This window comes from Granulicella tundricola MP5ACTX9, assembly GCF_000178975.2.
Lineage (GTDB): Bacteria > Acidobacteriota > Terriglobia > Terriglobales > Acidobacteriaceae > Edaphobacter > Edaphobacter tundricola.
This window is the reverse complement of sequence record NC_015064.1, coordinates 687962-745632: the sequence shown is the minus strand read 5'-3', so window position 1 is coordinate 745632 and position 57671 is coordinate 687962. Positions and strand designations below refer to the sequence as shown.

Below are 57671 nucleotides of genomic sequence, written 5' to 3'. Positions count from 1 at the left end.
CGAGCCTAGGGTGAGGGTGACCTGGTAGCTGCCGTCTGGCTCGGCTGCGGAGAAGAAGAAGGGCTTGTCGCTGGAGCAGGAGTTTTTCGCGAAGGTGACGGGGGCGGCTACGAGGTCGAAGCCTGCGGATGAGGCGGGGGTGGCGTAGCGGGTGGCGGCGGTGAGGGCCGGGGTGCCCGGCTTGGTTGGCGCGCAGGTGAAGGAGTAGCTGGACTGGGCGAGCAGAGGTGCGGAGGCGAAGAGGAGCGATGTGGCCAGGACGGTGTGCGGATGACGACGTGACATGATGAAACCTCTTGTGGCCGAGTGATGCGGCAAGGAACTTGTGTGCCCGGAAGCCATCGTATACGGCTGCGTAGGGTGAATGGGGATGCAGTCTGAAAATATTTTCCTATTGACACCTCTAGGAAGAAAACCATAGATTTCTTCTTCTGTAGCACACGGAAAGGCACTCTCTCGCATGATGCAGAACCGGTATGTTCGTTCGTTCGTTTTTCTTGGCTTCAGCGCGCTTTCGTCGCAGTTGATTGCGCAGCAGGCAGCTTATCCGCAGCCGAGCGCGGCGATGCAGGCGGGGATCGATAAGGACGGGTCCCGGCACTTTGGCAGTGCGCCGGCCGAGGCGGTGGCTGGGCCTTTGGCCAGGGATCTTTCTCCGGCGATTACGCCTAAGGCTGTGGATGCGGCGATCAAGAAGGTGGCGGACTGGCAGTTGAAGGAGGCAGAGCCTTACTTCGACCGCATCTGGACGTGGAGTGTCTTGTACAGCGGGTTCATGGCTGCTTCCGATGCGACCGGCGATGCGAAGTATCGGGATGCGATGACGGCGATGAGCACGAAGTACAAGTGGGAGTTGCGAAACAGGATTCCGAACGCGGACGACCAGAGCGTGGGACAGACGTACCTGGAGCTTTATCTTGCGGGCGGCAAGAATGATGCCGGGATGATTACGCCGATGCAGGGGGACCTGGCGTCCGTGATTGGGCTCGATACGCTGAAGCCGGGCGATCCCAGGATTCCGTGGTGGTGGTGCGATGCGCTGTTCATGGCGCCGCCGGCGTGGGCCAGGATGTATGCGGCCACGGGCGATGCGAAGTACATCACCTATCTGGACGCGCAGTGGCAGCGGACCTCCGCGCTGCTGTACGACAAAGACGAGCATCTGTATGCGCGGGATGCGAGCTACATTCCGAAGCGCGAGGAGAACGGGAAGAAGATCTTCTGGTCCAGGGGTGAGGGCTGGGTGATGGGCGGGTTGGTGCGGACGATGGAGTTTCTGCCCAAGGACGATCCGCGGCGAGCGTTTTATTTGCAGCAACTGCGGGAGATGGCTACCCGGGTGGCTGGGTTGCAAGGCAAGGATGGGCTTTGGCATGCCGGGATGCTGGACCCGGAACACTATCCTCTGCCGGAGATCTCGGGGTCGGCTTTGTTTGTTTACAGCATGGCCTGGGGCGTGAATGAAGGCGTGCTGGATGCGAAGGTTTATCGACCGGTGATCGAGCGGGCGTGGAAGGGTATTTTGCAGCATGTGTATGCGGACGGGCGGCTGGGGTGCATCCAGCAGACAGGCGCGGAGCCTGCGTTCTACCTGCCCACGGCGAGCTATAACTATGGCGTCGGCGCTTACCTGCTGGCGGGGAGTGAGCTCAAGCGGATGAGTCTTCACAAGCCTTTGCAGCGTACTCACAAATAACATGCGCCTACGTTCCGGCATTCTCGCTCTCCTCTTCCTTTCTGTTTTCGTTACGGCAGGTTTGGCGCAGGCTCCGGGCGAGAAGCCGGGGGACCCGGTGGCTCCGTTTACGACGGACCCTACGCTGAACGCGAGGCTGAATCTGCCGGTGCCGAAGAACCCGGGGCTGCCTACGCTGTTCCTGGTGGGGGATTCCACGGTGCGGAACGGTAAGGGCGACGGGGCGAACAACCAGATGGGCTGGGGTGAGCCGCTGGTGGCGTACTTCGACCTGACGAAGATCAATGTGGTAAACCGGGCCATTGGCGGGCGGTCCAGCCGGACTTACATCACGGAGGGGCACTGGGCGGATGTGCTGGCCATGATGAAGCCTGGAGATGTGGTGCTGTTTCAGTTCGGGCATAACGACAGCGGGCCGCTGGACGATACGGCCCGGGCGCGGGGGACGATCAACGGCGTCGGCGACGAGAGCAAGGAGATCGAGAATCCGATCCTGAAGCGGCATGAGACGGTGCATACGTACGGGTGGTACATGGCCGAGTATGTGACTGAGACTCTGGCCAAGGGTGCGACGCCGATCGTCTGCTCGCTGATTCCGCGGAAGACGTGGAAGGACGGCAAGATTGTGCGGAGCGGCGGCGACAGCTATGGCGGCTGGGCCAAGCATGTGGCTGAGGCGAAGCATGTGGGGTTCATCGACCTCAACTCGATCATTGCGGACCGGTATGACGCGATGGGTGAGGCTGCGGTAGAACCACTGTTCGGCGATCCGCATACGCATACGACCCTGGCGGGGGCGCAGATCAATGCGGAGGCTGTGGTGAAGGGGTTAAAGGCTCTGCCGAATGATCCGGTGGGGAAGGATTTCTCGGCTATGGGGATGGCGGTGAAGTAGTACCCCCCCCCTGTTTTGGCTCAAAGTCTTCAAAGGAAAAGGGTTAGGTCTGGACTTCGGTTATCGGGTTGAGGACAGGGCGGGACCAGGGTAAGGACAAAAAAAGAGGATAAGAGACAAGGCCTTGGGCTTTGTTTCTTATCCTCTTTTCTTCTGCTTTAATTGTACGCGTTTGAGCAGGGTGAATACGCCATTTACTTTTGGCGGGTAAGTGGTTTTGATTGTTATGGTTACGATGTTTTTTGCAGGCTTGGGGGCTTGACACGTGAGTTTGCGGGTGTTTTTTGTGAAAATAGTTGTAAGTTGCTGTTTTTGGATGGTTTGTAGGCGGAAGGGAATACCCGGGGCTAAAGCCCACTTCTTCCTCTTGCCCTGTCGGGGGGCTGAAGCCCCCCTCTAATCCGAAAGGCAACCGCAACGGCCAAAAGCAGCGGCAACGGCAAAAGCGGCAACGGCAAAAGCGGCAACGGCAAATGCAGCGGCAACAGCAAATGCAGCGGCAACGACAAATGCGGGGGTCCTTCGCTGCGCTCAGGATGGCGGGAGGTTTGGGGTGATTCAGTCAGGCGAGGCCAAGGAGGAAGGTTCCTTCTATTTTCAGGGCGTACATGCCTGGGGTGGTTTGGTTAGGCAGGGTTACGTTGAGGGCTTCGGGGGTTTGGTGGAAGGGGATGGGGGTGGCTGAGCCTAACAGGGTGACTCGTTCTACTTTGGCTTTGCCGGTGGCCAGGAGGGTGAGAATGGCCTTGTTGGTGGTGGGCCACTTGTAGCCGAAGGCGTAGAGGCAGCCCTTGTTGATGGTGAAGCGGAGGTCGGCTTCCGTGACGGGGATGGGGGTGGGGCGTTTGAGCGGGGGGCCGGGGACGGCGGTGGAGCCTCCCTTCCAGTCGCCGGGGACTTCGGTAGGGATGGTGGGGCCTTCGCCCATGTGGACCCAGGGGCGGGAGCCGTATATGGCTTCGCCGTGGGTCTGGAGCCAGTTCCCTACCCCCAGGAGGGCTTGTTGCTGGGCTTCCGGGATGCTGCCATCGCCCATGGGAGAGATGTTGAGGAGGAGGTTGCCGCCCTGGCTGGCGATCTCGACTAACTCGCGGATGATGGATTCGGCGGGGCGGATGGACATGCCATCGGTGTAGCCCCAGGTGCTGCCGATGGAGTCATCGACCTGCCAGCCGGCGGCGGGATAGATCCAGCGGGGGGCGCGCTGCTGCTTTTCAAAGTCCTGCACGCTGCCGAAGAGGTAGGCGACGTCCTTGGTGGCGAGGGTGGCTTGCTGGCCCCACTCGTGGGCGCGGTTGTAGTAGTAGGCGGCAGCGCGGAGCTTGACGTCGTCGTAGTCGCGCGGGTTGACGCCGTTGTCGAAGTAGATCATCTGGGGGTGGTACTTATCGATCTGCTCCTGGACTCGTGCGAGCCAGTCTTCCTGGAAGGCCTGGGAGGCGTTGCCCTGGTTCATGTCGCCCTGGATGGGTGGACCATAGAAGCCTGCGTAGCGGGGGTCGAACTGATCGTTGGGGACGCCGGGAGCGGGGTAGGCGAAGTCGTGATGCTCCATGCGGTGGTTGGAGAGGCCGAAGATGAGATTTTGATCGCGCACCGCCTTCGCAAGCTCACCGATGAGGTCTCGCTTGGGGCCCATCTTGCCAGCGGACCAGGGGGTGAGATCGCTGTCCCACATGGCGAAGCCGTCGTGGTGCTCGGCTACGGGGATGACGTAGCGGGCACCGGAGTTTTTGAAGAGGGAGGCCCATTCGTTGGGGCGATAGTTGGGGACTTTGAAGAGGGGGATGAAGTCCTTGTAGCCGAACTTGTCTGGCGGGCCGTAGTGCTGGGTGTGCCAGGCAGAGTCCGTGGTGTACATGTGCTTGATGTACCACTCGTTGATGTGGGCGGGGATGGAGTAGAGACCCCAGTGGATGAAGATGCCGAACTTGGCTTCGTTAAGCCAGGTGGGGACCCGGTAGAGGTCGCGAAGGGATTCCCAAGTGGGCTGGTAAGGGCCGGGGATCATGGGTTTGGGCTTTGCGTATGCGCCGGGCTGGCCTGCGGGCGCACCGGTTTGGGCTCGGGCGGAGGCGAGGAGGGCGGCGGAGGCTGCCTGGCCGAGGAAGTGGCGGCGGGTGAGGGGCATGAGGTAGTCCTATGTTTGTTGCGATAAAAATGGGAGAGCTTGATGCTCTCCCATTTGGTTAAGGCCGTGCAGACTATTTCAGTCTTCGCAGTGCCGGGGTCTTGGCTGCGGTTTTGGTTGGGGCCTTTTTATGCGGTCTGAACCGAATTTCAGGGGCGTTCTTGACGGCGGTTTTGCTGGTGGACTTTGTTGCAGGTGCGAGGGTTTTGGCGATGGCGGTGCCGATGGGGCTGCCGAGGCCGGTGCAGGCGTCCCAGCCGGGGCCGGCTTTGAAGCCTCCGTTGTTGCCAGAGGTGATGTCGCGGAAGCTTTTTGCGGCCGCCGCGGCGTAGAGGGCGGGGTTTATGAAGCCGGCGGTGGTCTTGTTCTGAGCGTTGCACAAGGCGATGAGGCCGGCCCAAAGGGGTGCGACCGCGCTGGTGCCGCCGATGGGGAAGGTTGAGCCATCGACGCGGACCGTATAACCGGTGCTGGGGTCTGCGTTGCCGGAGACGTCCGGCACGCCACGACCGCCGGCGGCTACGGTGGGTTTGGGGACGTTGGATTTGGCCTGCCACGTAGGGAGCGGGAAGACGTTGGAGACACCGCCGCCGGTTGCGCCCTCGTTGGCGGTGAGCTCGTTCCAGACGACCTCTGAGGTGATGGTAGTGCCGGAGCCGAGGAGCTTGGTTCCGCCGCAGCCGAGGACGTGAGGGCTGGAGGCGGGGAAGTCGACGTGGTTGACGGTGCCCTTGACGCCGTCGGTTGAGCCGTCGTCTCCGGCGGCTACGGTGATGGTGATGCCGAGGGCCGCGGCGGACTGGCAGGCTGCGTCCAGCGCGGCGAGCGACTGGGCTGTCCAGGTGGACTCCGGGCCGCCCCAGGAGATGCTGATGACGCTGGGCTTGTTGACGGTGTCATGGACGGCCTGGGAGATGGCGTCGATGAAACCCTGGTCTGTGTTGGGCGCAAAGTAGACGGCGATGTTTGCGCCGGGCGCTACGGCGGCGGCGACCTCGATATCAAGCATGACCTCACCGTCCGCGCTGCTGGAGGTGGTGGGGGTGTTTTTGGCCTTGTCTACGAGGACGGCGGTGACTTTGGGCGCGGTCTGGCCGAGAGTTTTGAAGTAGGCGGTGATGTCGGCTGCGCGGAAGCCTCCGCCGAGCTCAATGAGGCCGATGGTTTGGCCCGTGGCTTTTGCGCCCGAGGGGAAGCCGTAGAGCTGGCCGACCTGGACGGGGGTGTAGGAGACGCTGGTGGCGGCTGGCTTGTGGTGACGAAAATGGGGCTTCGCTTGAGGGCGATTGTCGAGGCCGAGGACTGCGTCTACGTGGCCGATGAGCTCCTTGGGGAGGCAGATATCGCCTTCACGGACGCGGTACTTGGTGCCTTCCATGATTTTGGTGGCGAAGGTTACGCCGAAGGCCGTCTGCATGGCGGCGGCGGTGCCGGTAAGGTAGAGGGCTCGGCGACCCTGGCCGGGGGCGGGGGCGACGGTGAGGCCGAACTCCTTGGCGAAGGCTTTGACGAGCTTGACGCCGTCCGGGGAGGGACCGTGGGCCTTGGCGAAGGCGGCATGGGTGAGGCGGCCGGCTGGCTTGAGGACCTGCTTGAGGTTGAGAGGATTCTTGCGCTTGACGATGACGGTGACAGTGAAGGGGGTGGCGGAAAGCTTGGTGGCGGCGGCTTTGACTGGCGCTGGCGGCGGGACTTCGGTATCGGTTGTGAGGGGGTGTTTCTGACTTCCGGGAAGAGTGACCCGGGGTTGGGATGCGAAGCGCGGTGTAGCGGCCATGCAGTGCCTCCAAGTGTTGCTTTGGGTCGATTGTATGCGGGGGGTTGTGGAAATGGATATGAAAGCGACGGCGTAACGCGGATAAGAGGGATTGGAACGGATGGCGGTTTACGGTGGGCTGAAGCCCACCTCTAATCCGAACCGCAACAACTAATGAAGTTTGGGGAATTGGGGTGGGGGTTGGCGGTGGTGGGTGGCTTGTTCGTAGGCATAGGCGAGCTTGATGAGTTCGGGCTCAGAGAAGGAGCGGCCTACGAAGGTCAGGCCTGCGGGTAAGGTTTGGTTGACGGTGAAGCCCATGGGAACGGTGATGGCGGGGAAGCCGGTCATGGGGGAGATGATCTGGCTGTTGTCGCCGGCGGGGGATTTGAGGTCGCCTACCTTGCGAGGGGGGTTGCTCCAGGTGGGGTAGATGAGGGCGTCGAGGTGCTGGGCGTCCATGGACTGCGTGATGGCGTCGCGGAAGGCGATCTTGCGGGGGTCGTGATAGGTGTCCGGGCAATGGGCGGTGGTGGCTTCGGCGGCGGGGAGGGCGGCGTGCTTGAGGCGGTCGGCGATGGAGCCGAGGTAGAGGCCGGAGTCGATGATCTCTGCGAGGGTTTTGCAGGGAGCGTTGGGGTGGGCAGCGAGGTATTGGTTGAGGTCGTACTCGAAGCCTCCGCAGGTGGGTTTTTGCGGGCCTCGGTCGAGGTCTGGGAGGGTGAAGTTGTCGATGATCTCTGCGCCCTGGGACTTGAGGTCTGCGATGGCTTTTTCTGTGAGGGCTTTGATCTCGGGATCGGTGGTGGGGGTTTCGATGTACTTGCGGACTACTCCTATGCGGGCTCCCTTCAGGCCTTTGGGGTCTAGCGATGCTGTGTAGTCTTTGGGGGCTTTGCCTTCGGAGAGTTTGGTGATGGGGTCGGCGGGGTCGTAGCCCTGGACGGCGGCGAGGACGGCGGCTGCGTCGGCTACGGTGCGGGCGAGGGGGCCGCCTACGTCGTTGGTGAATGATAAGGGGATGATGCCGGCGCGACTGGTGAGGCCGATGGTGGGACGGATGCCGACGAGGTCGTTGTGGGATGCGGGGCCGCGGATGGAGTTGCCGGTGTCGGTGCCTAAACCGACCTCCGCGAGGTTGGCGGCGACGGAGGCTCCGGTGCCGCCGCTGGAGCCGGCTGGGACGCGGGTGGGGTCGTATGGGTTGCGGGTGATGCCGGCGATGGAACTCTCTGTGAGGTAGGGGCTGAAGGCCCACTCGGCCATGTTGGATTTGGCGATGATGATGGCTCCCGCGGCACGGAGCTTGGCTACCATGAAGGCGTCTTCAGTGGGGATGAAGCCTTTCATGGCCAGGGAGCCTCCGGTGGTTTGGAGGTCCTTGGTGTCGTAGTTGTCCTTGACCATGACGACGATGCCCTGGAGAGGGCGGAGCTTGTGGGTTTGGGCGAACTCTTTATCGAGGGCGTCTGCGTCTGCGAGGGCCTGGGGGTTCAGGGTGACAACCGTGTTCAGGGTTGGGTCGTAGTGCGCTATGCGGGTGAGGTAGGCCTGGGTTAGTTGGCGGCAGGTGGTTTTGTGGGATGTGAGGGCGGCCTGGGTTTTGGCTATGGTGGTTTCTTCGAGTTGGAAGGATTGGGCGGCCATGGTTGTGGTGAGGAGGATCAAGGGGAGGAGGCGTTTGAGCAAGGGGGCTCCTTGGGAGTTTGTGGCGAGGATGGGAGTGCAAAGGCCCGGGGCTAAAGCCCGACTTCATTTGCCCGTCGACGGGGGCCTAAAGGCCCCCTCTAATCCGAACGGCAACGGCAACGGCAACGGCGACGGCAACGGCAACAGCAACAGCAACGGAACAGCAACAGCAACGGCAACGGCAAAAACAAGGGCTACGTTGATCAGTTTTGAGTTGTCAGTTGTGAGTTTTCAGTTAGTCGTTGGCTTGGACGGCGGTGGTGGGTGGGGTGACAGATTGGCCGGCGAGGAAGCGGGTGATGGTTTCATTGAGGAACTTGCCGTCGGCGGGGTTGCTGGCTGCTCCGGCGGTGTGGCCCCAGAGGGAGGGAATGGGGACTAACGAGACTTTGGGGATGAACTGGGCTTCGTAGCGTGCGTCTTCGAGGGGGAAGTACATGTCAGTGGCTGATGGCATGTAGAGGAAGGGGACCTGGATGGAGCGTAGGGCTTTTTCGGTGTCGCCGTTGAAGCCTGGGGTGGTGCCTACGTCGTGGTGCTCCCAGGTACGCATCTGGAGGATGAGGTTGTTGGCGTCGGCGCCGGGGATGAAGTGGGTGCGGTAGTGCTCGAGGACCTGGGGGAAGGTGGTGCCGGGTGGGTTGTTGGAGCGCCAGAGCTCTTTGCGCCACCACTCCTGGGAGAAGAGCCAGCCGGCCCAGACGACGGAGAAGGCTTCAATTCCCTTCTGCGGGGGCTGGGTGTAGTCGCCGTTGTTGAAGACTGGGTCCGTGGTGAGGGCGGCGATCTGGCCTTCGAGACGGACGATGCCGTGGGGCCAGGTGCGGGCGGTGCCGGAGGTGGCTACGATGCGGTCTGCGAAGGTGGGGTAAGAGACGGCCCACTGGAAGGCCTGCTGGGCACCCATGGAGAAGCCGATGATGGCTTTTAGGTGGCTGATCTTCAGCTCTTCGGTGAGCATCTGGTGGACGGCGACGACGTTGTCGCGGATGGTCATGATGGGAAAGCGGGGGCCGTGGAAGGGCTCGGGCGTATTGCTGGGGGAGGAGCTGCTGCCGTTGCCGAAGAGCTCTGAGGTTACGAGGAAGAGCTGGTTGGGGTCGAGGGCACGGTTGGGCCCCATGAGCCACTCGTATCCGGTGAGTTTGGCCATGTAGTGCGAGGGGAGGAGCATGGCGTTGGAGCGATCGGCGTTGAGGTGGCCGTAGGTTCCGTAGACCAGGGTGAGCTCGGGGACGACTGCGCCGGACTCGGTTTTGAAGTTGTGGAGGATATAGGTGTGGCGTTCCGGCGTGAGTTTAGGGGGCATGGGAGTGGTGGGAGCCTGGGCAATGAGGGCTGTGGTGAGGCAGAGAGCGGCGAGGATGGGCTTGAGGAAGGCTGGGGCGAGCATGGTCCTCCTGATATGTGACATTTCTGAGTGGTCTTGGTGGGTTAGTGTAGCGCAGCGGGGGAGGCAGGGGTTAGGGGCGTGGAAATTGATATGACTCGGACAGGTGATTGTGGGGAGGATGGGCGTGGTGGAGACTTGCAGTTGATCGATCCCTAGCACGTTGAGTTGTCATGCTTGATCGTCAACCGATCGTCTGCACGAAGAGCCGAAAGAACGGCCAGAGGCGGTTTCAGGGACAGGTTGGTTCAATTTTCCGGAAGGCCAGTAGGTATCCCCTGTATGAGAAGTTCCGCAACGTCGCTGGTGAAAGATTCCGGCTGCACGGATGGTCCAGTTCAACCCTTTCCGTTCACGATGGCGTTTCAGCCGATTGTGGATGTGGAGGCTGGAAAGATTTATGCGTATGAGGCTCTGGTGCGAGGCGTGAATAACGAGTCCGCGTTGAGTGTGCTGTCGCAGGTGACAGACGAGAACCGATATGCGTTCGACCAGGGCTGCCGGACGACGGCGATCAGGCTGGCGCAACGGCTGGGGCTGGCGGAGACGGGAGCGAAGCTTTCGATCAATTTTATGCCGGGGGCGGTGTATAACCCGACGGCGTGTATCCATCTGACGGTGGCGACGGCGGCGAGTGTGGGGTTTCCGCTGGAGCGCCTGGTGTTCGAGATCACGGAGACGGAAGAGGTTCGGGACCGGCAGCATATGTTGTCGATCTTCAAGGAGTACCGGAAGCACGGGTTTGAGATTGCGATGGACGACTTTGGGGCTGGTTTCTGCGGATTGAACCTGTTTGCGGAGCTGACGCCGGATATTCTTAAGATCGATATGGAGCTGACGCGGAGGATTCATCTACGGCCGGTGGCGATGGCGACGATGCGATGCCTGGTGCAGCTCTGCGCAGAGCTGAAGATTCCGCTGGTGGCAGAGGGCGTGGAGACGATGGAGGAGTACAGGGCATTAAAGGAGTGCGGGATCCGGTTGATGCAGGGATACCTGCTGGCTCGGCCTGGGTTTGAGACACTGCCTGCGTTTGTTGTGCCAAAAGAAGATCGAGTTTCAACGGGCCGCATAGGGCCGGGGTTCAAGGGCCAAGTTCACACCGCCGCTTAGTTCGGCGAGCTATTCTTCGCCGGTTGAATTGCCGATAAAGCTGATGGTTTACTCTCACGGATTGGTATGGCTGCGTATAACGTTCTGATCTTCGGCGCACTTCTGCTGGGTTGCGGCAGTGGAGGACTGTTTGTCGTCCGGCTGACGAACCCGCGCCTGAAGGGGCTGGCATGGCTGGGGGCGGCGTTCAGCGTGGGCGGAGTGGGCGCGCTGCTGCTGGTGTTCGAGCATGTTCTGCCTCGGCTGCTGGGGATTCTGGGCGCGGACCTGATGATCCTGCTGGCGTTTGTGCTGCTGCATGTTTCCTTCCTGGAGCTAGTGGAGGCTGAATCGTTTGTCCCGAAGATGGGAATCCTGTTGCTTGTGATCCAGGGGGCGATGAGCTTCCTTTCGATCAACGGGACGGTGACAGGGCGGGTCCGGGTGATGATGGTGGGTCTGCTGGTGGCGGTGCAGGTGTCCGAGACGGCTCGGCTGCTGATCCGGCATGGGAAGCGGGATATGCGGGCGCCGGCATGGTTCAACATCGTGATCCTGGCGTTCTTTGCGGTGTTGAACCTTGCGCGGAGCATCGGGATGGCCGTGGGGACGGTGACGGGAACGTTTGCGGAGCAGGTGGCTACGCTGGCGTATGGGATTTACATTGCGGTAGCGCTGGGGCTGGCGTTCGGCTTCTTCTGGATGACGACGGCGACGTTGAGCGCGGCGCTGGAGCATATCGCCAGCACGGACCCGCTGACGCGGTTGTATAACCGGCGGGCGTTCCGGTACTGGTGCGATAAGGAAGTGAAGCGGAGCCAGAGCCGGGGACGACTGTTCTCCGTGCTGATGATCGACCTGGATCACTTCAAGAAGATCAACGACCGCTTTGGACATCTGGCGGGCGACGGAGCGCTGTGCGCGGCGGTGGAGAAGATGCAGGATTCGATCCGGGGGATCGATATCCTGGGGCGCTGGGGCGGTGAGGAGTTCATCCTGCTGCTGCCTGGGGCTTCGCCTGATTCCGCACTGGTGATTGCGGATAGGCTGCGGCTGAATGTCGCCAAGATCATGGTGGGGGCGACGGGAGAACTGCACCGGCTGGAGGAGATCCTTGGCGATCCGAACGACATGATGCGGGTGACGGTGAGTTTGGGCGTGACGACGTATCGGGGTAAGGGCGATACGGTGGAGAGCATGCTGAAGCGGGCGGATGAAGGGCTGTATGAGGCTAAGGCTACGGGTAGGAACCGGATTGTGGCTATGACTTAGTGGTGATGCCGGGCGAACGACTTACGGGGATAAAAAGGGTAGGAAACGATCAAGGCTGATTTTGTCTGGGAGCTTCCGCAGCTCGTTTCGAGGGCTTGTGAATTGGGTTGAGTTGTTTACTTTTTCCTAGAACAAGGCTACATGGCGTCTTCGTCGACTATTTCTATGAGGTTGTAGCCGTCGTCGAGTACGTTGTCTTTGATGGTGAGGTTCTTGGGTTGGTAGGTGAGGGCATACTCGATTCGGGCGGTGACGCTGTTGGCGATGGAGTCTGAGTTTCCGATGGGACGGGAGACGGGTTTGCCGAAGACGGGGGTCCAGGACTCGTGGAGGGCGTCGAGCGAGAACTTGATGGGGACCGAGGTGTACTGGGCGAGGAAGGTGGGGTCAAAGATGAGGCCGAGCTTGACGGCTTTGCCGACGATCCAGCTGAGGGGGATGTCCGAGAGGGTGGTGGTCTCGTCTACGCCGCCGCCGGCGGGAGTGCCACCGCCTACGTCGCCGTGGCAGCCTGAGAACCAGATCTGCTCGATGGTCTGGCCGGGCGCGGGGTCTGAGGTCCAGCGGGTGATGGGAAACTCGCAGCGCTGCTCGTCGATGGACATGCACTGGTAGGCGTTTTTGACGTCCTTGTGGAGTCCGGTGTCCAGGAAGCCGTATTGCTTGTCCACGCCGCCGAAGATGGCGGGGATGCCGAGCGCACCCACGGTGTCCCAGACGCCGACCATGGTGATGCAGGTGTCTTCCAGCGCGTATTTGGCTAGGTTGGCGAGGAGTGTGGGGCGGTTGACGGGGTCGCGGTAGGCGGCGAAGGCTCCTTCCACGAGTGCATCGTCAAAGCCCCCAGTGGGGAGGCCGCAGGTGGCGATCATCCCTGCGAGCGAGCGAGCGGTATAGGCGCCGCGGCTGAAGCCGAAGAGGAAGATCTGGTCGCCGCGCTCATAGACTTGGCTGATCATGGTGTAGCCGGTCTTGATCTTGTCGAAGATGCCGATGCCGAGCGCGCCATCCAGGGCGCGGGTGAAGCCGGTGGCTTCCGAGCCGATGCCGTCATCGTAGAAGACGACCTGGGTGGCGGAGGTGGTGAGACCTTTGGAGATCTTGTAGACGTTGGTGTTGTTGCGGGGGAGCTGCCAGGTTCCATCGGCGCAGAAGATGATGTTCTTCGACATGGGTGGGCTTCGCTTTCAGTGCGAGGTTGATGTGCTGGGGGCCGTGGCGATCATCGTAGCACTGGGACGGGGGGTAGGCGGGACGATTTTTATTGACAAGAGGAGTTGGCTGATTTTTTATCCTCCCATGCGAAAACAACAAAACAGGCGGTTTGGCTCCTTTCATGCTTCGCGCCTTGTGGCGTTTTCCATTTGTGGGGCGGCCGGGCTGACGGGCTGCTCGGTGACACCGCTGGCGGCGCATACGGCGGCCTTTGCCAAGGCGACGACAGTGGTGGTGAACAGCTCCGAGGATGCGTATCGCAAGGCGAACAGCCTCTACTTTGAGGAACAGACCTCCGCTGCGGTGCTGAAGTACGACAGCTCGCCGACGTGGGACCCGCATTCAATCAAGCCGCTGCTGACAGATCAGCAACTGAAGGTTCGGTACACGCTGCTGGATGGGCTGAAGGAGTATGCGAAGAACCTGGATACGGTGGAGAATGCGCCGAAGAACATGAAGGGGCTGGGTACCGCGTCCGAGGGCCTGGGAACGAACCTGATGACGCTTTCGACGGATGCGAACAGCGTGCTGGCTGGTGGCGGTATCAGCGGGTTGTCATTGACACAGGCGCAGGCCAACAACGTGAGCACGGCGGCGTATGCCCTGGGCGAGTTTCTGGCGTACCGCAAGGTCAAGGGCCGGCTGCCGCAGGAGATTGTGAGCATGGATCCCGCCATCGATACCCTCTGCAAGGTGCTGGTGACGGACATTGCGAAGCTGGAGCAGCAGGCTGATAACGACTACAGCATGCTTTTGACGCAGGAGGATGTGTTTATCCGTACCTCCCATGGGATGACGCCGATGGAGCGGCGGACGGAGATTGCGCGGCTGCCACGGATATTGCAGAGACAGAAGACGACTCATGAGCTGATGGATGAGCTGACGAAGGCTATCCAGAGCCTGGCTCTGACGCATCATGCGCTGGCATCCGCGGCGCAGGGCCATAATCCTGAGGCACTGAAGGCTCGCATCGCGGATCTGGAGGCGATCGGATCGTCTCTGGCGACCTACTACTCTTCCCTACCGGCAAGCTAAGACGGAGCACTTATGACGATCAACACTCTTTTACCGAATCCTCCTGCGCCTGACGATCCTTTGAAGAAATCAGATCCGAAGAAGTATTACCAGGATTTGTTCAGCTCGCTGGAGCAGGCGTACTTCGCGGCGACCACGACTGAGGCCAAGCTGAAGATCCAGATTGCTCGCGATGACGCGTACACGATTCTGACGACGATCACGCAGGCACAGATCACGCAGGACACGACTGGACTGGATGCGATCCAGGATACGGTGACGAAGAACAATGCGGCACTGGAGGCGTTGCAGACGGAGATCGGAGGACTTGTGAATGATATTCAAGTCGCGGCAGACGTGGAGATTGCGATTGCGAATGTGCTTTCGCTGGCGGGTGAGCTGGCGGTTTAAGAATAGAGGCGGCGGGGACCTGATGAGGGACTTAGGCTTACGGTCGAGACGCTCTATACTCTAGTCGTTGCTGGCGGGTTTCCGGCTTGACTCCCTTATGGAAGACGATCTTACTGTTGCGTTTGTGAACGTTTCGGGTGACGGTGCGGCGGCGACTCCTGCGCCTGCACCGGTGACGCTGAAGACGTGGGGTCGCTTCGAACTGCTGGCCCGGGTAGGCGAAGGCGGGTTTGGTGAGGTTTACCGGGCGTGGGACCCGGATCTGCAACGCGAGGTGGCGCTGAAGCTGCTGCTGCCGTCCGCGATGAATCCCAACCTGGAGTATGAGGAGGTTCTACGGGAGGCCAGGGCGATGGCGGCGGTGCGGCATCTGAACGTGGTGCCGATCTATGGGATCGACCGGCAGGACGGGCGGGTGGGTTTCTGGACGGACTTTGTGCATGGAGTGACGCTGGCTGCACTGCTGGAACAGCAGGGGCCGTTTGGGTATAGGGAGGCTGCGCTGATTGGGCTGGATGTGGCTCATGCGCTCTCCGCAGTGCACAAGAGCGGGCTGCTGCATCGGGATATCAAAGCGGAGAACGTAATGCGCGAGGAGGGCGGGCGCATCCTGCTGATGGACTTTGGGTTGAGCTCACTGGCGCAGCAGGCGCATGGGCTGGCGGGGACTCCGGCCTATATGGCTCCGGAGCTTTTTACCGGCGCGGTGGCTACGGTGGGGACGGATCTTTATGCGGTGGGGGTACTGCTGTTTTACCTGGTGGCGGGGAAGCATCCGGTGCCGTTTCTGGGGTTTCAGCAGGAGCAACTGGATGAGGCGCAGAGGCAGCGGCTGTTTCTGCCGGATCTTAGGCCGGATCTACCGGAGTCATTTCTGCGTGTGGTGAACGTGGCCTCCGATCCCGATCCGAAGCGGAGGTTTGGTACGGCAGGACAGCTCTCCGCGGCGTTGAGTGAGGTGTTGGGTGGGACTCGGGTGGTGGAGGCTGACCAAGCGGCTGCGGCTGTTGCGGTTCCGGTGAAGCCGATGCGGCGATGGTTATGGTTTGGGCTGGCTGGGGTGCTGGTCTTGCTGCTGGTGGCGGGGTTGGTCTGGCGGGAGCGGGTGACGAATGGGGTGACGGCTGGGGCGGCGGGCGTTTCGGCGAGTAATTATGAGACTTACTCGAAGGCTCAGGACCTAGTGGTGCACTCTTACCTGAACCGGAACCTGGCGGCGGCGATCGATGGGTTCAACCAGGTGCTGAAGAACGATCCGGGGTTTGCGCTGGCGGAGGCGGGGCTGGGGCGAGCTTATTTTTTGCAGTACCACCTGACGCGTAATCAGGAGTCGCTGGATAAGGCGCAGGCGGCTACGAAGCGGGCGCTGGAGCTGGATGCGAACTGTGCGCCGGCTTATGTGACGCTGGCGAGGATCAGTACGACCGGCGGCAATACTTCTCTTGCACTGCAGCAGGTTGCAAAGGCCCTGGAGTTGGAGCCCTTGAACGCAGAGGCGTATGCGGCGAAGGCGGATGTCTTTGCCGCGGAGCGCCGGGATGCGGATGCGAAGGAGGCGTTGAGCCACGCAGTCGATCTGGCACCGGATGACTGGCGCTTTCCGGTGCTGCTGGGGAACTACGAGTTTGCAGCGGGGAATTTGCAGGAGGCGGTCACGCTCTACAAGCGCGGGGCTGAACTTGCTCCGGACAATGTGATTGCGTTTTACAACCTGGGGGATACGCAGGAGAAACTGGGGCAACTGGGTGAAGCGCAGGCGAGCTTTGAGAAGGCGCTGAAGATTGAGCCGAGGTTTGCGATTTACAGCGCGCTGGGCGGACTGCTTTCTCTGGAGGGGAAACATGCCGAGGCGATCCGGATGGGGCAGAAGGCTGTGGAGCTGAATCCGGGGGATTACAACACGAGGCAGAACCTCGCGGAGGCTTACCTGTGGAGTCCGGGTGGGCGGGAGCAGGCGATGGCGACATATAGGGAGGCGATCGGGCTGGCAGAGCATGCGCGGCTGACGAGTCCGCGTGATCCGGCGCTGCTGATCTCGCTGGCGTATGCGTATGCGCTGACGGGTGATAAGGGCAAGAGCCTGCCGCTGATACGGCAATCGCTGGCGCTATCTCCCGACGATCCGGATGTGAGTCTGAGGGCGGGCGTGACGTATGAGGTGCTGGGTCAGAGGGCGGAGGCTTTGAGGCTGGTGGCGAAGGCACTGGCTGGAAGCTACTCGCCGGTATGGGTGGAGCATAATCCGGAGCTGGCAGGGTTGAGGAGCGATCCTGGGTTTGGGGCGGCGCTGGCTAAGGCTAAAAGTAAGGGTGCGGGTGGGGGTTGAGGCTCGACAAGGTGTGGAAAAACTAATAACTTCAACTGCATGAGCGCTAACGATACCGTGACCCAGACCCTTCCTGATGTGCCCGTACCCCCGGTTCAGCCTGTTGCTGTGGATGTGGAAGCTGTTGCCGCAGAGGCCGTGTCCGCCGATGTACAGGCTGACCTTTCCATGGAACCTCCACCCCCGCCGCGGGCTGAGGCTATGCCGATCGTGAAGATGAGCAATCCGCACGAGTCCGGGCTTTAGAGCATTCGTTCTGGAGTTTCAGCGGGACAGACAACGACAGGTACAAATACTGAGGTTCTGGCTTCGCCAGAATGATGGCTGGATTGAGTCAGGCGTTTCCGGTGTAAGAAATTTCCAACAGGGTACAGTCGTCGGATGCGGGTGCTCCGGCGCTGAACTTTGAGACCTCTGCCAGGATTTCGTGCAAGGTGCAGCCGCAGGCGGCGTGGGTGAGGTGGCCGTCGCCGAAGGGATCGCCAGCTTCGTTTTCGGCTTCGGTGACTCCGTCTGTGACGAGGATGACGCGCTCTCCGGGGGCGAGCTGGATTCTGGTGGACTCGTAGGTTGCGGTGGGGATGAGGCCTACTATGAGGTTGCCCTGATCGAGGGCGCGGGCGTGGCCGTGACCCGCTACGATGGGCGGGATGTGGCCACAGTTCATATACTCCATCGACCCATCCGGGAAGATCTTGAGCATTACGAGGGTGGCGTACTTGCCGATGCGGCGGGCGCAGAGGAATCGATTAAGGTGCGCGGCGATCTGCGCTAGGGGCTGGCCGGCGGTGACTTGCGCGTAGAGGATGCCTTGCAGGGTGGCGGCGACGATGGCGGCTGAGACACCTTTGCCGGAGACATCCGCGAGGGTGACGCAGAGGCAGTCCGGGAGGGCGATGGCGTCGTAGAAGTCTCCGCCGATCTCCAAGCATGGGCGACTGACGGCTTGGATACGGGCGTAGGGGACGGTGGGGAGTTCGTTGGCCATGAGGCCGCTGTGGATGTTGGCGGCGATGGTGAGCTCGCGGCGGGCTTCACGGGAGGCCTCCTCGGCCTGGGCGAGAACGGCGTTCTCTACGAGGCCGGCAGCTTCTGTGGCGATGGTGTCGAGGAGTTCGTGATCGACGTTGGTCATGCGGTCAATGCCAAGGTGGCTATCGAGGTAGAGGACTCCGAGGAGATCCGGGTGGCCGGGCTGGGGGCTGGCTTGCGTATTGCGGCGGCGGAGGGGCAGGCAGTAGATGCTGCGGATGTTGTTGATGACGACGCTCTGCCAGCCGGCGACGTTGGCCTCTGCGAGGGTGTCTGTGACGAAGAATTTCTTCGAGGTTGTGGCGGCTTGCTGCATGGCTCGCTGAGAGAGGGTGGCGTCTTCTGCGAGGGCTTCTCCGGTGGCGGCGCGGCCAGCGGCGAGACGCATGGGCTGCTTCCCTTCTTCGGCGAGGAAGACGAAGCCACGGGCGAGGCCGGTGAGCTGCAGGGTGAGTTGGAGGAAGCCGGCGAGGATCTCGTCAATGGGTCCGCCCATGTTGAGCTGGCGGACGGCGTCCAGAAGCCAGTTGAGACGCTCAAAGTCCTTGACGGAGGTGAGGGCCTGGAAGATGACGGTGCCGCGGCTGCTGACGGAGGAGGAGGGATTTGAGGCCGGGGCGCCGGGGGCGGGCTCGAAGACGATGCGGGTGGCTTCCGGCGAGCCGAGTTGGAGAACGTCGCCGGGGCGGAGACGCTTGCGTTCGATCCGGACGCCGTTGACGAAGGTGCCGAGGGTGCTTTGGTGGTCGACGGCGAAGTGGGCTTCGCCTTCACGGACGACGGCGGCGTGGCGGCGGGAGACGCACTGCTCGCGGACGACTATGTCCTGGCCATCCGCGCGGCCGAGGGTGATCTCGTCGCGGTCGAGCGGGAGGGTGTGCTCGCCGGCTTCGTCGGTGTAGCGCAGCAGGGCTGTCGGTGGCATGAGGAGTCTCCCTTTGCGGTTGATGAAGTGATGAGGTCAGTTCTTTATACAGCCAACCATGGGTTGTTGGAGGCGAGGCTGCACTTTCAAAGGGCCTGCGACCATTCCACACAAGTGTCATGTGACCTTTGGGACAAAGTGGGAGGCGATGCTCAAGTTCACCGGGCTGGCTCCGATAACCGCCTCGGAGGGTTTTCATCCCATGATCGAGCGCATTCGTACGTGCAGTGTCTTCTCTGTGGTTCTGCTGTTGATGGTTTCACTGATTTCCGGGTGCAGTTCGAGTCCTTCAAATGGGAGCATTCTGATTGCCGGCGGGAGCTCGACCCTGGTGGTGGGTGGGACGATGCAGCTTCATGCGACGGATACGAATTTTCTCCACGTAGTGAGCGACGCTACGGCGACGGCGACGTGGAGCTCCTCCAATCCAGCGATTGTTTCTGTGAACTCAACCGGACTGGTGACTGGAGTGACGACGGGATATGCGACGGTGCGGGCGCAGCTGGGCCAGGATAGCGGTGCGTTTGTGGTGACGATAACAAGCTCCAGCGGAAGTGGGAGCGGGGGAGGTGGTGGGACAACCGGGTCAACGCTGACGCTAAGCCCAGCCAACGCGAACCTCTTCATGGGAGGAGCGCAGGCTTACAGCGCGACCCTCACGAGCAGCGGCGGGACGGTAACGAATGTGACCTCCTCCACAACGTGGAACGTAACACCGGCGAGCGTGGCGACGATCAACAGTACCGGAATGCTCACGCCTGTAGGGCCTGGCAACTACCTGGTCTCCGGCACGAACGGCGGGGTGACAGGCACGGCGCTTGGAACCGTATCCGCGGTCACGCTGACGAGCCTTGCGGTGACGCCTGCGACCTCCACGCTGGCGGGTGGGATGACGGAGCAGTTGACGGCGATCGGGACGTACAACGATGGGAGCTCGCGCGACCTGACGAAGACGGTGGCCTGGAGCTCCAGCGCTAGCACTGCGCTGACGGTGGATGCAAACGGCTTGGCCACGGCGGCTTCCACCAGTGCGAGCACATCCGTAACCGTAAGCGCGACGCTGGCCTCCGGTGCAGCTTCTGTCACAGGTACGGCAACGGTGCAGGTGACGCCGGATGCTTACATCACGGATCTGGTGGTTCGACCGACGAGCAGCAGCATTGCGACGGGCTCCGCAGAGCAGCATACGGCGACCGCATGGTACTCCGACGGCACGCAGCAGGACGTCACGAAGCAGGTGACATGGACGAGCACCAACTCCGGCACCTCGGCGGTGAACTCCAGTGGGATTAACGTGGCGGCTACGCCTGGTGTGACTACTTTGCAGGCTACGATCTCGAAGACCGGGGCGCTCTTCTCAGCGAACGCTGTGGGGGCTAACGCTTCGCCTCAGGCGACGGCGAATGTTCAGTCCTCCAGTGTCGTGATCGTCACTCCTGCTACAGTGACGTCACTCGATATCGGGACCAGCAAGGCTCAGTTTCCCATCGGGTCCACGCAACCGATCAAGCTGATCGGAACTTTCTCCGATGGCTCCACGCAGGATCTGAGCCTGAGTGCGAACTGGCAGAGCCTTGATCCGTCTATCGCGACAATCGACAGCACGGGGGTTGCAACCGGAGTGAGCGCGGGGAAGGTTGTGTTCACGGCAAACTTTGGTGGCCTGGTGATCTCGACGGATGGTTTTGAAGTGCTTCCGACGGATCTCATCTCCACGACCGTTTCGGTTGACTATGCGGGCCAGATTACCGGGCTTTCGGAGCAGCTCCACGTTATCGGCACGTATGCGGATGGCTCTACGCATGATCTTACGGGGTTGGCCAGCTTTGTCAGTTCCGATGCGACGATCTTTGCAGTCAACAGCACCGGCCTGGCAAACGGAATTGCGACGGGCGTGGCGCAGATCACCGCTACCGTTGCGGGATTCAGCGCGATCACCAACGTTGACACGTACGTTGAGACCATTTCAACGATGGGCGTGTTCCCGCAGCAGCCAAGATTCGCGCTGGGGACGCACCTGCAACTGGCGGCTTCCATCACGGCGGATGACCCGATCACCGGGGTCTTTTCCCAGGATGTGACCGGCAGCGCTGTCTGGACTTCTTCCGATCCGACCGTGCTGACGATCGATCAGAATGGTCTAGCCAAGAGCGGCAAGGTAGGGACGACGACTGTCTTCGCCACGGTTTTGGGAACGACGAAGTACAGCGATACGATCACCGTCACCAACGCGCAGTTGCAGAAGATCGTTCTGTCCAAGCAGCCTGCGTCCATTGCGATGGGCACGGCGAATCAGTATTACGTCACCGGGTTCTTTGATGACGGTTCGGTTCAGGATCTAACGCTCGACGCCGTATGGAATACGGATGACAATACGATTGCTTCTGTCGATAAGGACGGCACAACCCTCGGGTTGAAGCCGGGTCAGACACAGGTGACTGCTTCGATGGCGGGAAAGACCGCTACGGCTGCGTTAACGGTGACGGGTGCCACCCTGGTTTCAACGTCTCTGCTGCCAGGGAATGTTGAAGTGCCGATCAACTTCTATACGCAGTACAGCATGATCGGTACTTTTTCTGATGGGACCACGCAGAACCTGAACTATGGGACGATTTTTCAATCTCCTACGCCTTTCATTGCATCCTTCTTCCCTGTTGGACTGGGCGGTACGAACTATCCGGGGATCGGCCAGCTTACGGGGCAGTACGGCTACTTCTCTGCGTCGACCCCGATTACGGTCAGCAATGCCAACCTCACGAGCGTGACCTTGAGCCCGGCCAAGTCGACGATTCGGGTAGGCGATTCACAGCAGCTTACAACGACCGGAATTTTCGATGATGGACTGCAACTGGACCTGGGCGGGGAGGCGTATCTGATCTCCAGTGCACCGTTGATTGCGCCCGCGACCCGAACTGGGCTCATCTATGGGACATCCGTGGGCACTTCAACGTTTACGGCAAATATGTATGGCACGACGGCGACAGCAACAGTGACCGTGCTCTCGAATGTGCTCACGTCGCTCACGCTTGCGCCGAATAGTCCGGCTGTCGTCTCTGGCTCGACGCAGCAGCTTGTGGCTACTGGGATCTACCAGGATGGTTCTACGGACGACCTCACCAACTCCGTCACCTGGACCTCATCCAACCCTTCCCTGCTCAGCGTGAATGCAAGTGGCCTGGCCATGGCGGCGGCGGGAACGACTTCTGGTACGTCGGTTACGGTTACAGCCACGGCTGCGGCGACGCTGGCCCATCCGGCAGTCACGTCTTCCTTCGTAGTGACGATCCAGCCTTCGGGTTCGGGCGGAACAGGCGGTGGCGGGACGACGAGTCCCACTGCAATGCAGGTGACGCCGACCAGAACACATCTTGCCGCGGGAACGACGAAGCAGCTTACGGCAACCGCGACGTATGCGGATGGGACGACCAAGGACATCAGCTCCACAGTGACATGGACGAGTACGAATCCGCTGACAGCTACGGTGAGCTCCACTGGACTTGTGACTGCGGTCAAGACGGGCACGGTGAGTGTGCAGGCGCAGACGGGAACGTTGAGCAGCAGCAGCATCGTTGTGGTGAGTTCGGCTACGTTGCAGTCTTTGGCGATCAGCCCGAGCGGCGCGACGTTTGCTGCAGGCGCGACGCAGCAGTTCACGCTGACCGGCACCTACACTGATGGTACGACGCAGGACTTGAGCTCCGGCGCGACGTGGAGCACATCGAATGCTGCGGTGGCGACAGTGTCCTCAACGGGACTGGCTACAGGTGTCGGACCGGGCACGGTGCAGTTCAGTGCGAGCTACGGCAGTCTGACGGCGACGTCCGCTTCCAACACGGTTACGCCACTGACGCTGGTTTCCATTACTCTGACTCCGACTAATCCGAGCTTTGCGAAGGGGACGACGCAGCAGTTCACAGTGACTGGAACGTACTCGGATGGATCGACGCGGGACATTACTAGCTCTTCTACCTTTGCTGCCTCGAATCCTTCTGTCGTGAGTGTCTCTACGACTGGGCTGGCGACAGGCGCGGGTGTTGGTTCCGCACAGATCACGGTTTCCGTGGGTGGGCAGACCGCATCGACGCAATCCGTTACGGTGACTCCGGCAGTGCTGGCTTCGATTACGGTGACGCCGAAGGATCTCAGCTTTGCAGATGGGACGACGCAGCAGTTTACGGCGATCGGCACGTTTACCGATGGCACGACGCAGGATCTGACGCACCAGGTGGTGTGGAGTTCCAGCGACGCGCAGGCGATCACGATCGACCAGAATGGCGTGGCGACGGGCGGCTCGGTGGGAAGCGCGCAGATTACCGCGACGATGAACAGTGTGTCCGCAAGCACCGACATCATCAAGGTGACGCCGGCTACGCTGATCAGCCTGATCCTTTCCCCGACGACGGTACAGCTTGCAAAGGGGACGACGCAGCAGTTCGTCGCAACCGGCGTCTTCTCTGACGGGAGCTCGCAGAATCTGTCTTCGACGGTGACCTGGACGAGTTCCAACGGCGCGATCGCTTCGGTCGACGGCAATGGGCTGGCGACGGGGACCGGGACGGGCTCGGCGCAGGTGACTGCCAGCTACCAGGGCAAGATGGCTTCCACGACGAGCTTTACGGTGACTCCGGCTACGCTGGTCTCGCTCTCCTTCAACCCGGCGAACCCGACGGTGGCCTCCGGTACGAGCACGCATGTGACGGTACTCGGGGTGTACTCCGATGGGACGACGCAGAATCTTACGAGTACGGCTACGTTCAGCTCTTCCAACACGACAGTGGCTTCTGTTGGAGCGGCTGGTGTGATCAACGGCAACCTGCCGGGCAGCAGCACCATTACAGTGTCGGCGGGCGGGCAGACGGGCAGCTTCGATGTGGCGGTGTCGGCAGCCGTGCTTACTTCACTGACGATTACTCCGGCTAACCCTCCGGCTTTTGCCAAGGGGACCACGCTGCAGTTCACAGCTACGGGTACGTTCTCCGATGGCACGACGCAGAATCTCTCCACCTCTGCGACATGGGTGAGCTCCAACACTTCGGTGTTCACGATCGATGGGAATGGATTGGCTTCGGGGGTTGGGGTTGGGTCTGCTTCACTCACCGCAACGGCCGAAGGCCAAGTGGCTATGACGCCTGCGTTCCAGGTGACGCCTGCGGTGGTGGCTTCGATTGCGGTGTCGCCGCAGAGCCAGACGGTGACGGCGGGAACGCTGCTGCAGTACAGCGCTGTTGCGACGTATACCGATAGCTCGACTGCGGATGTTTCTTCTTCAGCGGTGTGGGCTTCTTCCAACACTGCGGCTGCGACGATCAATGCGACCGGGCTTGCGACTTCTGTCGCGGCGGGAAGCACGACGATCTCAGCGACTGTAGGCAGTGTCACCGGCGATGCTGGCCTGACGGTGAACGCTGGGGCAGTCACGCTTAGCTCTATTACGGTTGCACCTTCCTCGGCCTCTATCGCGAAGGGAAATACGCAGCAGTTCACGGCGACGGGGACTTACTCCGACGGCTCGACACGCAATGTCTCGACGACGGTCACGTGGCAGTCTTCCGTGACGGCGGTTGCGACGATCGACGGCAACGGCCTGGCGACGAGCGTGGCGGGAGGCAATACGCAGATATGGGCGAGCCTTTCCGGCCGAAGCGCGATGGCTACGCTGAGCGTGAGCCCGGCTACGCTGGTGTCCTTAGCGGTGACACCGCAGACTGCTTCCGTGGCGAACGGCACCACGCAGCAGTACAAGGCTGTGGGAACGTTGAGCGACGGCAGCACGCAGGATCTGACGACCTCCGTGACCTGGTCTTCCAGCAGCTCCGCGCAGGCTACGATCAACGCGAGCGGCCTGGCGAGCACTACGGGAACAGGGATGGTTACCATTACGGCGCAGGCGGGCAGTGCGAGTAGCTCGGCTACGCTAACGGTTACGTCCGCGACCGTGACGAGCCTGCAGATTACGCCTTCTCCTGTATCTGTACCGGCTGGCGGGAGCGTGCAACTGCTGGCGACTGCCACGTTCTCTGACGGCAGTTCACAGAATGTAACCTCGAGTGTTACTTACTCGAGTTCCAACCCTGCCGTGGTCACGGTGGATAGCAATGGAAAGCTGAAGGCCGTAGGTCCGGGGAACGCGGTGGTTACGGCTACGCTGGGCGGAACGACTGTCATGCTGCCGGTAACGATCGGCAATGCGACGGTGACGTCCATTACGATAACGCCGGCGAATCCGAGTCTTGCTGCGGGGACGAGCCAGCAGCTTACCGCTACGGCGACGTACTCCGACGGCAGTACGCAGGATCTGACGAACGCGGTTACATGGAGCAGCTCCGATCCGGGTGCTGTCTCGGTGAACACGACTGGAAACATTACAGCGGCACAGCCTGGGACGGCTACTGTGACGGCGACGTATGGCGGGGCCACTGGCAGCGTCAACGTCACCGGCACGGCGGCGGTTGCGACTGCGATCTCCGTGAGCCCTGCCAACGCGACGCTTGCGGCGGGACAGACGAAGCAGTTTGCCGCAACCGCCACGATGAGCGACGGCACGCAGCAGACGGTGACGACCTCCGTCCACTGGGGTGTCTCTGATCCATCCAAGGCGAGCGTGAGCGACAGCGCAGGCTCCAACGGGCTGCTGACGGCGACCGCTGCTGGAAGCCTGAACGTGATTGCCTCACTGAACGGCGTGTCCGGACCAGCGGCGGTGACGGTGCAGGCGGCTACGCTGAGTTCGCTGACGATCAACCCGAGCGCGGTGATCTCACTGCCGGCCGGCACGACGGAACAGCTCTCGGTGACGGGCGCGTACTCGGACGGAAGCTCGGCCGATGTGACGTCCCTGGTGACGTGGAGCAGCTCACAGGCTTCAACGGCCTATGTCGATGCGAGTGCTGTGCTTCATACGGGGACGAGCGGGCTGACGACGATCGATGCGAAGCTGCAGGGCGTCGACGGGACTGCGGCGGTGACGGTCGGGAACGCTACGCTGAGTTCCATTGCCATCACACCGGCTGCACCCGTGCTGGCGCTGGGACAGACGCAGCAGCTTACGGCGACCGGGACTTACTCCGACGGCAGCACTGCCAACATCACCACCCAGGTGCAGTGGAACTCCTCTGCCCCGGCAGTGGCGACGGTGAGCGGCGGCGGACTGGTGAGCTCACTGACTACGGGCAGTGCGGCTGTGACGGCCACGCTGAACGGAGTGTCGCAACAGACGCCGGTGACGGTGACTTCAGCTACGCTGCAGAGCATCGCAGTGCAGTCTCCGCAGAGCAGCTTCGCTCTGGGGACTTCCTTGCAACTGAAGGCCTTGGGCTTCTACTCGGATGGGTCTACGCAGGACCTGACCAACTCCGTGACGTGGTCTTCACAGACCCCGGCTGTGGGCGTGATCAGTTCCACGGGAGTTGCCACCGGGGTGAGCGCTGGAACGTTCAACGCACGGGCTAGTTTGAATGGAGTGACTGGTTCTACTCCGATTACGGTGACGAGTGCGGTGCTGGTCTCGCTTGCAGTGACACCCAACAATCAGGTCATTCTGAATGTGACCACGACGACTGTGCAGTTCACCGCTACGGGAACATTCAGCGATGGATCGACCCAGAACCTGACGAACTCTGCTCACTGGGGTACCAGCGGGATCGTGGTCGGCAGCATCTCCTCCACGGGCGTCTTCAGCCCGACGGGGGTGGGAGTGGGAACTGTGACGGCGACGTCGGGGAGCGTGACGGGGTCGACCCAGATCACGGTGGTCTCGGTGCCGCTGATCTAGACGGTCACGTCATCCTGAGCCCGGCTTACTCTTTTGTAGAGCGGGCCGGGCTTTGGCGTTTCGGTGGGAGGGCGAATCAGGAATCAACGGAGTGGGATTCATAATGCGAAAATGCCCATAATGAAAAAGCGAGGACACTGACACTTAGATACGCGAAGTTATACCGCAGCTTTTCCGAGTGAAGAGCGAAGGTAATGACGAATGGCGCGAGCAGTACGAAGCTGGCAATGCTGAAGATCAGGAAGAGCCGCGGGAGATTCATTCGTATGAAGAAGGCCGTCCCTCCCACCACGATGGCAAGGAGCGGGAGTGTCCAGCCAGGATGGAGGGCGCTGGGGATATATCGCAGCTTGGGACTACTTTGACCAAGCTGCTGCGAGAGATGCGTGAAGACGTGAGGGGTGAAGATAGGAAAGGTGACTGCGCTGGCAGCAAGAAGCACAACGATGAATAGAGCGAGAGCGCGGGAGCGCGAAGTACGCTGAAGGGTGAGCGCCAGCAGTGGGAGCAGAACAATCGCATAAATGATGCGCGAAGAAAGGGTTAAACCAAGAAAGAGTGCAGCTAGAAAACTGGCTTCGGACTTGAGATCTAACGATCGAATCAGGAGAGCCACAGCGATTGCGAGATAGAAGAAGTTAGTCAGGTAGTCGCCGCCCGAAGTGAAGTCAAAGAGATCTGCGGGCACAAAGAGAAGAAAAAGTACGAGAAAGAAGAGAGCGGTCGCGCGGTGACGGAAGAAGTGAACGGTAAAAATGAAAAAGAGCGCGAACCAGAGGAGGTTCTGCCACGCGATATGCCCGAATGCGAAGAAGGGCGCGGCGAGTAATAAGGCTCCCGGCAACGGGGTGGGAGGATTGCCTAGAAAAGTATGTGCATCATAGGGGTATTGATGGTGCAGGATGGCACTGAGTTCCAATCGGAGTGCGTCTTCCCGATCAGAACCGGCGTTCAGCGTGTGCTTCAGGGATATGGGATAGAGCACGGCGAACGCTGCCGTGAGGATGAGAAAGAGAAGCACGAACCAGCCGACGCCGATCTGACGGTCGCGTTGATTGAATCGATCAAGCCAGTGCATACCCAGAGCGATCGCTACGACGCCAAGCACCATGGTGAGGGCTGCTTTGCCATGGGAGAGATACTTGAAGACGGAAGCCCATGAGATGAGCACCCAGGCGGCACAGATACTGAGGATCAGAATAAATCGATGTGCGGTTGGGTACATTCGCTCAAACGATAGGCGTATCCGGGCTCTACGATGTCTGGGGAATGTCTGAAGAACGTCAATTTTTACGGCTCCTCGATGGCCTCCACCTGTTCTTTCAATTCCTAGTTATCGATCTACAACATAAGTCACCATCTAGGTGGTTACTTATGAAAGAGTGCCGATAATCATGCCGTTACGGGTTGATTTTTCTTGACAGTGTACCGACTGTCCACAATGCTTGAACCACACGGCACAGGACTACCCTGCTTTACCTGGGAGTCAGACCGATGAGGGAATTCCAAGCACGCTGGAGTCCCTCCCCCTGAACGAAATGGGGCATGGAGGAACAGCTATGAAGCTGATGGCAGCAAGTTTTACTTTGATTTCTGCATTTATTCTCCTTGGCGCGGCGTACTCCGGGTACGCCGAAAACGCACGCATCAACTCCACGCATACCGCCGGTTATGCGGATAAGTTTGCTCCCCAAGCAAGCGAAGGATTAACGATGGACCAGGCTGAGGAACAGGGGCGCCTGGCTACCGCCGGGCTTGAGGGTCTCGTAGGCTTGGTGCTGGTGTTTGCGACGGTGATGTTGTGTGGGCCTGCTGAGAAGCGGGTGGCAGCGCCGACTGAGTATGACCTGCGAGGGCGGCGGACTCCGGCTGTGGGCAGCGAAGAGATTCGCGTGGCGATCACGGCATCCATGATCCAGCGTAGCCGGCCGCAGGCGCGACTCAGCCCCAGCGGCCGGGTTCGAATTGAGGAACTGAGGGCTGCGAAGCGGGATTTCGCCAGAAGCAGCTAGAACGGGCTAGCGTGGGCCGTATCTGCGAATGAAGGTGTCGCGCGGCATGCCGTCACGGCGAGCCTTGTTGCGCATGACGTTGGCTTCGCTTTCGCTCATGGCACCACCGAGGGCTACCAGGAATGGGCCGCGGCCGGAAGGCGCGAAGACCTCTGGGCTAAGCGCGGGGTGGGCGTCGCGGATTGTGGCGACCTTGTGCCAGGCTTGATCTTCCCGGTTATAAGTGAAGGCGACTACGTGCCAGCCGGCCTGCGTCTGAGAGGTTGCGACCGCGGTGTGTACGACACCGTCCGTGCTGGCGGAGGCGGAGAGCTTTGGCGTGGGCGCATCGTCGATGGTCTGAGGTTTGGCCGGGGTTACGACAGCGGCGGTGGGTACGGGGGTGGCCGGTTTGCTGCTGCCGTGCAGGAAGAGCCACGCGAGGAAGATCAGGACCAGGGCACCGGCTGAACAGGCCGCCCAGAACGCCATCGAGCGAGGGGCAGGCTGCACCGTGTTGCTGATGCGGCGGACGTGGAGCGCGGGATTGGGGCTTTCTGACTGCGGAGACGGAGAGATTCTCTGCGGATGCTGCTGAGTTGCGGCGGCGATTACGCTCTCCGGGACGAGTGGTTTGATGACGGGCGGGTGAAGGGCTGCGTCGATCTCCGTAAGACCCCAGGTGCCGTCGATGCCGTAGGAGACGATCTTGTCGAAGGGGGCGGGTAGCTTGATTGCGGGCGTGAGCTTTTTCTGGAGGGTGAGCACCTGCAGAAGGAGGACGGCGAGATCGTGGACGTCGCGTTGTTTGAGTTCGGCGCAGTGGGCGGGGGTGGCGTCGTCGGGATTGAGGATGCACTCGCGGACGCAGTCGCTGCGGAGCTTAATGACCTCACCGACGGCCATGACATTGGCGGGTTCGATGTGCTCATGGACGAGGCCGCTCGCGTGGAGTGCCTGTAGGGCTGCGAGGAGGCTGGAGGCGACTTCGTGGGCTTCCTGGGGGGTAAGGGCGCGCTCGGCGAGGATGTCTGCAAGGCTGGCGTCGGTGAGTTCGAGAAGTGCGTAGGCGAGCGGTGTGCCTTCGAAGTTGGTCTGGCCGAAAGACTTGATGGCGACGAGGTTGTCCTGGTTGACGGCGGTGACCTGACGCCAGCGCTCAAGCATTTCTCCTTCGTCATTCAAGGATTCTGTGAGGCGGATGACGGCGGGGATGCCGGTGCCGTTGGAGGTGGAGAAGAAGGCCGTGCGGCCTTCGGGCCGGATAAGCTGGCCCAGGGGGTAGGCTCCGGCAATGGTCTTGCCTTCGTAGTCGCTCCAAAGATGCATACGCGTACGTCCGATCTGGTTCTGAGACCCTGGATTTGTTCAAGGAGAAGGAAGAGGTTCAGCAAGCTGAGGACGCGTGAGTTGGTCTGTGAGATCACGGGCCGCGTCTGCCCGTATCAGTATCGCCCATCCGGGTGTGGAGGGGCGATGCGGCTTGGAGGGTGGGTGACGGTGCGGATACCCCCTACCCCGTACTTAATCGTGCAAAGTCTTCAAAACATGAGCTTTAGGTGTGGACTGGGTGCTCGCCAATGCGCCAATTTCGGTGCAAAGTCTTGATTCCATTGAAGATGTACGCAGCATGCAACGCACTTTATTTCGAGGGTTCAGCAGCCGGTCTTGCCGGTGATGAGACCGTTGGTGACGGTGACGGTGCAGGAGGGCGAAAGAGTGAGGGGGCCGGAGTAGCCTTTGACGGCGCCGGTAATGGCCGAGTTCATGGATTTGAGGTTGACGGCGTCGGTGGGTTGGACTGGATCGGCGAGATCTTTGACGACGCGGCCCTCCATGGAGAGGTTTGCGTTGATGGCGAGGCCCTGGCCGGCGGTGAAGAGGAGGCGTTCTCCGTTCTGGAAGCCCATGGAGGCGCGGTTGTTGTACTGGTCGAACTGGCGGATGAAGTGGGAGCTGCGAAGGGAGACCTGCTCCATGTTGAAGGAGGCTGAGCTGGAGGAGCAATCGCCCAGGACGCAACCGACGACGGTGACGTTTCCGTTGGGGAGAAGCGGAGCAACGCCGTACTGCCCGAGGTCGAAGATGGTCTGATGCGGGCCTCCGATGAGGAAGGCGTCCGGCCCCCGGAGAAGGCCGCCGGAGCCGACGTATTTTGAGGCGGGGTTGTAATTGACGAGTTGGATGGCGCTGAAGCCGGCGTTGATGGAGGGACCGTCGTAGATGAAGACCTTGCCGTTGGCCATGCCGGGGCTGACGGTGTGGAGCCAGTCCGCGCTCATCTGGAGGAAGACGCTGTGGTGCGCGGGGAAGTCAACGGTGCCGTGGACAGGCCAGGGAATGGAGTTGGGCTCGAGGGCAACGAAGTCTCCGAGGGTGGAGGATTCTGCGTCGGGGTCCGCCACGGCAATGATCTCCGCGGCGCTGTAGACCTTGAGGAGGTTGCGGCCGGAGTTGGCGATGACGGTGGCAGTGACGGGGCTGGTGTTAGGGCCCTTGCTTTCATAGCCAAGGCCATCAGGATAGGCATGGAAGGAGGTTGCGGAGGTGTCGAAGGTGGGGTCTGATGCGTCAACGATCTTGACGTTGGGCATGAGATTGAGCTGAGTGGCGTCCTGATCGGCCTGGACGATGATGGCGGCGTTACCGACGCGTTTGAGCTTTACCTTGAGGGTGATGGGCATGGCTTCCTGAAGACCGCCGATGGTGCCGAAGTTGCCGTGGACCCAGTTGAAGTTGTAGACGACCGTGTGGGAGACGGTATCGCCCTTGTGGAGGAGGACCGCGCCCATGAGGGGGACGTTCTGGGTGGGGAGGCCCGCGCCTTCATCGTAGGCGGAGATACGGCCGACGGTCTGGCAGAGACCGCCAGACTTTGCGTCCTGAAAGAAGTACGGAGACTGGTGAGGCTGGTCGCCTCCGCCGGGGTCCTGGCGGATCTTGAGGGTGAGGGCCTGGCTGCCGGCGGCGGGTGTTCCGGCTTCAACGATTTCGACGCGCTCATTGCGACGCCAGCCCCACATGCAGGCGATTCCCTTGCGGTAGCCGGTTGCGGCCTCTGGCGAGAGGGGGTCTATGGCGATGGTGGCGGTGATGGTCTGGGGAACGTCGTTGTTGTTGGGGACGACGATGGGCGCAGTAGATCGGCCCCAGACGGCGGAGACCGGGGCAGGCTCGGCGACGGTGTATGAGCCGAATTTGTCCGCGCTGGTTGAGTCGTTATGGGCGGTGACGGTGAAGGTGTGGAGTGCGGCGTCTCTGCCGTCCGGGGTGCGGACGAGGACGGCGAAGCGCCCGGCTCCGAGGGCGTTGTTTGAGGCGTGCTCGTCGGTGAGCTTGAGCTTGAGGGAGGAGTGCCCTGCGCCTGAGGAGCCGATCGACTCGATGAAGGCGATGGGGATGGTGCCGTGCGGATTTTTGGCGTTGATATCGCCGAAGCCTTCCCAGAGCGCGGCGTAGTTGGCGTTGCAGCCTTCATCGTCTCCGTTGATGGCACCGCCCATGCAGGAGTCGTAGGCGTACTGGCCGCCGAAGTCGCCTGTGCCGTACTTGCGGGCGACGGAGCCGATGGCCTGCGCGATGCCCTTGGTGGAGAAGATGCTGTTGAGCAGGATGTTGTGCATGACGGTCTCAGAGCCGTAGGCGTAGGTTCCGGGCGCTCCGGCGAAGTAGGAGGCGGCGATGTTGGCCTGGGGCGGGCCTCCTCCATCGCTGGGGAGGTTGCGATCAAAGCGGGTGAAGAAGGCGAAGCCCTGGCCCTGACCTCCGACGTTGGAGGCGAAGGAGATGTCATGGCCGGAGCGAGTGTCGTGCAGGTGGGTGTTAGGCGGGTAGAGGAAGGCGCGGGAGATGATGTTATCGCCGAGATGAAGCCAGGCTGGGTCTTCTCCGGTGAGGGTGGATTCCTGCGGAAGCTGGAGGGAGCAGCCCTGGGGCGAGGCGCAGCGGCGGAGGGCTTCACGAAGGTTGGTCGCGGGTAAAGGTTGGGTTGAAGCGTTCTGGCCGGAGGCGGGATGAGGAGACTGCAGGATGGCTAAGACCAGAATTGCGAGAGGGCTGGCGACTGCACGGATCGCTGAGAATCCGGGGATCTTAGACATGGGGCTCCTTAGGCTCATCCTCTTCAGTCTACCGAGGGGCGGTGGTGGTACAGGGGTTTTGAGTACTGCAGATCCTGCCGTCTTGGTGCCGCAAGGCGGAAGGCCTGCAGTGTTTAGGGCTTTTGTCTTTTGTTTGTCCTTTTCCCTGCTGCATTGCAGCGCCGGCACCGGAAGAGGCTAGTCTCTCTGAGGGCGGACGGATATGCTGTTCGGATAGGCAAACTGACATATGAATACGATTCTGGTCGTGGAAGACGATGTACGGATTCAAAAGGCGCTGCAGCGGCAGTTCAGCTCTGAAGGCTACGCGGTGCGCGTGGTGAGCGAAGGAACGGAGGCTGCGCGGGTCTGCCGCGAGATCAAACCGGTGGCGGTGGTGCTGGACCTGATGCTGCCCGGAATCTCCGGGCGGGACATCTGCAGACAGATCAAGACGGACTCCGTGGATACGCCAGTGATCATCTTGAGCGCGATCAGCGAGGTGGCGGACAAGGTACTGCTGCTGGAGATTGGCGCGGACGACTACGTGACGAAGCCATTCAGCCCACGGGAGTTGCTGGCACGGGTGCAGGCGGCGATCCGCAGGGCGGCGCGGACGGTGGAGGCGCAGGCAAGCGCGCACGCCGCGGGTGGAGCGGCCGCGGATGCGGAGCCCGCACTGTGCGTGTTTGGGAGTGTGACGGCCGACCTGCTGAAGATGGAGGTGAAGCGGGAGGGAGTGGAGGTGACGCTGACGGCGCATGAGTTCAAGCTGTTGCGGTACTTCCTGACGCATGTGGACCGGGTGATTACGCGGGAAGAGCTGCTGCAGGATGTCTGGGGCTACAACTTCTTTCCGACGACCCGGATTGTGGACAACCAGGTGCTGAAGTTGAGGCAGAAGCTGGAGGCCGACCCGGCGCATCCGGTCCACTTCCGCACGGTGCACGGGATTGGGTACAAGTTCGTGGTGACGCCATAGCCGCGTCCGGCCAAGGCGTTGATGGTTTCAAAAAGCCGAGGGTGACGCTGCGGCTTTCGCGGATGCGCAGCTTATTGCTGGTGTCTTTGTTGGCGCTCTCGTTTGGGCTGACCGCGGTGAGCCTGGTGGCGGTGCGGTTTACGCTGCACCGACAGATTCAGCGGGATCTGAGCTCTGATCTGCAGCACTCTGTTGACACATTTCTTAATCTGGAGAATCAACGGCGGGAGATGCTGGCAAGGGAGACTGCGCTGCTGGCCGATCTGCCGAGCCTGAAGGCGCTGATGACGACGCAGGATGCGCGCACGATCCAGGATGGCGGCAAGGACTTCTGGGAGATCAGCGGAAGCGACCTGTTCCAGCTTTACGACCGAAGTGGGCATCTGGTGGCCTCTTATCGACGCGGGCTTACGGATACGGGCAAGCCGGGGAGCGGAGAGACGGATGCGGCTCTGCATGAGGCGATTGAGCTACCGGATCAACCAGGGACGCTGCCTATCGGGGGCAAACTGTATGAGGTGGTGGCGCAGCCGCTTTCGTTTGGTTCAAGGGTAGATGGGACGTTTCTGGGTTACGTGGTGCTGGGGTCTGCGATCGACCAGCGCGTGGCGCAGGAGGTGAGCCAGGCTGCTGCGGCGGAGGTAGCCTTCACGATTGGAGCGAAGGTTGCGGTGACGACGTTGAAGGCTCCTTTGGCGAAGGACTTCGATGGGAACCTGACACTGCGCGGTCTGCAGCCTGGACAAATGGCAAATGTGACGCTGGGCAACGAACGATACCTGGCGAAGGCGATGACGTTGTGCGCCAACGGATGCACGATGCCCAACAAGGTACATCTGGTGGTCCTGCGGTCTTACGAGAGTGAGAGGCGGCTGGGGCTGGTGATCAATCGCTGGCTGGTGGGGCTGGGGATGTTGGCGCTGGTGCTGGGGACGCTGATTGCGGACTCGATCTCGCGGCGTGTGACGCGACCACTAGAGGCGCTGGTAGATGGAGCCAGGGCGCTGGGTCGCGGAGACTTTACGTACAAGTTGCCGGGCGGCGGGACGGCGGAGATCCGGGAGTTGACGCGGGCGTTCGACCATATGCGAGGGGGACTGGAGACTTCGCAACGGGCGCTGGTGGACTCTGAACGGCTGGCGACGATTGGCCGGATGGCGAGCTCGATCTCTCACGATCTGCGGCACTACATCTCTGCGATCTATGCGAACGCGGAGTTCCTCTCGCTGGAGGCGACTCCACAGGTTGAGCGCGAGGAGCTGATCTTTGAGGTGCAGACGGCGGTGCATGGGATGACCGATCTACTGGACTCGCTGCTGGGCTTTTCCAAGACGGGCAGGTCGCTGCTGCCGAGTTATGAATCGATTCCCTACCTGGTGGAGCGCGCGGCGGGGCTGCTGAGGGCGCATCCGGAGGCGAGGGCGATCGAACTGCGGCTGGATGAGCTGCCGAGCGTCGAGGCTTGGGTGGATGCGACGAAGTTCGTGCGGGCGGTATTCAACCTGCTGCTGAATGCATGCCAGGCGGCGCGGCGCGGAGGTCTGGTGCCGGCTGTGACGGTAGAGTTGAGCGAGGATGAAAAGAGGATCGTGCTGAAGATTATCGACAATGGGCTGGGGGTGCCAGCATCGTTTGCGACGACGATCTTTGAGCCGTTTGTGAGCACGGGGCGCGAGAATGGGACGGGGCTGGGGTTGACGCTGGCTCAGCATATCGCACAGGAGCATGGGGGGATGGTGCGGCTGGAGGAGTCTGCACCGGGGCGGACGGTGTTTACGCTGAGCCTGTACAAGGAGGCATTGAACCGGCTGCGGGAGACGCCGGTGGCGGTGGCGTTGAAGGCAGGATCGCAGGAGACGGCATGGAGGGATCAATGACGATACGGCGAGTTTGTGTGGCGGGAGTTTGGCTGGCGGGGGCTTTGGGGGCGGCTCGCGGGCAAGGTTATGGGGCTGGCTCTGCACCTCAGGCTCCGGCGCAGGTGCAGGGTTCGGCAGTGGATGCGAATGGCACTCGTCTGGAGACGATGTCCAAGCTGCTAATGGAGACGCAGCGGCAGCTTGAGGCAACGCAGCAGCAGTTGAATCAGCTTCGATCTGAGTTGGAGGCGATGCGGGGGAAGGAGGCTGCTGTGAGTTCGGGGGGGGCGAGTTCGAGCCAGGGTGGCGCAGTGCCTGCGGGGACGCTTGCCGAGAAGGTGGATCATCAGCAGGAAGAGCTGGAAGTCTTACAGGCGGAGGTGAAGCAGCACGATCAGACCAAGCTGGAGAGTGTGTCGAAGTACCCGGTGCGGGTGTATGGGCTGATGCTCTTCAACGCGTACTCGAATGCTGGTGTGGTGGACGATGCGGATCTGCCTTCGGCGGCGATTCAGCGTACGCCGGATCTGAGCCACGGGAGCGTAGGCGCGACCTTTCGGCAGACGTTGTTTGGGTTGAGCGCGACGGGGCCTAGGGTGTTTGGAGCCAGGACCTCAGCGGACCTCAGCGTGGACTTCTTTGGCGGGTCTTCTTACAGCTACTACGCGACGACGAATGGCAGCGTGCGGCTGCGGCGGGCGGATATACGGCTGGGCTGGGGAGATCGGGCGGAGGACACGAGCGTGAGCCGGGACGAGGTTCATCTGGGGATCGATGCTCCTTTGATCTCGCCGCTTTCACCGACGTCTTATGCGACCGTGGCGATGCCCGCGCTGGCTTGGTCCGGGAACCTTTGGACGTGGGCGCCACAGCTTCGGTATTCGCATCGGTTTGCGATCTCGAACGATCATCCGGAGAGAAACCTGCAGGTGGAGGGTGGGCTTTGGGATCCGCCGGTGGTGGGGTATGCGGGCAGTACGGCGGGTCGAGTGTTGAGTGCGGGAGAGATCTCGCGGCGACCGGGATTCCTAGGAAGGGTCTCCGCGCATGGGGGATCATCGGCGCATCCGTTCTCGTTTGGAGTGGGCGGGTACAGCGACCGGCAGACGTTCTATGAGGGGCAGCAGATCCAGATGTGGGCGGTGACGTCCGACCTGCAGGTACCGATCTCGCGGCGCTTTCAACTGGAGGGAGAGATCTACCGGGGGCGGGGGCTCGGCGGACTGGGTGGGGGAGCCTATAAGGATGTACTAACCGGGCTGGATAAGGTTACTGGGGAGCAACGGTCTGTCGGGCTGAATGCCGTGGGGGGATGGGTGCAATGGAAGACGCACCTGACGGGGAACACCGAGGCCAACCTGATGTATGGACAGGATGGCGGATTCGCGCGCGACTTCCGTACGCTGAACTTGACGGGAAGCACGTATGCGCTGGAGCAGAGCGCACGCACACAGATGATTGTGGCGAATGTGATCTATCGGCCGAAGACTTATCTAATCTTTTCGCCGGAGTACCGTCGTATTCTGAGTTGGAAGGCAACGGGGCCGGCGGCGAACGCCAATATCTACACACTCTCATTGGGGTATCAGTTTTGATGCGGGCAGCGAACTTACCTAGGTGGATGAAGCGATGCGGCCTGGTGATGGCCGCGGCTGCCGGCATGGCCCATGCCCAGGGCGCGACCGTAGATCTGCGGGTCAATGTCGAGTCACACCGGATGAATGGAGCGAAGACGGCGGATGGCGCGACGGAACAGGTGATCGCCTGGCTGACGCCGATGAAAACCGATGCCACGCATCCTCCCGTGCCGGCTCATGGCTATGTGCTGACGCAGAAGAACAAGATGTTCACGCCGCACCTGCTGGTGGTTCCAACGGGATCAAGCGTGGAGTTCCCGAATCTGGACCCGTTCTTCCACAATGTATTTTCCCTGTTCAACGGACGGCGTTTCGACCTGGGACTCTATGAAGCGGGAAGCCGGCGTTCGGTGCGCTTCGATCATGACGGCGTGTCCTACATCTTCTGCAATATTCATCCGGAGATGGGAGCGGTGATCGTGTCGTTGAGCACGCCTTACTACTCGGTCTCCCGGAAGGATGGATCGCTGGCGATTGCGAATGTTCCTGCGGGCGACTATGAGTTGAACGTGTGGGCGGAGAACGTATCGGCGGCTGATCTTGCTGCGGCTCGGCAAAATATTCATGTCTCCGAGCAGGGTCTGCGGCTGCCTGCGATGACGTTGCAGGCAAGCTCCTCCATGGCGGGCAAACATCTGAATAAATTTGGCGAAGAGTACAAGAAGTCGGATCAGGACCCGTACTGATTGGTCTCTGCCGCCAAGTTTACGAACACAAAATTCAGACGAGCTTGTTGCGTCGATCGTCCAGCAGCGACTCATGGAGCGCGGGTGCGCTCGTTTTGAGTCTGCGTGCCTGGTAGAAGCCGTGGACCGCACAGAGGGTTTCACCTTCGGCTGGAGTTTCGTCACTCAGAATTCGAGCGATGAAGAGGGTGTGGCTGCCGAGTGGCTGCACGTGTTCGATCTGCACCTCCCGGACACGCAGAGCAAAGACTGGGACAGGGACTCCGAGTATCCGGGATGGATTGGTGCCGAACGGGAGTTGGGTCCAGTCGATCGAAACGGCGAAGTGCTGCGGTGCCAGCCGATAGACGGTCGAGGCCTGGGTGAAAGGTACGTTGCTCAGCACAGCACGGCCGGTTCGCTGAATCAGAGGGGCTGCCGTCCGAGAGGTCTTGAGGGCAAAGGCGATGCGACCCGAACCAAGCTCTCCCATGATGTTCATGGGGAATAGATTGCCTCCGGACCGGTCGGCCGCGCTTACGAGCATGATGGGGTGCGGACGAATGAAGGTGACCATTGCGGCGCGTTGCTCAAGAAAGGTCATCGACATGCCCGAGGTGTTTGGCTTTCGCCAGCGTGCATAGGTCTGGAAGAGGTACTGAGGCCAGATGATCCTGGCTGACAGACAGTAATTTGCAGCGGCACGGGCTTCGAACAGGAGGAGATGCAGGTCACTTACTTTGAATCGGCTTATAAACCTGAGATCGATGCGACCGAGCAGGCTTTGATCGCCTTCCCTTTCGCGAAAGTGAAGGGAGAGATGGGACCTTTGAGCGGAGTCTGGGAGTAAAGATTCCTCAAACGAGAGACAGATGAGGAATGGAGAGGAGCATGCTGTCGAGAGGCGGGAGGACACGTCCAACGGTGCGCCCATGCCTTCCAGCCAGACGGCAATCTCAGCCGCCGGGTCTTTCAGCCCAATGGTGAACTCCTGCGGGAGGATGGGTCCGCCGAATAACAGATCCCTCAGGAGACGGCGGAGTTTCTTGTCGATGGGCATAGGGATATCGGTGAAGTTCAGTGAGACGGCTTGTAGAGAGTTTCCACTTCACGCGTCTCAGGGCTGCGGTGCCGGTTCCAATCGGAGCCGGACGATTTGACCAATTGGAGAGGGACGGCACGCGCAGCCATTGTTGCCGATAAACGCTGGTGACCTTTTTCATGACCGATATAAAGAAAAGCGTCCTGCGAGATTCTTTCTACCTGTTGCAGGTAGACGGCCATGGCTCCGTTGCCAAGGTCAGACATGGCGTGGGCGCTGAAGGTGAGAGCTACAGAGTTTTGCGGTAGAACTTCAAGCTGCGACAGCGGCATGAGGATCACATCGGCCTGCTCGATGTTGCGCTGAGTCACCTCAACCTCACCAAATAAGAGCAGCTTCAATGCCGGAAATGCCGTACCCAGATAGTAGGCCGCGAGTGCAAGACTTTCAGGGACATCGAAGTTGATGTACCTCATTCCATGCTGATTCCGAAGCAGGTAGTAGGCCATGCCACCGAAGCCACCGCCTATCTCCGCCACTGCGCTGGCCGGATCGATGAGTCGATCTTTGATGCTTTGAGCGCAGCCGTGGCGATACTCCGCTCCTGATTCAACGAGCGTCCCTTCAATAAAGGCACCGAAAGGATTGCCGATAGCTGGTCCTGCAAGCTCCTTGATGGCAAAGCGGCCTTCTGTCTGGAGTCGCCAGTAATCGATGCTCTGAAGAACATCCTGCAGATAGTAGTGACGATGAAGATCACGCATGCCGCCTTGGAAGTAGGCCTTCGCCATGCCGGGTGGGATGGAGATCAAACCGGCTGAACAGGAATCTCGGAAGAAGTTCCGGTAAAGCGCATGCAGGGCTTTCGTGTCACTTGCAAGTAAAGCTTTCATCACCGGACCCAGGCTTCTGGTCCGCACCTGCTGCCACCAGCCGGTGGCCTGATAGATGTCCGACGCGCATCCTTCCTGGGCGACCGCCTTCTTGTACGCCGTACAGATACGCTGCAGCAATGCTTCGTCTTCGGTGCCCTCGCTGGTATGCGGCAGGAAGCCGTCGGTGACACTCTGAAGGATATAACGCTCGTCATGCGCGAATCGGCGTTTCCCTGCCCGTGCCGATCGCCTCACAAGGAGGTTGGACGAGACGAGCGACCTTGCCGTGCGGAGTGTCCTGACGGGATGAAAGAGATGTCTCGGCTTGAGCATAGGAGTGAGAAGGGGTTCGCAGCACAGTATCTGAGGCAGCGTAATACCTAGACGATAGCCTCTGCTGCGGCGTCCGGGCTGCCAACGACAAAGCGGTGACAATCGTTTGACATTGGACGGACACAAGTGACGCGGCTCCTCCGTAGGGTAAGAAGCGTTGGAAGAGTTCTAGCCCTATGCGAAAAAGAGCCGACTTTTTGTTCCGCACTTTACCCTCGCGCCGGTTATGCGCGGTACTGCTTTGCTCTGCCTGTTGCCGATTACCCTTCAATCCCTATTCCCTACTGGAGAGAAACTTATGAAGATCCGTTACGTTCTGCTTTCTACCGTGCTCTGTCTCGTCTTCGCCGCCTCGTACATCGCGCGGCCGACCGCAGCGCAAGGTGCACCGAAGCGCATTGAAGTGACCGCCAGCAAGTTCAAATATGAGCCATCCGAGGTCACCGTGAAGAAGGGTGAGCCCGTCGTCATCGTGTTGAAGAGCACGGATGTAGCCCACGGCATCAAGTTCAAGGAATTGAACCTGCAGGCGAAGGTGGACAAGGGCGGCACGGGTGAACTGGCCTTCACCCCGGATAAAACGGGCGATTATGTAGGTCATTGCTCTGTATTCTGCGGCGCCGGGCACGGCTCCATGACGTTGACGCTGCATGTGACGGAGTAGCCATGAAGACCTCTCTGACTGTGGCGGCTTTGGGAGCGATGGTTGCGCTGGGCGGATGCAAGGCCGATCCGCCGGGCGCGATGGAGACGCGGGTTGTGGTGGCCGCCAAGCACAGCTTGTTCGTTCACAACAAGAGCGAGAAGAATCCTCTGCCTGATACCCCGGAGACGGTCGCCGCAGGCAAGGAGGCCTTTGGGCACTACTGTGCGGCCTGCCATGGCATCGACGGACAGAACACGGGCGTGCCGTTTGCGGATCGCATGTCGCCGCCGGTTCCTTCGCTGGCCTCCGCAGATGTGCAGCGTTACACCGATGGGCAGTTGAAGTGGGTGATCGACTATGGTCTTTGGCCGAGCGGCATGCCTGGGTCCAAGGGCATGTTGAGCGATGAAGAGATCTGGTCGATCGTCCGCTATACACGCCATCTGCCGCCGGCAGGCAGTGCGGGAGAGCCGGAGATGTACAGCCACTAACCATGAATCAAACTCAATCCAATCCGTTCAGGCAACAGCATCGCGGCCGGCATAGCCTGCGCGAGGCGGTGCTGGCTGCATTCTCCCAACCGCCGTATGTAGTGGCGGAACAACTGAGCGGTTTCAGTGAGCGTGAGTGGAAGAGCAACCTGAAGTGGCTTGACACCAGCGGCCTTGCGCTCTATCTGCTGGGACATCTACAAGAGCTTGGCGTTGGAGAAGTGCTGCCGACGAAGATCGTGCTGCGCCTGCGCCGGAATCTTATAGACAACCGCGCGAGGAACTCCGGCCTGCTGACCGAGACTGCCGAGATCAATGTAGCCCTGCAGCGCGAAGGCGTGCTGTTCGCGAATTTGAAAGGCGTCACGCTTTCGCCGGATGCAGTTCCCGATCCCGCACTGCGCTGCCAGTTGGACCAGGATTTTCTTGTGAGCGCCGAGCAGGCAGACACCGCCGCTCATGTTCTGGAGCGCAGTGGCTACATGCTTCATTGCGTCAGTGGCGACACCTGGGAGTTCAAGGCCGGGGCATCGAGCGTAGCGCACATCCGCGACCTCTACAAGGCGAAGCCACAGCGCTCTGCCGAGTTGCATCTTGCACCGGCCGATGGGCTGCTGGGTCGGGTACAGCTTCGATCCTTTCACGGGACCGCGTTTCCCGTGCTGTCTCCAGTCGATCTTTATATTGAACAGGCGATGCATCTCTTCGGGCATGTATGCAGCCCGTTCACGCGGACTTCCTGGCTGCTGGAGTATCGGCGGCATATGCTGGCGCGCGGTGACGACGAGATGTTCTGGGAGGAGCTCGAAGGACGGATAGCAGATGAGCCTAAGGCCGCGCTCGCATTGGGCTTGGTGACGCTGCTTGCGGTAGAGACCTTTGGTGATGTGCCGCCCAAGGCGTTGTCCCGTCTGATTGCGAGCGAAGTAGCCCCTGCCGTGCAGCTCTGGGTTCGCCTTTATGGACAACGGCTGCTCGTTGCCGACTTCCCCGGAACCAAACTTTACCTGCTGCTGGAAGATGAGCTTCAGCCAAGCTCTGCAAGAGCCGCTGCCAAAGGCCGGAGCAGACTGATTCCGTCGCAACGGCCGCTGAACATTACGCAGGCGGAGCCGGAGGAGTCTGTACTTTCTAGGCTACGCCGGTCGCGTTCGCAGACCAGCTATATTCTCTTTCGCCTTCGGTTTCATTGCGTCGAAGGTATTCGGTACGTGCTTGAATCCTCGCGATTCAAGCGGCTTCTGACGGGACTTGCCCATTGATCTCTGCTCATTTATTCCTGTTGCGTTCCCGACAGGCCGGCCTTGGCCTGATCTGCTGCGTTGCCTTGTCGACGTGGAACGCAAAGCTGACTGCCCAGACGCTACAAGCTCCAGCTGCCTCCGGTCAGAATGCGGGGTCAACGGCAGGTTCGACTGCGAACGGCTCATTCGCTGGTGTCGATGGCACGGTCTCTCCGATCGCAGGCACGCGAGGATCGCTGAGCGCAGGACAGATCGTTGCGATTCTGCAGGACAAGCCTGAGGTGATCGTCGAGATCAAACAACTGGCGGCGGACCAACTCCAGCAGCAAGGGGTAAAGATTCAGCCGGACTCCATCACCGACGAGGCGCTCTACAGCCAGATCGCTTCCAACGCTCCCTTGCGTTCGGCAATCACGAACTTCCTGCGCGCACGCGGATATGTTTCCGACGCGGACCTGCAACAGAATGCGGCGGCCGGCGGGAGCGATCGTGATGACGACGGGGATGCCCTGTCGTCTACGCAGACGCTGCAATCACTATCACAGGTTCCCGGCGCGAACTTGCCGCTGGCTGCGGCGGATGGTTCGTCGTTGCAGGACAGCCTCGCACAGCAGGCGGAACAGGGCCGGCTACAGAGTTCAGGGAATACGACGGGTGCTGGTGCTCGAACGACGAACGCTGCTGCTTCACGCCAGACGCGCGACTCCGATACGCATAACACCACGGATGTGCCGAAGGTGCTGCGGCAACCGGCTCCGTACAACCTTCTCTCCATGCGCGATCTGTATACGCAGATTCCTGAGGAGAGCACGCATCTGAAGCGGTTCGGGTCTGAGATGTTCGTGAGCCGCGGCGGCACAGGTACGATGACGCGTGCGGTAGGACAAGGGCAGGAATCACCGCTGGATATCCCGATTGGGCCCGACTATGTAGTGGGTCCCGGCGATAGTCTCAGCATCGATCTGTGGGGCGGGATATCACAGACGCTGACCAAGACGATCGACCGCGAGGGGCGGATCTCACTGCCCGAGGCCGGGACAATCGCAGTCGCTGGATTGACGCTGGAACGGGCGCAGGCCGTGATTGGAAACACGCTGAAGGCGCAGTACCGGAACGCACAGGTGGCTGTGACCGTCTCCCGCTTGCGCACGGTGCGCGTTTACGTTGTGGGCGATGTGCAACGGCCAGGAGCCTACGACATCAGCTCGCTTTCCACGCCGTTGAATGCGCTCTATGCGGCGGGTGGACCCACAGGCGTTGGATCGCTCCGGACGCTGCGGCATATGCGCGGCAAGGAGCTTGTTGCGGAGATCGATCTGTATGACTTTCTGCTGCATGGCGTAAGGACGGGAGACGATCGTTTCCAGGGTGGAGATACGCTGCTGGTGCCACCAGCAGGTCCGCAGGTGGCTCTCTCCGGCGCGGTGAAGCGTCCGGCGATCTATGAGCTGAAGCACGAAGCGACGCTCGCCGCTGTGCTGGCTGACGCGGGTGGATCGACTGTGGCTGCGGCGCTTAGTCACATCACGGTGGAACGGATCGACGCTAATCAACACCGCGAGACGGTGACGTTGAATCTGACGAAGAGCTCCACTGGAGAGGCGGCTACGGCAGCCATCTCCGACTTCCCCGTCAGAGATGGCGACCGCATCCAGATTGCACCGATTCTCCCATTCAGCGAACGGGCCGTGTACTTGGAGGGGCATGTCGTCCGCCCTGGTCGCATGGCCTACCGCGAAGGCATGCACCTGAACGATGTGCTGCGGAGCTACCAGGACCTGCTGCCGGAGCCTGCTGCGCAGGGCGAGGTGATTCGGCTGGTCGCACCCGATCTTCATGCCGAGACGATCGAGTTCAATGTGGCTGACGCGTTGATCGGCAATGTGAGCCTGGAGCTTCAGCCGTTCGACACGATACGCGTGCTGGGCCGCTACGATGTCGATTCACCCAGGGTGGAGATTCGCGGCGAGGTGCTGCGGCCGGGCTCATTTCCCCTGTCAGAGGGCATGACGGCAGCGCAACTTGTCCGTATGGCCGGCGGTTTCCGGCGCGGCGCACTGCAGCAGGATGCGGACCTCACGAGCTATCACATTGTGGATGGGAACAAGGTAATCGGCCAGCGCTCCGCAATACGAATCGGCGACGCCGTTGCCAGGAATGATTCCAGCGCGGATGTGGTGCTGAAGCCGGGTGACATTCTCACCGTTCACCAGATCACAGGTTGGAACGATATCGGCGCGTCGCTGACGATTGAAGGAGAAGCGAATCATCCGGGCAGCTATGGCTTCCAGGAAGGCGAGCGTCTGAGCTCTGTTCTGCGTCGTGCCGGCGGGCTGCGCGACACCGCGTATCCAGCGGGTGCGGTGCTGATTCGCGAACAGGTCCGGGAGCTTGAGGAGAAGAGCCGCGCAGAGTTGATTCACCAGATTGAGACGAGCTCCGCCGCAGCAAAGCTGGCCCCGAATCTTTCCGGCGGAGACTCCAGCGCGACGTTGCAGTTGATCCAGCAACAGCAGGAGCAAGTACTGGCGCGACTGAGAAGTCAGCCCTCAAGTGGACGGTTGGTGATTCATATCAACTCCGATATCGATAGCTGGGCTAATACGGATGCGGATATTGAAGTTCGGCGCGGGGATGTTCTGTCGATTCCAAAGCGACCCGGCTTCGTCCTCATCAGCGGGCAGGTTTATAACGCATCTGCAATCACCTATGTTCCGGGCAAGACGGCGGGTTGGTATCTTCAGCGGGCCGGCGGGTCGAGCGAGTTGGCAGACCGTAAGGAGATCTTTGTGATCCGCGCAAACGGGTTGGTGGTGGGACGTCACTCCGGCGATGGCCATGTGCTCTCGGCGAAGCTCGACGCAGGCGACGTGGTGGTGGTACCGCAGAAGATTATTGGCACCTCACAGTTCTGGCGGAATCTCTTGACGGTGGCGCAGATTGCTTCATCGGCTGCGATTGCCGCTGCCGTGGCGGGGCTTTAGATGACGACTTCCACGCTCACGCCGACAAGCCCGGATGCGTCCGCGACACTGCGAGCCAGGCAGGCCAACTGGGTTGCGAACGCCACGCTGTTGTGGGATAAGCGGACTAGGATTGCGCGAACAGCTGTGATCTCGCTTGTTGCGGGCCTGGCGATCGCGTTCGCTATTCCCAAAGAGTATGAAGCATCCGCGCGCATCATGCCGCCGGATCAAGGCGGAGGCGGTGCGGCTTTGCTGTCAGCGCTGGCCGGACACGGCGGGGGCGCACTTGGAAGTTTGGGCAGTCTGGCCGGAGGTCTGCTGGGAGGGCACAACACCAGTGCACTCTTTGTCGACCTGCTGCAAAGCGGGACCGTCAGCAGCCATTTGATCGATCGTTTCCAGCTTCAACACGCGTATCACAAGCGTTACCGGATCGACACGGCCAAATATCTGGCACGCCATACGAAGATCGTCGAAGACAAGAAGAGTGGCGTGATCTCAATCACCGTCGAAGATACTCAGCCGCAGCGTGCGCGTGATCTCACGCAGGCGTACCTGGAAGAGCTCAACAAGATGGTGACGCAGACAAGCATCTCCTCCGCGCGCCAGGAGAGGATCTTCATTGAGCGGCGGCTTCAATCCGTGCAAAGGGATCTGGAGAACGCGCAGCTTGCGATGAGTGACTTCTCCAGCAGCCATACGACGATCGACATCAAGGAGCAGACGCGCGCGATGGTAGACGCGGCTGCAAAGCTGCAGGGACAGCTCATCGTAGGACAGTCGGAACTCGGCTCACTTGAACAGATCTATGGCGATGGCAACGTGCGGGTGCGGGCAGCGCAAGCACGAGTCTCCGCCCTGCAGAAAGATCTGAAACAGATGAGCGGAACGGATGCTCCGCTGCCTGCGCAGGCGCAGAAGGCATCGAGCGACGAGCTCTATCCTCCGCTGCGTCAACTGCCGCGACTGGCTGTTCCCTATGCCGACCTCTATCGCCGCGTACGCGTGCAGGAGACTGTCTTTGAGCTGCTAACGCAGGAGTACGAAATGGCGCGAATCCAGGAGGCAAAAGACATTCCTGTGATCAGCGTGATCGACGCGCCTGGGCTGCCAGAGAAGAAGTCATACCCGCCACGTCTTCTGGTCGCGCTTGGGATCATGATGGTCTCCTGCATTGCCATGTCAGCATTGATCCTGCTGCGCCGCCGCTGGGAACAGATGAGCGAAGCCGATCCGCGTAAGGTGCTGATGCGCACGGTTCAGGGAACCCTCCCCTTGTCGATGCGAGGCGAGGGTGGACGAACAGAGATGGAGACTCCATGAGGGCACATCTCTCCAATTCGATGTACGGCATGCTGGACTATATCGCTCAGCCTGCCGCCATGCTGCTGGCCGCGCCCATGCTGCTGCATCACCTGGGCGTAGCGCGGTATGGTGTGTGGCTGATTGCCAGTGCGGCTGTGGGGGCGGGGACGGTTGTCTCCTCCGGCTTCGGCGATGCGGTGATCCAACGCGTGGCGACGCTGCGAGCCACGGATGATCTTGCCGGTATCCGGCGCGTCGTGGCCAACATGCTTGCGTTGAATCTCGCGCTGGGCGGCGCACTGGCACTGACGCTTTGGGCTGTCGTCCCTTTCGCCGCGGTCCGCATAACCCATGTAGAGCCGAGACTTTATCACGACTGTGTGTGGGCGCTTCGGATCGGCGCTGCGCTCATCGTCGTGAAGGCCGTGGAGAGTGTCTTCATCAGCTCGCAGAGAGCGTTTGAACGCTACGCCCCGGCGGTAAAGATAGGGATCGCGATGAGGCTGATTGCGGTGGGACTGGCAGCCTCGCTTGGAGCGGAAGGCTATGGCGTAGCGGTGCTAATGATCGGCACGCTGGTGTTGACCTGCCTTGGCGTGGCTGCGCAGGCATGCGCTCTACGGCGTCATCTGGGCCCCGGATTGACCTGGCCTGCGTTCGATCGCACCGTCTCTCGTCAACTCACATCCTTTGGCGGATTCAGCTGGCTTCAAGCTGTCTCCGGCGTGATTTTCAGCCAGGCGGACCGACTGCTGCTGGGGACGACGCTGGGTGCGTCCGCGGTGGCTTACTACGGAATCTGCGTGCAGGTTGCACAACCGATTCATGGCCTGACCTCTGCCGGCCTGCACTTTCTTTTTCCGCATCTGGCCAGCCGTTCCGCCTTGGAGACTCACACCGAGTTGGGCCGCCCTATTGCCAAAGCCTTCCTGCTGAATCTGGCGGGCGCAGGCGTGCTGTTGGCCCTGGTGTTGGCAGTGGGGCCATGGGCGATCAAGAGCTGGATCGGACCTGTCTTTGTCACTGACTCTGCGACATTACTGCCAGAGATTGCTTTGAGCTTCGGCCTGCTTGCACTGAATATCACGGCCCACTACACGCTGATGGCGTTCGGCCGCGTTCGCATTGTGACTGCGGCAAATATGGTTGGCGGAGGTCTCATGCTCGTTGCGATGACCCTGCTGATTCCTCATCGGGGCGTCCAGGGTGCGGCGCTGGCGCGGCTATGGTACGGCCCTGTGACCTGCCTGATGTATCTTCCGCTGCTTTACCTGCTCCGCAGGCCTGCGGCAAGAACTTTGGTAGTGATGGGGGGAGAGAGCACATGATCTCCACCCTGACCAACACGCAACTCACACGGGTCGAGACAGGCTCGAGTGCTCTTTCAATGGCGGGCTTTGTGGGTCTGTACTTCGGCGTACGCGCCTGTCTCGTATTTCTGTTCTTTCAGTCAGAGCCTCAGAACGGTGCCATTCTCAGCATTCTCCTCAACCTCGGTTTGCTTGTGGTCGTGGCCTTCTACGCCGCAGGACCGGGGAAGATGAACTGGGGGGCAGCCATGCGGGTCTGGCCGTTCCGATTTGTGCTGCTCTACCTGGGCTTGTCGCTTGCGAGCCTGGCGTGGACTGAAGCTCAATCCGCTGCAGTGGCAGGTGGATACTGGCTGGCACTCGCAGCCGACGTTGCACTGGTGCTCCTGGTCCTCAAAGCGGACCCCACCGCAGCGTCCTCCGATTCACTGCTGAAAGGCTTTGTCTACGGAGTTGGACTGCTGGCAGTCGTTGCATGGCTTTCGCCAGCGCAGGCCGACCTCCGCATTGGAGACGATGACTTTCTAAGCCCCAATGTCATTGGCTTCGAATGTGCCATGGGAACGCTGCTTTGTCAGTACCTCGCCCCGCAGGGAGCGCGATGGAAGTGGTTGGGCGTCGCACTGGCCGTGACGTTGATGCGCAGCCTCAGCAAAACCTCCATCATTGCGTTTCTTGTTGCGGAAAGCTTCTACCTTCTGCGGACCAATGCGCTGAGCCGGGCCAACAAGATCGCAATCGTCAGCGGAGCGCTGTTCACCGCGATCGTATTCTCAGGGTTCTTCATGGCCTACTACACCGTGTATACCAACGCGGGAACTCAGGCGGAGACGCTAACCGGGCGCACCTCAATCTGGCTGGTCGCAGGTGGGCTTGCGCTGGAGGAGCCATGGCTTGGCCATGGGTTTCATTCCTTCCACAGCGTCGTGCCGATCTTCGGCACGTTCCAGGCCTGGCATGCGCATAATGAGTGGCTACAGCAGTTCTTCAGCTACGGCATCGCAGGCGTGGCCCTGGTGGCCGCACTCTATATAAGCCTATTCCGTCAGCTTCGGCGGCACGCGCTTGACCCGCTGGGCGGAGTGTTTCGTGCGTTGCTGCTGCTCGTTTTCGTTCGCAGCTTTGTGGATACAGAACGCTTCGACATCTCCCTCCCTTTGTGGATGATCACGCTCGTATCGCTGACGCTGGCACAGACGCAGGAGGCGGCCATATGAGAACTCCCTCCTCTCTTCCCTTAATCTCCATCGTGACCCCGTCGCTGAATCAGGCTGCCTTTCTGGGCGAAGCCGTCGAGAGCGTGCGAACGCAGGCGTATCCCGCGTACCAGCACATAGTGCTCGACGGCGGCTCGAGCGATGGCAGCGTGGAGATTCTGCGCGAGGCCGGTGCGAATGCGTGTCTGCAATGGAGATCGCACCCGGACGGGGGACAGAGCGCTGCGCTCAACGAAGGCTTTCAAAAGGCGGAAGGCGAGATTATCGGCTGGCTGAATGCGGATGACCGGTATCGCCCAGGCTGCTTTGAAGCAGTCACACGGGCTTTCGCGGAGCACCCCGAGACCGACGTTCTTTATGGTGACTATACCTTCATGGATGAAGCAGGCAGGCATCTGGAGTTGCGCCGTGAGATTGAGTTCAGCCACTTCATCCTGAAGTACTGCCACACCCTTTACATTCCGACGACCTCTACCTTCTTCCGGCGGCGCGTCTTTGATGAGGGACATTTTCTTAAGAACGAACTGCACTACGCGATGGACCTTGAGTTCTTCATGCGGCTGGCGGAGGCGGGCTATCGCTTTCGTCATCTACCGGAGGTGCTGGCCGACTTCCGAATGCATGCGGCCAGCAAGAGCACCCAGTTTGTCGATCGGCAACGTCTAGAACATCGCCAGGTTGTCCTGCAGGCTACCCCGTTGGCTCAACATATTCAGCCCATGTGGGCTCGTAATGTCGCGGCGACACTGCTGCAGTTCCCGGCGGACGCCCTCCGCTACACCGAGAAGCTGTTACGTGGCTTCTACTTTGATCGTGAAGTGAGAGACATTGCAATACCTTCCCAGAGCCTGGAGGTCGAGCGCCCATGAGAGTCCTGATCCCCATGGTATCCGGAGGCGCGGGGCCTGATGGCGTTGGCCGTCATGCGATCAACGTCGTCCGCTGCCTGCTGCGCCTTGATGAGATCAAGGCTGTCGATCTTGTCGTCGGCAGATGGCAACTGAGCTATGTCGAGTCGTTGCTGGGCGCAACCGATCCCAGGCTGAAGCTGCTCGTCGCTGAGACGGGGCGCTCTTCGCCCGCGCGAAACCTCTGGTACTACAACCGGCTGCCGGGACTGGCGAAGGAGAGGCGCAGCAGTCTAATCCACGTCACCTATCCTGTGCCGCTCCATCAACGCGGGCTACCCTGCCCTGTCGTGGTGACGCTCCACGATCTCTACCCCTATGACGTGGCCGCGAACTTCGGCTACCCCAAGGTTCTGATCAATCGCTTGATTCTTGAGCAATGCCTGTCCGCGGCCGATGCCATCGCATGCGTTTCAGACAGTACGCTGGAGCGGCTTATGATCCGGAGGCCGGCTCTGCGTGGCAAATCACTGCGCGTCTACAACTGCGTGGAACCGCATACCGCTTGCTCTCTGGACGTGCAGGAATCCAAGCCATGCAGACCATTTATCCTTGCCGTGTCGCAGCATCGTCATAACAAAAACCTTCCGCTGACGCTTGCCGTCTTCCATCGACTCCTTCGCGCCGATCCCTCGTTGATGCTTGTCCTGGTAGGCCGGCAAGGGCCTGAGACGAGCGCCTTGAAAGCGTCGTTGGAGAGCTCGGGATTAGCGTCAAGCGTGATTATGCTGGAGAGTATCTCTGAGGACAACCTGCAGTGGTACTACCGCAACGCACGCTGCCTTCTGGCCACGTCTATCAATGAAGGCTTTGGATTGCCGGTAGCGGAGGCGATGCTTGCAGGTTGTCCCGTGGCCTGCTCGGACATTGCTGCATTCCGTGAGATTGGCGACGGTTACTGCAGCTTTGTCTCGCTGGGGGCGGCACAGGAAGACGGCTTCGTCGCTGCGTTTCATCAGATGATGAAGCAACCGCGGCCCGTGCCGGCTACGATGCCTCAGCTCTCATCAGGCAGCATCGCAGGACGTTACGCCCAGCTTTACCGTGGTCTTCTGGACGCGACCGCCCAGGGCGTAGAGACCGCGCTGCAGTTCAGCAGAGAGAACGGCGGTGCCGCGTGAGAGATGAATCTCAAGACCTGGTCAATGTGCTCGGAGTCCATATTGCGCCCGTGGATATGGATGGTGCGCTCACACGCATTGCGGACGCCCTGTGCAATGCGACCCGCGGTTATGTCTGCATGACGGGAGTCCACGGCGTCATGGAGCATTACCGTCATCCGGAGTTGCGAGAGGTCTTTGCCGACTCCCTGCTCACAGCCCCGGATGGCATGCCTACCGTCTGGGTGGGACATCTGCAAGGACACGCCGGGACACGGCAGATCACCGGACCAGACCTGATGCTGCAGGTGCTTGGCCGGTCGGAGTTTGCGGGTTACACGCACTTTTTCTATGGTGGAAAGCCGGGAGTGGCGGAGGAACTGCGGGCCACGTTGGAGGGGCGGTTACCAGGCGTTCGTGTCATTGGCACCTGCACCCCGCCATTCCGGGAACTTACGGTTGAAGAAGAAAAGGAGTTCATTCAAATGATCGATGAACTCAGGCCAGACATCATCTGGGTTGGGATCAGCACTCCCAAGCAGGAACGCTTCATGCACCGCATGTCCCCGCGACTCAGGACGACGCTCATGTTCGGCGTGGGCGCGGCCTTCGACTTTCACACAGGCCGCATTCAAGATTGCCCGCTCTGGATCAAACGCGCGGGCCTGCAATGGCTTGATCGGCTCTTGCAAGACCCGAAGGCTCTCTGGAAGCGCTACCTGCGCAACAATCCGGCTTTTGTATGGCATATCGTCCTGCAGCTTACGGGGCTAAGAACTTATCCTGGCGCCGCACGGACAGCGGCGCGAAAGCCCTCGGTGCAAGGCAGTTCAACACTTTTGCGCAAGGTTGAATCGGATCTATGACGGACTCACGGCAAGGCATACTCGCAGCGGCAGAGTGGTTGCTGCTCGTTGTCTTCACCTGCGTGCTCGCCGTCCACACGTTGCCGCAGGCATGGCGAACGCTGAACACCGACTTCCCGAACTATTACCTGACCGCACGGCTGAACCACGAAGGCTATGACCTCTCCCAAGCTTACGACTGGCGCTGGTTTCAACGCGAGAAGGATCACCACGGAATCGATCAGCGCCTCGTAGGCTTTGCGCCAATCACTCCCTTCTCCACACTCTTCGTCTGGCCGCTCACCTCGCTTGCGCCGTTGCCTGCCAAGCACGTGTGGCTCCTGCTGCAACTGGCGCTGCTCGTTCCGATCAGCCTGCTCCTCCGCTCCCTGACCGCGCAGCCCATGCGACGAATCCTGCTGCTTGCGGCCGGTTCTTATCCCCTGCACCGCAACCTGCTGTACGGGCAGTTTTATATCCTGCTGCTTGGGATTCTGGTGCTTGCCTGCTGGACTTATCGACGGCGTATGTCGGCATGGGCCGGAGCCCTGATCGCAATCGCTGCCATGACCAAGGTCTTCCCGGTTATCTTCCTGCTTTACTTCATTCGTAAGCGGGATTGGCGTGCGCTTGGCGCTGCCCTCACCACACTCTGCGTGTGCGGCTTGTTGTCTGTATCCATCTTCGGCTGGAGCATCCATCGTACCTATCTGCAAACCGTCCTGCCATGGACGCTTCGTGGCGAGACGCTGCCGCCTTACATCCTCACCGGCTCTTCCCTCTCCGCGCTGCTGCATCGGCTGTTCGTATACGAACCGCAGTGGAATCCTCACCCATGGCACAACGCTCCCATGGCTGCATCGATCCTTGGCACCGTGCTTCAGATGCTGCTCGTTGCGGCGGCTTTGCTGGCGATCCGGAGCGGCGGCGAGCAGGATGTGGCAAGCCGAAGCCACGCGCCGCTGGAGTGGTCTGCCCTGCTTTGCGTGACATTGGCGACCTCCACCAGCCCAGCCTCTTACAACTTCATCCTGCTTCTGCTGCCCGTTCTTGCGCTCTGTGCCATGACACAAAAGCGTAGGCCTCAGATCGCGCTTGCGGCTGTCGCCCTCTACTTCGCCATCGGCTACCCCAACTGGAATACCAGCGATACCTCCGGATTACACGCGGTGCTTCATGTGCCGAGGCTCTGGCTCCTTATCCTGTTCAGTCTGATCTGCTGCCGTGCCGCCGCAGGAATCTCCCTGCGAGCAAGACTCTGGCACCGCTCCAACATCCCGTGGGCCTCCGCTCTCGTGCTCCTTGCATTGGCTGGTGTCGTCTCCGGGATAAGGCATCAGCGCGGGCTCTACGACGACTACGCCTTCCGGCTTCCGATGCGTCCGGACGTATTTCTTGCTGCTGATCCGCTGGACGATGCAGGACGAGTCAAATCCGTCTCCATGCTCCCCGCCGGTTACCGCGTCCTTGAGGATGGGGTACGCGATTCCGTTGGCACACCGGGCACGGATCAGCTCTCCTTTGCGATCAATCGGGGGGCTGATTGGCTTGAAGAAGCAGGACTCCGCTCCCGTCTGATCTCACAGCATGGTCCGCTCCCTGGGACAATCGATCAAGCGCGAAGTCCCTTCGTGCCTGCGGATGGTCAAGGTCTTGCGTATGTTCGGGATGACCATGGCCGTGGCCGCGTCTACCTTCACCTATCAACTTACGAGAAGCCTTTGACCCCGCTCTGGATGAGTGTCCTTGAAGGTGCCAGCGCGAAGGACGGCATCATGGCAGTCGCTGCGACACAAGGTGAAGAAGCTTCACAGATCTTCCTCCTGCAACCCGGCGGCGTCCCTTCGCCCTCAGGCCTTGGAGAAGCCCGCTACCCTGCTTTCTCACCCGATGGACATTGGCTTGCCTACAGCCGGCTTGTAAACGGCGCATGGAATCTATGGCTGCTCGATCGTCACACTCAGAGAGCGCACCCCCTGACGGAGGCACCCTGCGACCAGGTAGAAGCCTCCTGGGAGCCGGACTCCAAAACACTGCTGTACGCCAGCGATTGCGGGCGCGCGCTCGGCTTCACCGCCATCTGCCGCAGAAGAATAGTGCCCTGAGACAAAGACAAAGCGATGACAAGTCCGTGACCAGCACCGGACAAACCGGGGCAGGTATTTTCCTACACTTGGCTTGACACCGCTCAGACTCGCTCAGGACAGCAATGACAACTGCGGCACTTCACTCCATGCAGCTCCCTCGTCCGATACAGGAGGAACAGGTAGAGCCGTTGCTTGCCTCTGACGGATTTTCGTTTCGCAGAGTCTTCTACCCCATGGGCTTTGCGGTCGAGATTGAGACCAATCAGGCGGAGATCCTGGCTGCGGCAGAAGAGAGCTGGGGAGAGCAGGACGCCATCGCCGTGCCCCGGCAGATTGCCGGAGCATTGAAATTGCGGGTCGGTGTGACGCCTTCGTCCTCGTCGGAATGCCCACCAAAAACCAGCGTGCGAGCCAATGGGCATCTTCTTTCGATCATCGCCGACATAGAAAACTTCTCCGTCTGCGACCTGCAACAGGGCGTAGCGTTCGGCTGGGTGACGGAAGCTGCCCTGCACCATCGTCACTATCTCCGATACCACTTCCTGGAAGCCACCGTCATGTGCCTGCTAACCGGCTCGCGCGTGACGCCGGTCCATGCGGCGTGCGTCAGCCTGAATGGTTTTGGTCTTCTTCTGTGCGGCGAATCCGGCGCTGGGAAATCGACGCTCGCGTATGCGTGCGCACGTGCCGGTTGGGCGCTTACCACGGATGACGCGAGTTACGTCGTCTGGCACAGCGACCAGCCGCACGTCCGCGGCAACGCACATCAGGTCCGCTTCCGTCCGTCCGCGCGAGATCTGTTTCCTGAGATCCGGGACCGCGAGTTGACGCCCCGCACGGATGGCAAGCCGTCGATCGAAGTTCCTACATCGGAGCTGCCCGGCATCGTGAAAGCGCCGCAGGCAGTCGTGCATGCCATTCTCCTCTTGAAGCGACGCGCTGAAGCAACCGTAGAACTGCGAGAGGTCGATCGTCGAACCGTACTGCCTCATCTTGAGGGATCGCTCTATCCGCTTGAGGGCATACGCCAGCGCCAGGCTGCCGCGCTCACCAGCCTTGATGGAGTGGCACTGTACGAGTTCCACTATCGTGATCTCGACTGTGCCATTGCGCAGTTGGAGGCTTTGACCGAGGCTCTTGCAAAGACGTCTCCCGAGGCGCGACAAACCGATGACAACACCCGGACATTCGCCTGACACACGCAGCACGGGCCCGGTACAGACTGGGATGAGACAAGGGACCGGCGAATCAGATCATGCAGAGATCAACACAACCCTCGAAGAAAATCGTGTTCTTCTTCCCCTCGTTCGCAAGCTCGGAGGCCACGGCGCCGCTCGGCATCCTGGCCGTCGCGACGCCGCTCATCCGCGCCGGGTATCAGATCGTCCTCATCGATTCAACGATCACGCCCAACTACAAGAAGCGCGTCCTTGAAGAGGTTCGGGATGCAGTCTGTCTCGGCATCTCGCTGGTCACCGGGCCCATGATCCGGGAGACCGTGGAGATTGCGACAGCGGTCAAAGAGTGGAACCCTGACTTCCCCATCATCCTCGGCGGCTGGCATCCATCGCTTCTACCCGACCAGACCCTACAGGCCGCCTGCGTGGACTACGTCGTGCGTGGGCAAGGTGAAGACGCGCTTCTCGAACTCGTCCAGCATCTTCAGACCAGGTCCGCGCCAGACCTGATTCCTGGCATCGGCTTCAAGCGTGGCGGCAAGCTGATCCTGACGCCGGAGCGTCCACTAAGGCCCCTCGTCGATATGCCGCCCAAGGCCTATCAGATCGCAGACTTCGACGCCTATGAACGTGGCTGCGGCAAACGCTGGGCTATGTACACCTCATCGCTCGCCTGCCCGTTCAACTGCTCCTATTGCACCAACGCCGGCGTCTACGGGCGCAAGTGGAACGCGTTGCCACCGGAGCAGTTCGTTGAAGAGACTGTCGATCTCACGCGCCGCTATCAGCTTGAGATGCTCTGGGTTGTCGACGACAACTTCATGGTCGATCTCGACCGCGCACGCGGCATTGCAGAAGGCCTGGTGCGTGCCGGATCGCAGTTCAAGTGGAGTGTTCAGGCCACGAGCAACATGGTCGCCCGGCTGACTCATGAGGACCTCAAGCTGTTGCGGAGAGCCGGCCTCCACCAGATCTGCCAGGGTGTGGACTCAGGTTCGACCAAGGTGCTGCAGCTCATGGGCAAGACCTTTCAGGACTTCGACCAGATCTACGAGAGTGCAGCCCGTTGTCTCTCAGCCGACATCCGCCCATCCTTCAACATCATCTTCGCCTTTCCCGGTGAAGGCCGGAAGGAGCGCCGCGAGACCATCGACTTCATGATGGACGTATGCCGCCGCTTCCCCGGCGCGGAGTTCTGGACGAACATCTTCACGCCTTATCCCGGCGCACCCATCATGCAACGAGCCCAGGAGCTCGGCATAGAAGTCCCAAAGACCCTGGAGGGCTGGGCCGATTTCTTCCCGCGCTACACCACGCTGCCGTGGCTCAAGGGCAAGGACCACACCCGGCTCCAGGTCACGCGCGACTACCTGCGCATCGCGTTCGACCGCATCCCCATCGGCTCCGACACACGCGATCCCATCACCCGCATCGTGCAGAAGTCTCTGTCGTTACCGGCACGTTGGCGCCTCGACCACGACACCTATAAGTTCCCCGTGGAGATCTGGCTCAACAACAAGCTCAACGAAAGACTCGGCCTCGCACGCAGCAAACCCGCAGTCGACGCCAAGCGCCTCGCCACCACGCCAGCGGAGGCAGCATGCTGAGCCGGGGCAAGGTGGTCCTCTTCTATCCGCCTTACGATGGGCCGCCGCTCGGCGCGCCCCTTTCATTGCTGGCCCTCGCAGGCACACTGCGCGAGGCCAACTTTGAAGTTGTGCTGATCGATGCAGCGATCGAAGATCACCACCTCGACCGCATCGAAGAAGAGTGTGCCTCAGCCCTCTGTATCGGGATCTCTGTCCTTACCGGCCCCATGATTCGCGGAGCGATCATCGCCGCGCAACATGTCAAGCGGACGAATCCCTCGGTATCCGTAGTCTTTGGCGGCTGGCACCCCACGCTTTGCCCGGAGTCGACGCTACGCGAGCCTTATGTGGACATCGTCGTCCGCGGACAGGGAGAGTTGACCATCGTGGAGTTGGCCGTCGCGCTTGCAGAGAAAAAGCCACTGGACTTCATCACCGGGATCTCCTGGAAGAAGAATGGCCGCCTGATCGAAAACTTCGAGCGCCGCGTGCAGCCGGTCGATACCTTCGCCCAACCCGCCTTCGACATGACGGACTTCGACGCCTATGAAAAGAAGTCCGGCAAACGCGAGCTCGCCTATGCCACCAGCATAGGCTGCCCCTATGCCTGCAACTACTGCACCGACATGGTCGTCTACAAACGGCGCTTCAACGCTTATGCCGCGGAGCATGTCGTTGCAGAGTTGACCGGCTTGGTTAAGCGTTAC

General features: G+C 60.8%; 40 protein-coding genes (2 of these 40 running past the window's edge). 28 read left to right on the top strand and 12 right to left on the bottom strand.

Annotated elements, in window-relative coordinates; all coding sequences use genetic code 11:
* Positions 1 to 285, bottom strand: partial view of a rhamnogalacturonan acetylesterase gene (locus tag ACIX9_RS03085; RefSeq protein WP_013579015.1) — the 5' portion only. The gene continues 1038 nt to the left of window position 1, outside the view; only the first 285 of its 1323 coding nucleotides appear in the window; it begins with the start codon at positions 283 to 285; its stop codon lies beyond the left edge, outside the window.
* 175 nt (positions 286 to 460) lie between these two features.
* Here ACIX9_RS03085 and ACIX9_RS03080 point away from each other — a divergent pair, with 175 nt between their 5' ends.
* Together ACIX9_RS03080 and ACIX9_RS03075 are read left to right on the top strand one after the other, a co-directional pair.
* Entirely contained in the window at positions 461 to 1696 is a 1236-nt protein-coding gene (locus ACIX9_RS03080; protein ID WP_013579014.1) for a glycoside hydrolase family 88/105 protein, read from the top strand.
* 1 nt (position 1697) lies between these two features.
* On the top strand, positions 1698 to 2591 hold the full coding sequence (locus ACIX9_RS03075; protein ID WP_013579013.1) for a rhamnogalacturonan acetylesterase: 894 nt from the start codon (positions 1698 to 1700) through the stop codon (positions 2589 to 2591).
* Positions 2592 to 3153: 562 nt separating this feature from the next.
* Here the strand turns inward: ACIX9_RS03075 and ACIX9_RS03070 are convergent.
* The 4 genes from ACIX9_RS03070 to ACIX9_RS03055 all read right to left on the bottom strand — a co-directional run bounded on the left by ACIX9_RS03070 (position 3154) and on the right by ACIX9_RS03055 (position 9560).
* Complete coding sequence (locus tag ACIX9_RS03070) at positions 3154 to 4722, bottom strand: alpha-L-fucosidase (protein WP_013579012.1); 1569 nt, start codon at positions 4720 to 4722, stop codon at positions 3154 to 3156.
* Positions 4723 to 4795: 73 nt separating this feature from the next.
* The gene (locus ACIX9_RS03065; protein ID WP_013579011.1) at positions 4796 to 6499 is read right to left on the bottom strand and encodes a S53 family peptidase; all 1704 of its coding nucleotides are present in this window, start codon (positions 6497 to 6499) and stop codon (positions 4796 to 4798) included.
* Between the two features lie 150 nt (positions 6500 to 6649).
* On the bottom strand, positions 6650 to 8167 hold the full coding sequence (locus ACIX9_RS03060) for an amidase family protein (RefSeq protein WP_013579010.1): 1518 nt from the start codon (positions 8165 to 8167) through the stop codon (positions 6650 to 6652).
* Between the two features lie 235 nt (positions 8168 to 8402).
* Complete coding sequence (locus ACIX9_RS03055; RefSeq protein ID WP_013579009.1) at positions 8403 to 9560, bottom strand: alpha/beta fold hydrolase; 1158 nt, start codon at positions 9558 to 9560, stop codon at positions 8403 to 8405.
* A 279-nt stretch (positions 9561 to 9839) separates the two neighbouring features.
* Here ACIX9_RS03055 and ACIX9_RS03050 point away from each other — a divergent pair, with 279 nt between their 5' ends.
* On the top strand, positions 9840 to 10670 hold the full coding sequence (locus ACIX9_RS03050) for an EAL domain-containing protein (protein WP_013579008.1): 831 nt from the start codon (positions 9840 to 9842) through the stop codon (positions 10668 to 10670).
* A gap of 66 nt (positions 10671 to 10736) precedes the next feature.
* Complete coding sequence (locus ACIX9_RS03045; RefSeq protein ID WP_013579007.1) at positions 10737 to 11921, top strand: GGDEF domain-containing protein; 1185 nt, start codon at positions 10737 to 10739, stop codon at positions 11919 to 11921.
* A 137-nt stretch (positions 11922 to 12058) separates the two neighbouring features.
* Here ACIX9_RS03045 and ACIX9_RS03040 read toward each other — a convergent pair whose 3' ends face one another.
* The gene (locus ACIX9_RS03040) at positions 12059 to 13093 is read right to left on the bottom strand and encodes a DUF2235 domain-containing protein (protein ID WP_013579006.1); all 1035 of its coding nucleotides are present in this window, start codon (positions 13091 to 13093) and stop codon (positions 12059 to 12061) included.
* 178 nt (positions 13094 to 13271) lie between these two features.
* Here ACIX9_RS03040 and ACIX9_RS03035 point away from each other — a divergent pair, with 178 nt between their 5' ends.
* From ACIX9_RS03035 to ACIX9_RS03020, 4 genes are all read left to right on the top strand, one after another.
* On the top strand, positions 13272 to 14171 hold the full coding sequence (locus ACIX9_RS03035; protein WP_198152145.1) for a hypothetical protein: 900 nt from the start codon (positions 13272 to 13274) through the stop codon (positions 14169 to 14171).
* A 12-nt stretch (positions 14172 to 14183) separates the two neighbouring features.
* Complete coding sequence (locus ACIX9_RS03030; RefSeq protein WP_013579004.1) at positions 14184 to 14561, top strand: hypothetical protein; 378 nt, start codon at positions 14184 to 14186, stop codon at positions 14559 to 14561.
* 67 nt (positions 14562 to 14628) lie between these two features.
* Positions 14629 to 16887, top strand: coding sequence for a serine/threonine-protein kinase (locus ACIX9_RS23430; protein WP_049789193.1), 2259 nt, complete (start codon positions 14629 to 14631; stop codon positions 16885 to 16887).
* A 39-nt stretch (positions 16888 to 16926) separates the two neighbouring features.
* The gene (locus ACIX9_RS03020) at positions 16927 to 17133 is read left to right on the top strand and encodes a hypothetical protein (RefSeq protein WP_013579002.1); all 207 of its coding nucleotides are present in this window, start codon (positions 16927 to 16929) and stop codon (positions 17131 to 17133) included.
* Positions 17134 to 17221: 88 nt separating this feature from the next.
* Here ACIX9_RS03020 and ACIX9_RS03015 read toward each other — a convergent pair whose 3' ends face one another.
* Positions 17222 to 18844 (bottom strand): SpoIIE family protein phosphatase, encoded by a 1623-nt coding sequence (locus ACIX9_RS03015; protein ID WP_013579001.1) that lies wholly within the window; start codon positions 18842 to 18844, stop codon positions 17222 to 17224.
* Positions 18845 to 18992: 148 nt separating this feature from the next.
* Between ACIX9_RS03015 and ACIX9_RS23425 the strand changes: the two genes are divergently transcribed.
* Positions 18993 to 26615 carry a beta strand repeat-containing protein gene (locus tag ACIX9_RS23425; protein ID WP_198152144.1) on the top strand — a complete coding sequence of 2541 codons (7623 nt, stop codon included), beginning with the start codon at positions 18993 to 18995 and terminating at the stop codon, positions 26613 to 26615.
* Positions 26616 to 26691: 76 nt separating this feature from the next.
* Here the strand turns inward: ACIX9_RS23425 and ACIX9_RS02990 are convergent, their stop codons facing one another.
* A complete protein-coding gene (locus ACIX9_RS02990; RefSeq protein ID WP_013578999.1) occupies positions 26692 to 27840 on the bottom strand; it encodes a hypothetical protein in 1149 nt (382 codons plus the stop codon).
* A 334-nt stretch (positions 27841 to 28174) separates the two neighbouring features.
* Between ACIX9_RS02990 and ACIX9_RS02985 the strand changes: the two genes are divergently transcribed.
* Entirely contained in the window at positions 28175 to 28627 is a 453-nt protein-coding gene (locus ACIX9_RS02985) for a hypothetical protein (protein ID WP_013578998.1), read from the top strand.
* Positions 28628 to 28633: 6 nt separating this feature from the next.
* Here ACIX9_RS02985 and ACIX9_RS02980 read toward each other — a convergent pair whose 3' ends face one another.
* Positions 28634 to 29935: a sporulation domain-containing protein gene (locus ACIX9_RS02980; protein WP_013578997.1), complete on the bottom strand. Its 1302-nt coding sequence runs from the start codon at positions 29933 to 29935 to the stop codon at positions 28634 to 28636.
* Between the two features lie 326 nt (positions 29936 to 30261).
* Positions 30262 to 32706: a hypothetical protein gene (locus ACIX9_RS02975; RefSeq protein WP_013578996.1), complete on the bottom strand. Its 2445-nt coding sequence runs from the start codon at positions 32704 to 32706 to the stop codon at positions 30262 to 30264.
* 229 nt (positions 32707 to 32935) lie between these two features.
* Between ACIX9_RS02975 and ACIX9_RS02970 the strand changes: the two genes are divergently transcribed.
* From ACIX9_RS02970 to ACIX9_RS26250, 4 genes are all read left to right on the top strand, one after another.
* A complete protein-coding gene (locus ACIX9_RS02970; protein ID WP_013578995.1) occupies positions 32936 to 33667 on the top strand; it encodes a response regulator transcription factor in 732 nt (243 codons plus the stop codon).
* A gap of 62 nt (positions 33668 to 33729) precedes the next feature.
* Complete coding sequence (locus ACIX9_RS02965) at positions 33730 to 35544, top strand: ATP-binding protein (protein WP_013578994.1); 1815 nt, start codon at positions 33730 to 33732, stop codon at positions 35542 to 35544.
* Complete coding sequence (locus ACIX9_RS02960) at positions 35541 to 37121, top strand: hypothetical protein (RefSeq protein ID WP_041596909.1); 1581 nt, start codon at positions 35541 to 35543, stop codon at positions 37119 to 37121. The genes ACIX9_RS02965 and ACIX9_RS02960 overlap by 4 nt, the downstream gene beginning before the upstream one ends.
* A gap of 26 nt (positions 37122 to 37147) precedes the next feature.
* Complete coding sequence (locus ACIX9_RS26250) at positions 37148 to 37849, top strand: cupredoxin domain-containing protein (protein WP_041596908.1); 702 nt, start codon at positions 37148 to 37150, stop codon at positions 37847 to 37849.
* Positions 37850 to 37883: 34 nt separating this feature from the next.
* On the opposite strand, the gene ACIX9_RS02950 is transcribed toward ACIX9_RS26250, so the two are convergent.
* Together ACIX9_RS02950 and ACIX9_RS02945 are read right to left on the bottom strand one after the other, a co-directional pair.
* Positions 37884 to 38888 carry a flavin reductase gene (locus ACIX9_RS02950; protein ID WP_013578991.1) on the bottom strand — a complete coding sequence of 335 codons (1005 nt, stop codon included), beginning with the start codon at positions 38886 to 38888 and terminating at the stop codon, positions 37884 to 37886.
* 17 nt (positions 38889 to 38905) lie between these two features.
* Entirely contained in the window at positions 38906 to 40000 is a 1095-nt protein-coding gene (locus ACIX9_RS02945) for a putative sugar O-methyltransferase (protein ID WP_157477237.1), read from the bottom strand.
* Positions 40001 to 40376: 376 nt separating this feature from the next.
* Here ACIX9_RS02945 and ACIX9_RS02940 point away from each other — a divergent pair, with 376 nt between their 5' ends.
* The 14 genes from ACIX9_RS02940 to ACIX9_RS02875 form a co-directional block, all read left to right on the top strand.
* Positions 40377 to 40742, top strand: coding sequence for a cupredoxin domain-containing protein (locus ACIX9_RS02940; RefSeq protein ID WP_013578989.1), 366 nt, complete (start codon positions 40377 to 40379; stop codon positions 40740 to 40742).
* Between the two features lie 2 nt (positions 40743 to 40744).
* Positions 40745 to 41215, top strand: coding sequence for a c-type cytochrome (locus ACIX9_RS02935; protein ID WP_013578988.1), 471 nt, complete (start codon positions 40745 to 40747; stop codon positions 41213 to 41215).
* A gap of 2 nt (positions 41216 to 41217) precedes the next feature.
* Positions 41218 to 42477, top strand: coding sequence for a nucleotidyltransferase domain-containing protein (locus ACIX9_RS02930; protein ID WP_013578987.1), 1260 nt, complete (start codon positions 41218 to 41220; stop codon positions 42475 to 42477).
* Between the two features lie 65 nt (positions 42478 to 42542).
* On the top strand, positions 42543 to 45443 hold the full coding sequence (locus ACIX9_RS02925; RefSeq protein ID WP_232298780.1) for an SLBB domain-containing protein: 2901 nt from the start codon (positions 42543 to 42545) through the stop codon (positions 45441 to 45443).
* A 48-nt stretch (positions 45444 to 45491) separates the two neighbouring features.
* Positions 45492 to 46748 carry a GumC family protein gene (locus ACIX9_RS02920; RefSeq protein WP_269744696.1) on the top strand — a complete coding sequence of 419 codons (1257 nt, stop codon included), beginning with the start codon at positions 45492 to 45494 and terminating at the stop codon, positions 46746 to 46748.
* Entirely contained in the window at positions 46745 to 48058 is a 1314-nt protein-coding gene (locus ACIX9_RS02915) for a lipopolysaccharide biosynthesis protein (RefSeq protein ID WP_013578984.1), read from the top strand. The genes ACIX9_RS02920 and ACIX9_RS02915 overlap by 4 nt, the downstream gene beginning before the upstream one ends.
* A complete protein-coding gene (locus ACIX9_RS02910; protein ID WP_013578983.1) occupies positions 48055 to 49257 on the top strand; it encodes an O-antigen ligase family protein in 1203 nt (400 codons plus the stop codon). Before ACIX9_RS02915 ends, ACIX9_RS02910 begins: the two co-directional genes overlap by 4 nt.
* Positions 49254 to 50126, top strand: a complete 873-nt coding sequence (locus ACIX9_RS02905; RefSeq protein WP_013578982.1) for a glycosyltransferase family 2 protein — start codon at positions 49254 to 49256, stop codon at positions 50124 to 50126. Before ACIX9_RS02910 ends, ACIX9_RS02905 begins: the two co-directional genes overlap by 4 nt.
* The gene (locus ACIX9_RS02900; protein WP_013578981.1) at positions 50123 to 51286 is read left to right on the top strand and encodes a glycosyltransferase family 4 protein; all 1164 of its coding nucleotides are present in this window, start codon (positions 50123 to 50125) and stop codon (positions 51284 to 51286) included. The genes ACIX9_RS02905 and ACIX9_RS02900 overlap by 4 nt, the downstream gene beginning before the upstream one ends.
* Positions 51283 to 52131 carry a WecB/TagA/CpsF family glycosyltransferase gene (locus tag ACIX9_RS02895; protein ID WP_013578980.1) on the top strand — a complete coding sequence of 283 codons (849 nt, stop codon included), beginning with the start codon at positions 51283 to 51285 and terminating at the stop codon, positions 52129 to 52131. The genes ACIX9_RS02900 and ACIX9_RS02895 overlap by 4 nt, the downstream gene beginning before the upstream one ends.
* Complete coding sequence (locus ACIX9_RS02890; protein ID WP_013578979.1) at positions 52128 to 54215, top strand: glycosyltransferase family 87 protein; 2088 nt, start codon at positions 52128 to 52130, stop codon at positions 54213 to 54215. Before ACIX9_RS02895 ends, ACIX9_RS02890 begins: the two co-directional genes overlap by 4 nt.
* A gap of 104 nt (positions 54216 to 54319) precedes the next feature.
* On the top strand, positions 54320 to 55393 hold the full coding sequence (locus ACIX9_RS02885; protein ID WP_013578978.1) for an HPr(Ser) kinase/phosphatase: 1074 nt from the start codon (positions 54320 to 54322) through the stop codon (positions 55391 to 55393).
* A 59-nt stretch (positions 55394 to 55452) separates the two neighbouring features.
* Positions 55453 to 56982, top strand: coding sequence for a B12-binding domain-containing radical SAM protein (locus tag ACIX9_RS02880; RefSeq protein ID WP_013578977.1), 1530 nt, complete (start codon positions 55453 to 55455; stop codon positions 56980 to 56982).
* A protein-coding gene (locus ACIX9_RS02875) for a B12-binding domain-containing radical SAM protein (RefSeq protein WP_013578976.1) crosses the window boundary here: on the top strand, positions 56976 to 57671 show its 5' end (the start). 807 nt of this gene lie beyond the right edge of the window; 696 of the gene's 1503 nt are visible here — the first part of the coding sequence; the start codon lies at positions 56976 to 56978; the stop codon falls past the right edge of the window. Before ACIX9_RS02880 ends, ACIX9_RS02875 begins: the two co-directional genes overlap by 7 nt.

Coding starts and splice junctions, on each gene's coding strand:
- ACIX9_RS03045 (WP_013579007.1), top strand. CDS start 10,737: ATGGCTGCGTATAACGTTCTGATCTTCGGCGCACTTCTGCTGGGTTGC.
- ACIX9_RS03030 (WP_013579004.1), top strand. CDS start 14,184: ATGACGATCAACACTCTTTTACCGAATCCTCCTGCGCCTGACGATCCT.
- ACIX9_RS02885 (WP_013578978.1), top strand. CDS start 54,320: ATGACAACTGCGGCACTTCACTCCATGCAGCTCCCTCGTCCGATACAG.
- ACIX9_RS02990 (WP_013578999.1), bottom strand. CDS start 27,840: ATGTACCCAACCGCACATCGATTTATTCTGATCCTCAGTATCTGTGCC.
- ACIX9_RS02950 (WP_013578991.1), bottom strand. CDS start 38,888: ATGCCCATCGACAAGAAACTCCGCCGTCTCCTGAGGGATCTGTTATTC.
- ACIX9_RS02890 (WP_013578979.1), top strand. CDS start 52,128: ATGACGGACTCACGGCAAGGCATACTCGCAGCGGCAGAGTGGTTGCTG.
- ACIX9_RS03080 (WP_013579014.1), top strand. CDS start 461: ATGATGCAGAACCGGTATGTTCGTTCGTTCGTTTTTCTTGGCTTCAGC.
- ACIX9_RS02970 (WP_013578995.1), top strand. CDS start 32,936: ATGAATACGATTCTGGTCGTGGAAGACGATGTACGGATTCAAAAGGCG.
- ACIX9_RS26250 (WP_041596908.1), top strand. CDS start 37,148: ATGAAGCGATGCGGCCTGGTGATGGCCGCGGCTGCCGGCATGGCCCAT.
- ACIX9_RS02915 (WP_013578984.1), top strand. CDS start 46,745: ATGAGGGCACATCTCTCCAATTCGATGTACGGCATGCTGGACTATATC.
- ACIX9_RS03020 (WP_013579002.1), top strand. CDS start 16,927: ATGAGCGCTAACGATACCGTGACCCAGACCCTTCCTGATGTGCCCGTA.
- ACIX9_RS02930 (WP_013578987.1), top strand. CDS start 41,218: ATGAATCAAACTCAATCCAATCCGTTCAGGCAACAGCATCGCGGCCGG.
- ACIX9_RS03055 (WP_013579009.1), bottom strand. CDS start 9,560: ATGCTCGCCCCAGCCTTCCTCAAGCCCATCCTCGCCGCTCTCTGCCTC.
- ACIX9_RS03065 (WP_013579011.1), bottom strand. CDS start 6,499: ATGGCCGCTACACCGCGCTTCGCATCCCAACCCCGGGTCACTCTTCCC.
- ACIX9_RS02905 (WP_013578982.1), top strand. CDS start 49,254: ATGAGAACTCCCTCCTCTCTTCCCTTAATCTCCATCGTGACCCCGTCG.
- ACIX9_RS02965 (WP_013578994.1), top strand. CDS start 33,730: ATGCGCAGCTTATTGCTGGTGTCTTTGTTGGCGCTCTCGTTTGGGCTG.
- ACIX9_RS02880 (WP_013578977.1), top strand. CDS start 55,453: ATGCAGAGATCAACACAACCCTCGAAGAAAATCGTGTTCTTCTTCCCC.
- ACIX9_RS02980 (WP_013578997.1), bottom strand. CDS start 29,935: ATGCATCTTTGGAGCGACTACGAAGGCAAGACCATTGCCGGAGCCTAC.
- ACIX9_RS02935 (WP_013578988.1), top strand. CDS start 40,745: ATGAAGACCTCTCTGACTGTGGCGGCTTTGGGAGCGATGGTTGCGCTG.
- ACIX9_RS03040 (WP_013579006.1), bottom strand. CDS start 13,093: ATGTCGAAGAACATCATCTTCTGCGCCGATGGAACCTGGCAGCTCCCC.
- ACIX9_RS02985 (WP_013578998.1), top strand. CDS start 28,175: ATGAAGCTGATGGCAGCAAGTTTTACTTTGATTTCTGCATTTATTCTC.
- ACIX9_RS03075 (WP_013579013.1), top strand. CDS start 1,698: ATGCGCCTACGTTCCGGCATTCTCGCTCTCCTCTTCCTTTCTGTTTTC.
- ACIX9_RS03050 (WP_013579008.1), top strand. CDS start 9,840: ATGAGAAGTTCCGCAACGTCGCTGGTGAAAGATTCCGGCTGCACGGAT.
- ACIX9_RS03070 (WP_013579012.1), bottom strand. CDS start 4,722: ATGCCCCTCACCCGCCGCCACTTCCTCGGCCAGGCAGCCTCCGCCGCC.
- ACIX9_RS23425 (WP_198152144.1), top strand. CDS start 18,993: ATGCTCAAGTTCACCGGGCTGGCTCCGATAACCGCCTCGGAGGGTTTT.
- ACIX9_RS02900 (WP_013578981.1), top strand. CDS start 50,123: ATGAGAGTCCTGATCCCCATGGTATCCGGAGGCGCGGGGCCTGATGGC.
- ACIX9_RS02975 (WP_013578996.1), bottom strand. CDS start 32,706: ATGTCTAAGATCCCCGGATTCTCAGCGATCCGTGCAGTCGCCAGCCCT.
- ACIX9_RS02960 (WP_041596909.1), top strand. CDS start 35,541: ATGACGATACGGCGAGTTTGTGTGGCGGGAGTTTGGCTGGCGGGGGCT.
- ACIX9_RS02940 (WP_013578989.1), top strand. CDS start 40,377: ATGAAGATCCGTTACGTTCTGCTTTCTACCGTGCTCTGTCTCGTCTTC.
- ACIX9_RS02910 (WP_013578983.1), top strand. CDS start 48,055: ATGATCTCCACCCTGACCAACACGCAACTCACACGGGTCGAGACAGGC.
- ACIX9_RS03015 (WP_013579001.1), bottom strand. CDS start 18,844: ATGCCACCGACAGCCCTGCTGCGCTACACCGACGAAGCCGGCGAGCAC.